This is a genomic window from Egibacteraceae bacterium (assembly GCA_035540635.1).
Lineage (GTDB): Bacteria > Actinomycetota > Nitriliruptoria > Euzebyales > Egibacteraceae > DATLGH01.
In genome coordinates this window covers 1-56,879 of sequence record DATLGH010000021.1, presented here as the reverse complement: position 1 = coordinate 56,879, position 56,879 = coordinate 1, and the positions used below count along the sequence as shown (strand labels likewise).

Here is a 56,879-nt window from a genome sequence, read left to right as displayed (position 1 = left end):
TCGCGACCCACCACGTGGCGCTCCGCATCCTCGTGGCGGGGCTCGGTCCGGCGCACAGGTGGCGGGCGTGAGCGGGAAGGCGGCGGCGGAGCCGGCTGCCGCACCTCCCGCGCCCCGCGCGAGCGGGCAGCGCCCGCACCGCCGACCGCTGCGGCGGGTTGCCGCCGTAAGGGGGCTGCTCCGCGGCCACTGGCAGCTCGCCGCGGTCCTCGGCGCCTTCCTCGCCACTGCGGCCCTGTTGCCGACCCTGGCTCCCGTCGCGATCAGCGACGACTGGGCCTATGCCCGGTCCGTGGAGATCCTCCTTGCCGATAGGCGCCTGCAGATCCTCGACGTCGCAAGCGCAAGCGCCCTGTTCCAGATCCTCTGGGGCGCACCGTTCGGCGCGCTGACGGACAACACGTTCGGCGCTCTGCGCCTCGCCACCGTGGTGTTCGTCGCCCTCAGCGGCTGGGCCTTCTACGGCCTGTGCCGCCAGCTCGGCCTCGCACGGCCCTCCAGCGCGCTCGGTTCGGCCCTCTACCTTTTCAACCCGGTCGGCTTCGCGCTCGCGTACACCTTCATGACCGACCCGTACTTCACCGGCCTCCTCGTCTTCGCGGCGTACCTGTACGCCCGCGGCCTGCGCGACGACCCGCGGGCCACCCGGTTCCTCTGGGCCGGCTCGGTCGCCGCGACGCTGGCGTGCCTGCAACGCAGCACGGGCGTGCTCATCCCGCTGGCCGTCGCGGCGTTCTTCGTCCTGACCGGTCGGGCCCGCCCCGACCGCCACGGGGCCCTTGCCGTCGCCCGTGTCGCCGCGGTGCCGCTGCTGTCGACCGCCGCCTTCTTCGTCATCGCGTCGTACACGGGCGGGGTCGCGTCGGCGCAGGCGGCGTTCATGCGGGCGGCGCTGGGCGCGGGCTGGGGGGACACCGCGCTGGTCGCGGGACGACTGGCGTTCATCCAGGTGATGTACGCGGGGTTCTTCGCGCTGCCCGCCATGGCCGCCGCAGCCGGTCGCATCCCCCGGCTCGTGAGCCGGTTGACCGCGCGCGGCTGGACGGTCGTCGCCCTGGGACTGCTCCTGCTCTTCGGCGGCCTGACGAGCTTCGGCAACGGTCGCCTCATGCCCTACGTCGGGCAGTTCTTCAACCGGGCGGGGACCGGCCCCGCCGACCTCGTCGGAGGTCGCCCGGAGGCGTTCGGCCGGATATGGGCTGCGGCGCTGACCACCGCCTGCGCCTACGCCGCGCTGCTGCTCACGGTCTCCCTCGTCGGCACGCTCGGCAAGCGGGTGCGCCGCGCAGACGTGGCCGGGCTCGTGTTCGCCTTGCTCCTGGTGCAGGCGGTCGCGGCCGTGCTCCCGTCGCTCAGTGTCATCGAGTCGTTCGTGTCCTTCGACCGCTACCTGCTGCCGCTGCTGCCCTTGGCCGTCGGCCTGGCTCTGTGGTCGGTGCAGGGGGTGCAGCCCAGGCTCGTCGTCGCCTGGGTGCTCACCGGCTGCCTCGCGGTCTACTCGGCCGTCGGGACGCGGGACCTGCTGGTCTTCCAGAGCACGGTCTGGGAGCTCGCGGAACGGCTCACCGACGAGGGCGTCCCGCCAACGAAGATCGACGCCGGATACGCCTGGGACGGCTACCACGTGCACGACCCGTCGGCGCGCGACATGAAGCCGCGGACACGACGCGGCCCCTGGTGGACGCAGACGTTGGCGCCGGCCACCGACTCCACTTACGTCGTGGCGAGCCACCGTGAGCCGGGCTACGAACCTGTCGAGCGCGTCGGCTACTCGTCGATGCTGCACCGTGGCCCGGTGCACCTCTACGTCCTGCGGCGCGAGGACCGGTCCCGGTGAGCGTGTCCTCACGGCCCGCCGTGCCGGACTCGCGGGCGGCGAAGCGCTCGCCGACGGAGTCGGGTGAGCGCGGACGGCCCCTGGCGGTGTGGTCCGTTCGGCTGGCCGCGGCCGCGGCGATCGTCGCCGGCGTCGCCCTGCGGTTCCTCACGACCTCCGAGCTCTGGCTCGACGAGGCGCTCAGCGTCAACATCGCCGCGTTGCCCCTGCCCGAGCTGTTCGCCGCGCTGCGCCAGGACGGCCATCCGCCCCTGTACTACGTCCTCCTGCACGCATGGATGGTCCCCTTCGGGGACGGCAATCTCGCCGTGCGCGCGCTGTCCGGGGTGCTCGGCGTGGGCGCGCTCCCGTTGATCTGGCTCTGCGGGAAGCGGCTCGGGGCAGCCCGGGTCGGATGGGCGGCGCTGCTGCTGCTGGCGAGCTCCCCCTACGCGGTCCGCTACGCGACCGAGGCGCGGATGTACACGCTGCTCGTCGTCTTCACGCTGCTCGGGTTCCTGGCCCTGACCGCCACTCTCGAACGACCCACGGCACCGCGCCTCGTCGCGGTGGCGCTCCTGTCGGGGATGCTGGCGCTCACCCACTACTGGGCGTTGTTCCTCCTCGCCACGGTCGTCCTGCTGTTGCTCGTCCGTGCCGCAGCCCGGGTCGGCCGCGCCTCCTCGCTCGCCGCCCTCGGCGCCGTCGCCGCCGGTGGGTTGCTCTTCCTTCCGTGGCTGCCGAGCTTCCTCGTCCAGCTCGCCCACACGGGAACGCCGTGGGGCGAGACGGGGCGGCCGTCCGCCGTCGCGGCGGCGATCGTCACGTTCGCGGGTGGCGTCAACGACTTCGGCATCCCCCTCGTGATGGTGTTCTTCGGCGCCTGCGCGTTGGCGCTGTTCGGCACGCAGGTCGCGACACGTCGCCTGCAGTTCGACCTGCGTCCCCGCCCCACGGCCACGCAGCTCGCGGGCGTCGTGTTCGGCACGCTCGCCTTGGCGATCGGCGTCAGCATGGTGGTGGGCAGCGCCTACCACGCGCGTTACGCCGCCGTCGTGCTCGGGCCTTTCCTGCTGCTCGTGGCCATGGGCTTGGGTGTGCTGACCCACCGCCCCCTGTATCGCGGCGCCCTGGCAGTGGCCGTCGTGCTGGGACTCGCCGGCGGGATTCCCAACATCACCGAGCAGCGAACGCAGGCCGGCATCGTGGCCGCGGCCATCAACGCGCACGCCGAAGACGGCGACGTGATCGTCTACTGCCCCGACCAGCTCGGACCAGCGCACCACCGGCTGGTGCGCGACGGCCTCGCGCAGGTGCGCTTTCCCGATGAGGGGGCCGCGGTCCGCGTGGACTGGACCGACTACGCCGCCCGCAACCGCCGGGCGAGCGCGGCGGCGTTCGCTGACCGCGTGCACCGACGTGCGGGCGACTTCGGGGGCGTGTGGCTGGTATGGCAGGAGAGCTACCAGACGCTGGGCGCCAAGTGCGAGGCCCTCGCCGACCGGCTCGGCGACCTGCGCGCCACAGCCCGCCCGATCGTGGGGGAGGGGAGGGGGTTCTACGAGTCGGCACGCCTCGTCTACTTCCCCGGCCGCGCCGAGCCGCACGAGGGCCTGGTCCGGTGAGACTGCCCGGACGGCCGATCAGCTGGCGCGCCCTCTACGCCTCGGAGCGGGCCCGCTTCCTCGTCGTCGGGGGGTTCAACACGGCCTTCGGGTACTTCCTCTTCGCCGTCCTCGTGCTCCTCGGGGCCGGGCGCGTGCACTACACCCTCCTGCTGGTGGCCGCCTACGCCGCCGCGACGGTGGTGGCCTACCTGCTCCACCGCACCATCGTGTTCCGGGTGAAGGGCAACCTCGTGCGCGACTTCCCCCGCTACGTGTCCGTCCACCTCGGGGCGCTCGCGGCCAACCTGGCGCTCCTGCCCCTCCTCGTCGAGCTCGTCGGGATGCACGTCCTGGCCGCCCAGTGGCTCCTCGTGGCGGTGATGGCGGTCGCGACCTATCTCGGGCACAAGCGCTTCTCGTTCCGGCGGCCGGCGCCCGCCCCGTCCCTACCCCATGATGCGGCGCCGAGGCCCGGCCCATGAGCTCCGTGGGGACGGGCACCTTCTGGTCGGGGAAGCATGTGCTCGTCACGGGAGCCTCCGGCCTCGTGGGCGCCCTCCTCAGCCGCCGGCTCGTCGAGGCCGGCGCGTCGGTCGTCGCGCTCGTGCGCGACGTCGACCCGCAGTCCGAGCTGTACCGCAGCGGGCTCGTCGCGCGGGTGAACGTGGTGAACGGCCGGCTCGAGGACTACGCCGCCGTCGAGCGCGCCATCACCGACCACGAGGTCGACACGGTCTTCCACCTCGGGGCCCAGACGATCGTCGGGAGCGCCCGGCGGGCCCCCCTCCAGGCCTTCGAGACGAACATCCGGGGCACCTGGCACGTGCTCGAGGCGGCACGCCACCACGGGGGGCTCGTGCGACGCGTCGTCGTCGCCTCCAGCGACAAGGCCTACGGCGACCATCCCGACCTGCCGTATCGGGAGGGCCACCCCCTGCGGGGCCGGGCGCCGTACGAGGTGTCGAAGTCGTGCGCGGACCTCATCGCGCAGTCGTACTTCCACACCTACGCGACGCCGGTGGCGGTCGTGCGCTGCGGCAACATCTACGGTCCCGGCGACCTCAACTGGTCCCGTCTCGTGCCCGGAACGATCAGGTCCCTCATCCGGGGCGAGCAGCCGCTCATCCGCTCGGACGGCACCTTCCTGCGCGACTACCTCTACGTGGACGACGTCGCGGCCGCCTACCTGCAGGTGGCCGAGGCGGTGACGGAGGCCGGCGCGGCGGGGGAGGACTACAACGTCAGCGACGAGTCGCCCCGGTCGGTGCTCGCGATGTACGACGCGGTCTGCCAGGCGATGGGCCGGGAAGACGTCGAGCCGCTCGTGCTGAACGAGGCGTCGGGGGAGATCAGGGACCAGTTCCTCGACGCGAGCAAGGCACGCGACCGCCTCGGGTGGCGGCCGGCCTGGACGCTCGAGGATGCCCTGCGCGAGACGGTCGCGTGGTACCGGGACCTGCTCGGCTCCTGACCGCGGCGTGCCGGAGGCCCGTACTCAGGCGCGCTTGCGGGTCATCGCCCGCCGACGGCGCACCTCCAGGTAGGCGAGCCGGCGCAGGTAGGGCGCGAGCGAGGCCCGCGGGAGGCCCAGCGCCAGGTCGGCGGCCGTGACACCGAAGGCGCCCTCGGCGCGGAGCCGACGCAGGAGCGCGCGCGCCTGCGCTCCCTGGTGAGCGGTGACGGCGACGCTCTCCGAGGTGCTCGTGACCCGGAAGGTGCACAGGGCCCGGCGGACCGCGTAGAGGTCGCCGTGGCGGAGCACGCGCGACCACAGCTCGAAGTCGATCATGTACGGCAGCCGGTCGTCGAAGGGCCCCGCTCGGGCCAGCGCATCGGCGCGCACGAGGACGGCCGCAGGCTCACCCATGAGGTTTGCGCCCGCCCGCACGCACCGGCGGATGGCCTCGCGTGCGCTGACGGGCCCGGTCATCCCCCCGAGCCCGCGAGCGGGCCACAGTAGGCCGCCGGCCTCGTCGACGATGTCGCGCTTGGCGCACACGAGCGCGACCGTACGGTGCGCGGCGTCGTCGAGCACCCCGACCTGCGTCGACAGGCAGTCGGGGTAGAGGACGTCGTCGGCCGGCAGGAGCTTCACGTACCGGCCCCGCGCGAGCTGCCGGACCCGGTTCCAGTTGGCTATGGCCCCGATGTTGCGCTCGTTGCGCACGAGACGGATGCGCGGATCCGCGCATCCGCGAACGACCTCCACGGTCGCATCCGTCGAGCAGTTGTCGGAGACGATCAGCTCGAGGTCCTTGTAGTCCTGGGCGAGAACGGAGCGGATCGTGTCGCCGATGTACCGCTCGCCGTTGTACACAGGCGTGCACACCGACACCGTCACCGTGGGGCTCCCCCGGCGTCGTCGCCGGCGTCCCGGTCCCTCCAGTAGCGCATCACGTCGGCGGCCAGCTCCTCCATCGACACGCGCGGTTCCCAGCCGGTGTCCCGAAAGATCCGCGACCGGTCGCCGACCACGACCTCGCGTTCGTCGGGGGCGAACGCCCGCTCACCGAAACGCAGCAGCTCGGGCCCGCCGGCATGGCGGGCGAGCTGTTCGAGCAGGGCGCGCAGGGCGACGCCTCTTCCCGTCGACACGTTGTAGGCGCCGGCGCAGGCGCAGTCGGCCAACGCGACGAGCGCTGCGGCCACGTCGCGCACGTCGATGTAGTCGCGAACCTGCGTGCCGGGGCTCAAGCCGATCGGTCGCCCCGCGAGCAGGGAGCGGGCCACGAGGGGCACCACCCGCGACGGATGCTCGCCCCTGCCGATGACGTTGAACAGCCGGGCCCACGCGACACGGGTACGCGCCTGCCGGCGTCGCAGCAGCGCGTGCCCCATCGCCTTCGCCGCGCCGTAGACGGTGGACGGCGCGAGGGGTGCGTCCTCGGACAGCGCCGTGGCCGCGGGTCCGTACTCCGCGGAGCTGCCCGCGACCACGAGCGCGTTCGCGCCCTGCCGCTCGACGAGATCGGCAAGGGCGAGGGTCGCCATCAGGGAGTCGGCGTTGGGCTCGACGGCGGTGAGGTAGTCGCGCGGGTGGGCGTACCAGCCGAGGTGGATGCAGCGGTCGAGCCTGCGGCCCGCGAGGAGGTCGTCGATCTCGGCGATGCCGTCCCAACGGTGAGCGGCGGTGACGACGTCGTCTCCGCGCTCCCGAAGCGTCGCAACGACCTGTCGGCCGATGAAGCCGGCTGCTCCCGTGACGAGGACCGTGCCGCGCTCAGCCGGCATAGTCGGGATACGTCGCGTCGCGCTCCGACAGCACGGCCGGCCGCTCGGGCCACACGACGGCAAATGCGGGATCGTCCCAGCGCACGCCCCGGGAAGCCTCCGGGTGGTAGAACTCCGAGATCTGGTAGAAGACCTCGGTGTTGCCGACGAGGGTCAGGAACCCGTGCGCGCAGCCGGGTGGCACGTACAACCCGTACCGGTTCTCCGCGGTGAGCTCCACCGCGTGCCACCTGCCCCGCGTCGGTGATCCCGCACGCAGGTCGATGACGACGTCGTACACGCCACCCGCCGTGCAGCGCACGAGCTTCGCCTCCCCGTGGGGCGCCGCCTGGAAGTGCATCCCACGCAGAGTGCCGCGGCGGCGGTTGAACGACACGCTGCACTGCGCAAGCGCGGTCTCGAGTCCACGTGCCGCGAAGAGCTGCCGGTCCCAGGTGCGGGCGAAGAGCCCGCGCTCGTCCCTCACCGGCTCGGGCTGCACGACGAGCACGCCGGCCAGCGCCGTCTCCCGGAACCTCACGACAGCACGCGTGTCGAGGGGATCGCGACGACGAACCGCCCGCCCCACTCCCGGATCTCCGCCATCTGCTCGGTGATCTCGTCGACCAGGTTCCAGGGCAGGACGAGCAGGTAGTCGGGCCGGGTTTCCGCGATGCGCTCCGGAGCGCATATCGGCAGGCGGCTGCCCGGCAGCAGCCGCCCCTGCTTGTGAGGGCTACGGTCGACGACGTACCCGACGCGGTCCGTGCCGATGCCGCAGCAGTTCAGCAGCGTGTTGCCCTTCGCGGCGGCGCCGTAGGCGGCCACGTGCTTGCCGGCGTGCGCGGCCGTGTCGAGGAACCCGCGCAGCTCCTGGCAGCATGCGGCCACCCGGTCGGCGAAGCCGGCGTAGGTGTCGAGCGAGCCGAGGCCCGCCCGTGCCTCCCGAGCGCGAACCCGGTCGAGCCCGGGACCGTCCGGTCGGGGGTCGTGGGCGTGGCAGGCGAGGATGCGCAGGCTGCCGCCGTGCGTGGGCAGCTCCTCGACCTCCCACACCCGCAGCCCGTGCCGCGCGAACGCTGCCTCGACGGCGAGCAGCGACAGGTACGAGAAGTGCTCGTGGTAGATGGTGTCGAACTGCACCTGCTCGATGAGGTGGAGCAGGTGGGGGAACTCCATCGAGATCGTGCCGGCCGGCTTCAGCAGGATGCGCAGACCGCGCACGAAGTCGTTGAGGTCCGGGACGTGTGCGAGGACGTTGTTGCCGACGAGCAGGTCGGCGGCCATGCCGCGGTGGGCGAGGTCTCTGGCGGTCGCCTCACCGAAGAAGCGGACCTCCGTCGGCACCCCTGCGCTCTCGGCGGCCTTCGCGACGTTCACGGCCGGCTCCACGCCGAGCACCCGGGTGCCCGCCGCCAGGAAGTGGCGTAGCAGGTAGCCGTCGTTGCTCGCGACTTCGACCACGAGGCTGTCGGGGCCGAGCGACAGCCGCCGCCGCGCGTGCTCGGCGAAGCGCCGAGCGTGCTCGACCCAGCTGTCGGAGTAGGACGAGAAGTAGGCGTAGTCGGTGAAGATCTCCTCCGGCGGGACGACGTCGTCGACCTGCACGAGCAGGCACCGGTGGCAGACCCGCGCATGGAGGGGATAGCGGACGTCGGGCTCACCGGCGGCCTCCGGCTCGACGTAGGAGTTCGCCAGGGGCGTGTGACCGAGGTCCACGACCGTGTGGACGAGCGGCGTGCCGCAGGACCGGCAGTCAGGCACCGGGCGTCGCTCGCCGCGTCGGCACGATCGCTCGCGCGGCTACCACGTCTTCCACGGGGCCTTCCCGCTCACCCACAGCGACTCGAGCAGCTCCTTCTCCCGCAGCGTGTCCATCGGTTGCCAGAAGCCGGCGTGGCGCCAGGCGGCGAGCTCGTTGGCGGCGGCCAGACGCTCCAGGGGCCCACGCTCCCAGACGGTGTCGTCCCCGCTGATGAGGTCGAGCACCCCGGGCTCCAGCACGAAGAAGCCGCCGTTGATGTAGCCGCCGTCGGCCTGCGGCTTCTCCTCGAACCCCACCACCTCGTCACCGTCGATGAGCGAGGCGCCGAAGCGCGCCGGTGGTTGCACCACGGTCATTGTCGCCAGCTTGCCGTGTGCCCGATGGAAGTCGATCTCCGCGGCGATGTCGACGTCACCGAGACCGTCGCCGTAGGTGAGACAGAAGGGTTGGCCCGGGTGGAGGTAGTCCTTGATGCGCCGGATCCTGCCGCCTGTCTGCGTACGGTCGCCCGTGTCGACGAGCGTGACGCGCCACGGCTCACTGCGGTTGTCGTGGTACACGCAGGTGTTCGTCCGCATGTCGATCGTGACGTCGGAGGCGTGCAGGAAGTAGTTGGCGAAGTACTCCTTGATCATGTAACCGCGGTAGCCCAGGCAGATGACGAAGTCGGAGACGCCGTGCTCGGCGTAGGACTTCATGATGTGCCACAGGATCGGCCGCCCCCCGATCTCGATCATCGGCTTGGGTCGCAGGTGCGACTCCTCGGCGATGCGCGTGCCGCGCCCGCCCGCGAGGATGGCGCACTGCAGGGAGGGCGCACGCCGCGCCGATGACGACTCGCTCTCCACGGGCACGGGCGCAGAGGATACCAGCCGCTCCGCCGTCGCACCGGAACCGGCCGGGTGCCGGCTGGCCGCGGCGAGGATGCGACGGCGGTGGCCGTCCGGTTCGGTAGGCTCGCCGGGTGGACGACGACGCCGCCAGGGCAGCCATCGAGCGTGACGAACGCACGCCCGCGGAGGCGGTGATGGCAAAGCTGCTGCTCGGACGCCGGCACGACTGGAACCCCGACGTCGCGATGCGCTACCTGCCGATCGTGCGGCTCATCCGGTCCCGGGGTATGCGCGACCACGTCACCGACGTCGGCTCCGGCCCCGCCGGCATCGCCCCCTACCTGCGCGCGCCGATCACCGGGGTCGACACCAGCTTCTTGCCGGCGCCCCATCCCCTGCTGACCCCGGTGGACGCGTCCGTTGTCGAGACCCCGTTCGACGACCGGTCCCGGCCGTGCGTGATCTCCGTCGACATGCTCGAGCACATGCCCGCCGAGGTGCGACCGGGGGCGATCGCGGAGCTCGTCCGCATCGCCGGCCGGCTGCTCGTCGTGGCGGTGCCCTGCGGGCCCGCCGCCGAGGAGCACGACCGCGCCGTGGCGGCGCTCTTCCGCGAGGTTCGTGGCGTCGACTACCGCTACCTGCTCGAGCACCTCGAGTACGGGCTCCCGCGCGCGGACGACCTGCGTGCGGCGATCGACGCCGCGATGCGCCAATGGGATCGCCGCGGCAACGTCACCCTCGTGCCCAACGCCAACCTCCGCGTGCGCACGTGGGTGGTCAACCGCTGGATCCGCCGGCGCCTGCCTGACAAGGTCGCGTGGGTTGCGCTCACCTGGCTGTCGTCGGCGCTCGCCCGTGCCAACGGCACGCCCGCCTATCGGCAGATCGCCGTCGTCGAGTTCGACGACTGACGATCGCGCGGCCATTCACGTCAAGGCCCACCCAGGTGACCGAGGCGCGAACGCCAGCTTCGCGTCAGTGCTCGACGCACTTACCCGAAACCTGGCTGTGTGATCCAATGCCGCTGCGGCACGCACCACACAAATGGGGAAGACCGCTACGGGGCGGTCGGTCGGGCACAGAAAGAGGGAACCTATGAACCTGGACGGAATTTCTGCTGCGCCTTCACGGCGCTTCAGTGCGGCTCTTGCCACGGCACTGGCCGCGGCACTGCTCATGACGACGGCGCTCGTCGGCCCCGCGGCCGCCGACCACGTCGCCTGCGGGACCACGATCAGCGCGAGCACCACCCTGCACGGCGACGTCGGCCCCTGCCCGGGTGACGGCCTCGTCGTCGACGCGGACGGCATCACCCTCGACCTCAACGGCTTCAGGGTCTTCGCGGCCAACGGCGACGGCAACCACGCGGGCATCCGACTGGCCGACGTCAGCGGCGTGACCGTGCGTAACGGCACCGTGACCGGCTTCGACGCCGGCGTGCTCGTCGAAGGCGGCGCGGGCAACACCGTCCGCCAGATCGTCGCCAGGGACAACATCAACGACTTCACCCGCCCGCCGTGCCTGCTCGGTGACGGCATCGCCGTCCAAGACTCGAGCAACAACACCATCACGCAGAACCAGGTCATCAACAACGGCCCGTTCGGCGGCATCACGATCATCGGCGACTCCGACAACAACCTGATCCGCAGCAACCGGGTGCGCGACAACAACATCGTCACCCCGGTCGGGCAAACCGGCTGCGGCAACCGCTTCCAGGACGAGGGCATCCGCATCGAGGGCCCGGGCGCGGAGGGCAACCGGGTCGACAACAACGTCGTCGAGAACGGCCTGCTCGCCGGCATCGGCCTGCACGGCACCGTGTGCAACCTCAACCCGACGAATCCGCCCGAGCCCTACAACCGGGGCAACATCGTCACCAACAACAAGGTCAGCGGCACCGCCGGCACCTCGATCGCCTCGGGCATCAACATCCTGCGTCAGGGACCGTCGGCTGTGGTCTGCCCCGCCCAGGAGACCACGATCGTGGGCAACACCTCGACGGGCAACCAGGCCGACGGCATCTTCGTGGGGTCAAACTCACGGGGCAACACGATCAACCGCAACGCGGTGAACGACAACGGCCTGTCGGGGATCTTCCTCGGCGGCCCGCTGTTCGCCCAGACGTTCAGAAACCTCGGGCCCACGCTGCTCGACGTGGTCACGCCCGACCTGCCGCCCTACGTCGAGGGCACCGACTACCAGGTCATGCCCGGCTCGGGCAGCGGCGACGTGACCGCGCGCCTCGTGGCCATCGACATCGCCCTGCACCCCAACGCCACGGCGACGAGCAACCCCAACCCGGTGGACACCTCCACCAGCGCGTGCGAGAGGTCCGACTTCACGAACGCAGGCTTCCAGGCGGGCGACGTGGCGCTCATCCAGCGCGGCACCTGCACGTTCGTGGCGAAGGTCGCCAACGCCGTGGCCGCCGGCGCCAGCGCCGTGGTCATGTTCAACGAGGGCCAGACCCCCGGCCGCACCACCCACAACTTCGGCTCGGTCGGGCCGCAGAGCATCCCGGTGCTGTCCACCCAGTACCGGGTGGGCTTCGAGCTCTACAACCTGACCCAGACCGGGCCGGTGACCATCCACGTGATCACGAACACGCTCAACGAGCGGCGGCACGTCGCTCCGGGGGCGGGCGCCTCGCTGATGGACAACCGGGGCCGCGGCAACGGCGAGTTCGACGGCGAGGACGCCAACCCCAACTGCGGCTCCGTGCCGGGGGAGAGCCCCGCCTGGACGAACAACTGGTTCCGCAACTGGTTCGGCACGGTGAACCAGCCGTGCGTGGCCAGGGGTGGCACCGGGGCCGGCGAGGGTCCCGGAAGGTCGGGTGACGCGCCGGGCCGCCAGGACGGCGGAGGCCAGGAGCACAACCGCGGCCACGGCGGCAACGCGTCGTAGCAAGGCCGTTCGGCGCGTCAGCGGTCTCAGGCGAGCCCGGCCCCGTCACCCGCGGGGCCGGGCTCTCCTGCATCCGACGGGTGGCGGTCCACCGTTGACCGCGCGACCGCGGCGACCGCCCCCGGACCCGCGAGCAGACCGCGAAGCAGCCCGAGGCCGTAGCCCAGGTGCATGATCGCCGTGGCCGCGGCCACTCTCAGGGCGGCGGCGGGGGAGCGGGCTGAGCCGGCGGCCGCCGCCACGACGACCGCGGACCACGCTCCCACCAGGAGCCGCAGCGGGCGCGGGCGCCCTGAGGCGGCCGCGAGACCACCGGCGAGGAGGCCGGCCACGAGCCCCGCGGGGCCGAGCGGCCGCCAGGAGGGCAGGCGGCGGTTCAGCCACAGCATCTCGGCCTTGCCCCGCCCGTAGCGCACGTGCTGGCGCCACAGCGCGGCGGGGGACTCCCGGGGCCGGTAGGTCGAGCGGATGGCGGGGTCGAGGAGCACCGTCTCGCCGGCGCGCCGCCAGCGGTAGTAGAGGTCGGCGTCCTCGGCAACCCCTGACGGCAGGCTGCGCGGGCCGCCGAGACGGTGGAAGTCGGCGGCGCGGAAGGCCCCGAGGTAGACGGTGTCGACCGTCTGGCGCAGCCGGGCGTGGTGGAAGCGGCCCGGGCCGACCGCCAGTGGCGAGCGCATCGCGGCGGCAACCGCCCGCCCGAAGGGAGTCGTGCCCTCCGGGCGCAGGAGCCCGCCGACGGCCACCGCGTCGGTGGAGCGCAGCGCCTCGACCGAACGGCGAACGTAGTCCGGCGCGTACGTGGTGTGCGCGTCGGCGCGCACGAGGATCTCCCCGCCGGCCCGCCGTGCCGCGACGTTCACGCCGTCGGACTGCAGGCGGGCGGGGTTGTCCACGACGCGCACTGCCGGGTTGCTCCTGCTCCACGCCGCGAGGCGCTCGCCGGTGCCGTCCCGCGAGCCGCCGTCGGCCACGACGACCTCCAGCCGTCCGGGGTAGTCCTGGGCCGTCAGGGACGCGAGGCACGCGTCGATCGTGGCCGCCTCGTCGAGGACGGGCAGCAGCACCGACACGTCTGGCCACATGCCGGGAAGGATAGAGACGCACAGCCCGGGAGCGGGACGGGGAGGCGAGGTCAGCGGCCCCGCACGCGCACCCGCACGAGCCGAACCAGGCCGGTCCAGCCGTCAGCGGCGCGGATCTTCTTGCCCTCCTCGCGGCTGCGCGCGGTGTAGGTGATCGGCACCTCGAACACGCGGGGCTTCTGCCGGAGCAGCCCGCCGGTGAGCTCCGCTTCGATCTCGAAGCCGGTGGCGGTGAGATCAGTGCCCTCGTAGAGGTCCCGGGTGAAGAACTTGTAGCAGGTGTAGGCGTCGGTGATGTAGCGGTCGAACAGCGCGCCCGCCACGAGCGTCAGCAGACGGTTGCCGACGACGTACCAGAACGAGTAGGCCGCGTGGGCGCCGAACTGGCGGGTGCCGAACACCACACCGGCGTCGCCGTGGAGGATCGGGCGGAGCAGCTGGGGGATGTCTGCGGGGTCGTACTCGAGGTCCGCGTCCTGCACCCCGAGGATGTCGCCTTCGGCGAGCGCGAAGCCGCGCCGCAGCGCCGCTCCCTTCCCCCGGTTCACCCGAGCGCGGGTCACCCGCACCCGCACCGCGCCGGACACCCAGTCCCGGGAGACGGCGTCGACGGCCCCGTCCGTCGAGCCGTCGTCGCAGATGATGAGCTCCCACGGCACCGGCATGTCGACCTTGCCGAGCCGTTCGAGGGCGGTGCGCAACGTCGCCCCCTCGTTGTGGACCGGCATGACGAGACTCAACATGGGCACCGGCAACTCTCCGCGAGTCGGAACGGTCACGAAGCATAGCCCGGACCCCAGGCCAGGCCTCTGGTGGGTAGGATGCGCCCCTGTCGAAGGGAGGCGCATGGTCCTGCACGAGGAAGAGGCCGGGTCCCGAGCCCCGGAGGGTGGTGACCTCGGGCGCATGTACCGCCGCCGCTTCAGCGACCCCGAGGCACGCGCGCAGATGTGGCAGGTCCTCTACGAGGACTTCTTCAGCCGCTTCGTCCCCGCCGACGCGGACTTCCTGGAGATCGGCGCCGGCTACTGCGAGTTCACGAACGTCGTCCGCGCGCGCAGGAAGATCGCCGTCGACCTCAACGCCGACTGCAGGCAGCATGCCGCCGGAGACGTCGAGGTCATCTGCACGCCCTCCGACGACCTCGGCACCGTCGCGAGCGCGTCGGTGGACGTGGTGTTCGCCAGCAACTTCTTCGAGCACATCACCCGCGAGCAGATCGTCGGCACCCTGCGGGAGGTCCGTCGGGTGCTGCGGCCCACCGGGCGACTGCTCATCCTCCAGCCGAACATCCGCTTCTGCGCCCGCGACTACTGGATGTTCTTCGACCACATCACGCCACTCGACGACCGCAGCCTCACCGAGGCGCTCGAGACGAACGGGTTCGCCGTGCGCGAGGTGATCGTGCGGTTCCTGCCCTACACCACCCAGGGACGGCTGCCGGCCTCCGCCCGGCTCCTGCGCGTCTACCTTCGTGTGCCGCTCCTCTGGCGGGTGTTCGGACAGCAGAGCTTCATCGACGCGGTTCCCTCCCCGCGGTGAGCGGGCCCACCCCCCACAGGGCGGGCCAGTGACCGCAAGCCGTTCGGGCGCTTCCGGCATGGGGGCGTACTCCGTGGCAGAGGCCCCACCGTTCGTGCCCCGGTGGGCCGGTGCCCGCACCGCCCGGGTGGTCGAGGGGCTGCCCGGCCCCGTGAACCGCCTCGCGCGGGGGCGGTCCAGGGCACACCCGGCCTGGCGCTGGGTGCTGCTCGCCGCCTACGCGGCCCAGCTCGTCGTCGTGGCGGTCCGTCATGAGCCCTGGTTCGACGAGGCTCAGGCGTGGCTGCTCGCACGCGACCTGTCCCTGTGGGACCTGCTGGCCGGCCAGCTTCGCTACGAGGGCACCCCGGGCTTGTGGCACCTGCTGCTCCTGCCGCTCGCGAAGCTCGGTGCACCCTACGCGAGCATGCAGGCCCTCGCCGTTGCGGTCGCGCTCGGGGGCGCCTACGTCCTCGTCCGCCACGGACCGTTCCCCCTCCCGGTCACGGCGCTGCTGCTCTTCTCGTTCGTGATCGGCTACCAGTACGCCGTGGTCGCCCGGAGCTACGTCCTCCTGCCGCTGCTGCTGTTCCTGCTCGCCAGGGTGTGGCCGGACCGGGCGACGCGGGTGACCCGACTGACCGTGCTGCTCGTGCTGCTCGCCAACGTCAGCGTCCACGGCCTGCTCATCGCCGGGACTCTCGCCGCCCTGCACCTGTGGGAGCGGTGGCGTGAGCGCCACCACATGCACCCCGCTCTGGCCAGGCGCCACGTGCAGGCCGCGGCCGGGCTCGCCGCTCTCGGCGCGCTCCTCGTCGCCCAGCTCTGGCCGCCGCCGGACCTGCTCATCGGGGGGGACACCAACCTCGACGTCGTCACGTGGCTGCCGACGGGCGCGAGGGTCTACAACAGCGCGCTGACCGGCAGCTTTCTGTTCTCCGGGCTGGCCGTGGCGATGTCCGGATGGTGGTTTCACCGGGCGGGGACCCTCGCGCTGTGGGTGCTGCCGACCGCAGCGCTGCTCGGACTCTCGGTCGTGAAGTACCACAACTACTGGCACGACGGGGTGCCCTTCCTCGTGTGGGTCTTCGTGTACTGGGTGTCGCTGGAGCGCTGGCCGGCCGACGACCTGACCCGCCGGTGGGCCCGCCTCGTCGGCCTGGCGGCCCTTTCCGGGGTCCTCGTCGTCCACGCCGTGTGGTGGGCCAACTCGGCCTCGCACGACGTCGTCCGTCCGTACTCCGCGAGCCCCGCCGCGGCGGCCTACCTCGCCGACGAGCGCCTCGTGGACGGCACGGTATGGGCAACGGGCTTCCACGCCTTCGGCATCCAGCCCTACTTCGACCGCAACATCTTCGACAACTACGCGGCCGGCGACGCCGCGTACTGGCACTGGTCGGACCCGCCGCTGCTCGAGGAGAGCCGGCGCGCCATCCTCGACGCGCAGCCCGACACCATCGTGTGGGGCGTGAAGTTCCCCCGGCAGCGGCGGATCCCCAACATCCGGGGCTACGAGGTCGCGGCCGCCTTCGACGGCGACGTCTTCTGGAAGAACCGGGTGGTCGAGCGGGACGCGTTCGTCATCCTGCGGCGGACAGCCGACCGGTGAGGATCACCGCCCCGCCCCTGCTGCGCGGCGCCGGTCGGCGGACCGGTGCGACGACCTGGGTGGTCCTCGGCTCGCTCGTCTCCGGGGTCGCCGCCTACCTGTTCCAGATCGCCGGCACCCGCAGCCTCGGTGAGGAGGCCTACGCGCCCATCTCGGTGCTGTGGACCATCCAGTACCTGATCATCGCCATCGTCCTGCTCTCGGTCGAGGCCAACCTCACGCGGGCCGTCACCCTTGCAGACGGGGCCCCGGGGGTCGTCCGGCGTCAGACCGCGGCCGTGACCGCCTGGCTCACCGTGATCGCCGCGCTCATCGGCGGCCTGACCTTCGCTTACCGTGAGGCGCTGTTCGGCGGCCTCGGCGAGCTGGCCGCCGTCGCGGCCCTCCTCGTGCTGAGCTACGGCGTCCTCGTCATGCTGCGCGGCTGGTTGGCTGGCGTCGGGCGCTTCCGCTCCTACGGCATCGTCACCGGCGGTGAGTCGGTCGCGCGCCTGCTCGTCACCCTGGCGGTGCTGAGCGTCGTCGCCACGCCGACCGCGCTCGCCTGGGTGATGCCCCTCGGGCCCGGCATCGTGCTCGCGTGGTTCCTGCGCGAGCGACGCAGGCCCCAAGCGGCGGAGGGAGAGGCTCCGGCGCCGCCACCGCCACCGGAGTCGTCGACGACCCGTTTCCTCGCCTCGACGACCCTCGCGAACGCCGCGTCGCAGAGCCTGCTGGCCGCCGGCCCGCTCGTGCTGATCCTGCTCGGCGCCGCAGCAGGCGAGGTGTCGGTGTTCTTCGTCACCGTCACCGCCGCGCGGGTGCCGCTCGTCTTCGCCGTCGGCGGCATGCTGTCACGGGTGCTGCCCCCGCTCACCCGCATGGCGCGGCGGGGAGAGTGGGCGCGGCTGCGCCGGATCGCACTCGTCCTCGGCGGCGCCACGCTCCTGGTTGCGGCCCTGGGCGCCGCCGTGACGTGGTGGCTCGGGCCGCCCGTCATCGCGCTGCTCTTCGGCGCCAGCTTCCGGCCGCCCTCCTGGTTCGCGGCGACTGCCGCGGCGACGGTGCTGCTCGCCTGCGGGGCGCTGCTGCTCAACCAGCTCCTCATCGGGATGCGCGCGGAGTCGCGCCTCGTCGCGCCGTGGCTCGCCGGCCTCGCCGCCGGTGTCACGCTCGTCGCCGTCCTCGCCGGCACCCCCACGCTGCGGGTGGCGATCGCGTTCATGATCGGCGAGCTGGTGGCGCTGCTGAGCCTGCTCGTGGCGGTGCTCGCGAGCGCCCGCGGGAGGGCGCGGGCCTTTGCCGCCGCATCGGACGACTCGTAGCATTGCGTCCTCGTGCGTCATCTCGCCCGAGACGTCCGCTGGCGCGCGCCGTCCCGTGCACCGCCGCTCGGACCCGATGACCTCCCCACCGCCGACGACGAGGGGTAGCGCAGCCATGACGTCCGAACCGACCGCGACCCAGAGCACCTCCCCACGCGCCGACGCGCACGCCGGAGCGGGAGGAGACGGGCGCCGCGTCGTCGTCATGGGGGCCGGCCCCGCCGGCCTCACCGCCGCGTGGGAGCTCACGCGGGCGGGCGTGCCGGTCGAGGTCCTCGAAGCCGACCCCGAGACGGTGGGGGGGATCGCCCGCACCGCCTCCTACAAGGGCTTCCGCTTCGACATCGGCGGGCACCGGTTCTTCACGAAGGCCGACGACGTCCGGGTCGTCTGGCACGAGATCCTCGACGACGACGACTGGCTGACCGTCCCCCGGCTGTCACGGATCTACTACAACGGGCGCTTCTTCCAGTACCCGCTTCGGGCCTTCGACGCCCTGCGCAAGCTCGGGCTGGCCACGTCGGTCCTCTGCGTGCTGAGCTACGGCAAAGCGAAGGCGTTCCCCCGCAAGCCCGAAAACAGCTTCGAGGACTGGATCGTCAACCGCTTCGGGAACCGGCTGTTCTCGATCTTCTTCAAGACCTACACCGAGAAGGTCTGGGGTATGCCCTGCTCGGAGATCTCCGCGGACTGGGCGGCCCAGCGCATCAAGGGCCTCTCGCTCGTCGAAGCGGTCAAGAACGCCGTGCTGGCGAGCCGTGGTGGGGCCGGGAAGAAGAACGGGGAGGTCATCAAGACCCTCATCGAGGAGTTCGAGTACCCGAAGTACGGCCCCGGGATGATGTGGGAGCGCGCGACCGAGCAGGTGCGGGCAGCGGGCAACGACGTGCACATGGGTGAACGTGTCGTCGGCATCCGTCACGCCGGAGGGCGGGTGTGCGAGGTGCTCGTCGACGCGAGCGACGGATCCAAGGCGTACGCGGGGACCGACTTCATCTCGACGCTGCCGATCCGCGACCTCGTCGGGATGATCGACCCCACCCCACCGCAGCAGGTGATCGAGGCGGCGAACGCCCTGCGCTACCGCGACTTCCTCACCGTCGTCCTCGTGGTCGACCGGCCCGACCTCTTCCCCGACAACTGGATCTACATCCACGACCCGGCCGTGCACCTCGGGCGCGTCCAGAACTTCAAGAACTGGAGCCCGTTCATGGTCCCCGACCCCAGCCAGACGGCGCTGGGACTCGAGTACTTCTGCACCGAGGGCGACACGCTGTGGGAGATGGACGACGACGCGCTGCGCGCGCTCGGCAGCCGAGAGATCGCCCGCATCGGGCTCGCCCGGCCCGAGGAGATCGTCGACGGCACCACCGTACGTATGCGCAAGGCCTATCCGGTCTACGACGAGCACTACCGGGACAACGTCGCGACGGTGTGGGGATGGATCCGCGACAACCTCCGCAACCTCCAGCTCGTCGGGCGCAACGGCATGCACAAGTACAACAACCAGGACCACTCGATGATGACCGCGATGCTCGCGGCCCGGAACCTCCTCGGCGAGCAGTGGGACCCGTGGAACGTCAACACCGACGCGGAGTACCACGAGGAGGCCGGAGAGGACCACGACACCGCCGGCCGGCTGCTCCCGCAGCGCCTGACCGCCGGTCAGGGGACCGACGACGCGGCGTGATCGCGGCGGCCTGTGGCCGTGGCGGTGAGCGCCGCCACCGCGAGCAGGGCCGACCCGGTGACGACCACCGCCAGCCAGGGCAGCCAGCTACCCGGCGGGGCCCACTCCGGTCCGAGCGGGAACGCCCACGAGCCCGGGATTCCCACCGCCGCGCGCCGGCCGTTCGTGTACCAGGCGAGGACGTGCACTCCGGCGACGGTGAGGCTGGTGACCGCCGGCACCACTGCGGCGGATCGGCGCGGCAGCCGCGCCCGGCGCTCGGCGACGATCTCACCGGCGAGCAACGGCACGATCACAAGGATCGGGAGCACGTGGCGGCCCTGGATGTGGAAGCCGTGGTGGCGGAGCACGAGGGTCTCGAGCAGCACCGGGGCCATGAGCACCCCCGCGCTCGACAAGGCGAGGGCCGTCCGCTGGCGCATGGTCCCGACGACGAGGGCGAGTCCCCACAGTCCGGCGGTCAGTGACCACCACGTCCAGTACAGGACGCTCGGCAGTGGCACATCGAGATGGCCGAAGACGCCGACCGCGTGCCGGATGATCGCCTCGCGGGTGAACTCCCACGCGGCCACGAGGCTCGGTCCGAGCGGTCGCGGGTCGACCCTCACCTCGAGCCCGTAGGCCGCCTCGAACGCGAGATTGCCCGCGAGGGCGACCCCGACGACCACGGCCGCTGCCGCGGCACGAGCAGGCCGGGTGCGCACGAGCCCCACCGTGGCCGAGGGTCCCTTCACGACGAGGAACACGAGCAGGTGCACCGCCAGCCACAGCGGGCCGATGGAACGCCCGAGGACGAGCGCGGCGCCCGCCACACCGGTCACGCCCCACACCCAGGCGGGCGGTGCGGGATCCCGGGCCATGCGGAGCAGCCCGGCCGCCAGGGCGAAGCCCGCCGCGATCTCAGGTCCGCTCGGGTTCAGGGCCGCCGCCGTGAACACCACCATCGGCGTGACCGCCACGAGTGGCCCGACGAGCGGCAGGCCTCCCGCGCCGGGGCGCCACAGCGCCGCGATACCCAGCGCGAGCAAGGCCAGGGCGGTGGCTGCGCTGACGCCCCGGCCGATACCCGCCGCGACCTCGGGAGTCGGTCCGAGGCGCGCGAGGTAACCCGGCAGAACGTAGAAGGCGGGCTGGTAGGTGCCGACGTTGGTCACCCAGGCGACCGGCTCGGCAGGCGCAGGCGGGGCCCGGTCGAGGCACGCCACCGACTCGGCGGGGCGGTGCAGGAAGCACGAGCGGTCCTGGGGGGCGAGACCGGGCGGCAGCGTCACCTCGCGGACGGCCTGGGCGACGATGGCCCGCTGCAACGGGTCGAGGTCGGGCGGTGCGTAGCCGCTGACGGAGGCGCCGACGAGGCCGTCCGTCGTGATGCCGAGCGCACGGGCGTAGTGGCCCGACTCGTCGGGTCCGGCGAGCGGCGGGTTGCCGACGACCCAGCCGAGCAGCAGCAGCCCGAAGGCGCCGACGGCGAGCACCGGCGGCAGCTTGGCTGACTGCGTGGCGCGCGTGAGATCCTCCGGTTCAAAGCCGGTGTCCGAGGGCGCCATGGTGACGTCAGCGCCGACGCCGAGCAAGCACGGCCGGAGGGTGGAAGCGCTCGCTATAGTCCTGCGAATGCTCTGGCCCCTCCAGCGGTTGCGCACGTCCACCCCCGGGGGGGTGGCGTTGGTCCGGCGTCACTGGCTGCTCGCCGTGGTCCTCGGCGCGTACGCCGCGGTCCTGCCATTCGTCCCGGTCATGGTTCCCGCCGCAGTGAACGACGACTGGATCTGGACCCGCTCCCTGGAGATCCTCCTCGACGAGGGCCGCCTCGTCATCTTCGAGATCTCCGCGCCGTCCGCCGTCTTCCAGGTGCTGTGGGCGGCGCCCTTCGCGGCCATGACCGACAACGTGTTCGGCGCTGCGCGGCTGGCGACGGTGACGTTCGTCGGGCTCACCGCCGCGGGGCTGTACGGCCTCTGCCGGGCGCTCGAGGTCGGGCGGGAGCGCAGTGCGCTCGGTACGGCCGCGTTCCTGTTCAGCCCGCTCGTCTTCGCGCTGAGCTACACCTTCATGACCGACCTGTACTCGGCGGGCTTCGTCGTCGTGGCCGTCGCGTGCTACGCGCGCGGCCTGCGGGGGGACGCCCGTGCGGACCGCTTCCTGTGGTGGGGGTCGGTCGCCGCGGCGCTCGCCTACCTCCAGCGTGCGACCGGCGTGCTCGTGCCCGTCGGCGTTGTCGCCTTCCTCCTCGTGACCGGCCGGGTGCGGCCCGACCGCTCAGGTGCGGCGACGCTCGCTCGCGTCGCCGTGGTGCCCGCCCTGACCGCCTTGGCCTTCACCCTCTTCGGCTCGGCGGTGGTCGGCGAGTCCGCGACGCAGGAGCTGTTCCGCGAGGCCATACGCGACGCCGGATGGGACGACCTCCTGCTCCACGTCGGGCGCATGGCGTACATCCACGTGATGTACACCGGCCTCTTCGTCGTTCCTCTCGTGGTCGGGGCGCTCGGGGCCGTCGCGCTTCTCGCCCGGCGGGCCAGCGGCCGTGGCTGGCTCCTCGTCGCGGCGTGCGCGGCCATCGTCGGCGGTGGGTTGGCCGGGTTCTCGCGCTGGGCGATGCCCTCGGTTCCGCAGTTCCTCGGGCCTTGGGGGCTCGGACCGTCCGACATCATCGGCGGCCGCCCGACGGTCCTCGGCGCCGGCGGGGAGATCGCCCTCACCGCGGCATGCGCCGCGAGCGCTCTCGTGCTCGCCGTGGCCCTCGGGGCACGGACGGCCCGTGGTGACGAGGCCGCCTGGCGGGGGCCGGCGGGGCTCGTCGCCGTCATGATCACGGTCCAGGCGGTCGCGACGGCCGTTCCCTCGCTGCTGTTCGCCGACTCCTACCTGTCCTTCGACCGCTATCTCGTGCCGATCGCGCCCCTAGCCATCGCGCTCACGCTGTGGGCGCTGCGCGACGTGCGGATGCTCGTACCGGTGGCCTGGGCCGCGGTCGTCCTCGGGGCCGTGCTGTCCGTCCAGGGGACCCGCGACCACCTGCGCTTCCAGCACGCGGTGTGGGACCTCGCGCGGAACGCCCACGCGAGCGGGGTCGCGCTCACCGAGCTCGACGCCGGCTACAGCTGGGACGCTTACCATCTCTACGAGTTGTCGCGGGACCTGGGGATCACCCAGCGCACGCCGCAGGGGCCGTGGTGGGTGGGCGACCTCTTCGCGCCCGCGACGGACTCACGGTTCGTCGTCGCGGGCCACCCCCTGCACGGGTACACGATCGTGGATGTCCGCGGCTACCCGCAGTGGGGACAGGACGCGTCGCTGTACCTGCTCGAGCGTGACGAGGGCGCGGAGGCGACCGCCCCCCGCCTCATATCCGTGCCTCGTCGACCGCCTGGCTGATCCACGGGATGACCTCGTCGAGCATCTCGTCGAGGCTCGTGGTCGCCTCGAAGCCGAGCACGCGCTTGGCCTTCTCGGTGGCCGGGATGCGCCGCTGCACGTCGTGGGCGTAGCCGGGTTCGGAGACCCAGCGGAACGGGACGTCGGGGCCCTTGATCTTGCGCCAGATGAGCGCGGCGAGCTCGAGGACCGTCGTGGACTCCGCGGTCGACAGGTTGAAGTCCTCGTTCAGCGCGTCGGGGTGCTCCATCGCCGTCACGATGCCGCGCGCGAGGTCGCCGCCGTAGGTGTAGTGGCGGACCTGCTCGCCGGAGCCGAGCACGTGCAGTGGATCCTGGCCCTTGAGCACCTTCTGGACGAGGTCGGGGACGACATGGCTCATCGCGAGCTTGACGTTTCCCGACAGGACCTCCGTTCCGCCGAGCGCCCGGGCCTCACCGACGCCGACGCAGTTGAACGGCCGCACGATCGTGTAGGGAAGGCCGTACTGGTCGTACGCCGCCCGGGCGAAGTACTCGACGGCGAGCTTCTGGAAGCCGTAGGAGGACAGCGGCGGCGGGATCTCGCGCTCCTGGCCCTCCGCGGAGGGCCAGGAGCTCGTCGACTCGTACACCATCGACGAGCTCATGTACGTGACCTTGCGCAGGCGCCCCTGGCGGTGCGCCGCGATCGCCGCGTCGCAGGACGCGGCGGTGATCCGCTCGTTCGTGGCGAGCAGGTCGTAGGCGTAGGCGTGGAAGTAGGAGATGCCCCCGATCATCGCGGCGCCCGCCACGAAGTGGTCGCACTCGGCGAGCAGGTCGGCGACGACCGCGGTGTCGGCGGCGTCACCCTCGACGAAGCGGTAGCGCGGATGGTCGTCGTAGGACTTCGCGACGCGGCCGTACTTCGAGAAGTTGTCGAGGCCGACGACCTCGTAGCCCCGGCCGAGGAGCTCCTCGACGAGGTAGCCGCCGATGAAGCCCGCCGAGCCGCTCACGAGCACCCTGTCCGTCATGTCCGCTCCTTGTCGTTTGCGGCCCGCAGCCCGGCGGTCGCGGCGCGCAGCCCGTCGAGGTCCAGGCGGCGGCCGAAGGCGAAGCGGTACCAGTACAGGTAGTGGGGGATCCACTTCGCGAGCTTGAAGTTGGACAGGCCGACCTGGCGCTCCAGCCAGATCGTGGGGATCTCGGCGATCGGCAGCCGCAGCCGGCGCGCCTTGGCTGTCAGCTCCAGTCCGATCTCGAAGCCTCCCCGGCTGTCGATGCCGACCTGCCGCACGAACGCGGTCCGGTAGGCCTTGAAGGAGTTCGTCGCGTCCCGGGTGCCGAGGCGACACAGCCAGTGCAGCGTGAGCCCGGCCAGCCGGGACAGGAAGCCCTTGAGGGGTGGCCCGCCGACCTGCTGACCGCCCGGGGCGTAGCGCGACGCCGCCGCGACGACGACGCCGCGCTCGACGAGCCGGGCCAGGTCGTCGATCTGGCGGGGATCGTCGCTGCCGTCGGCCATCGTGACGACGACGCAGGGCGCCCGCGCCCGGTCGATGCCGAAGCGGATCGCGTTCGCCGGCCCCCGACCGTAGGTGTTCAGCGTCGGGATCACCCGCGGGTCCTTGTCCGCGTAGGCGTCGAGGACCGGCGCGGTGGTGTCGTCCTCGGTGTCGTAGACGCCGAGCACCTCGCAGGGCAGCGTGACACCCTCGAAGATCCGGTCCAGGATGGGGACGATGTCCTCCCCCTCGTCGTAGACGGGGAGGACGATGGAGACGCGGGGGCTCACACCCGGACACCCTGGCCGATGAGGTTCCAGATGTCGACGACGGCCTTGTCGGTGCGCAGGGAGCGGTACGCGGAGTGGGGTGCGCCGATGACGAGCAGGTCGGCCTCCTCGATGGCCGTCTCCAGCGGTACGAGGTCCGCGTCCACGGTCACGTGCGGATCGCTGCAGAGCAGCCGGCCGGCCTTGAACTCGAGGATGCGCTTGAGCTTGTAGGACAGGCTCGAGCGGATGTCGTCGGAGTCGCCCTTGAACGCCATGCCGAGAATCGCCACGGTCATCTCCCGCAGCGGGTAGCGCTCCTCGAGACGCGCCACGACGTAGAGGGGAAGCCCCTCGTTGACGAGCATCGCGGCGTGCCCGAGCGTGAAGTTGTTGTTGTTGAAGGCCGCGAGCTGCATCGTGTCCTTGAACAGACAGGGTCCGGCCGCGAACCCGGCGCCCGGCAGGTCCGCCGCCCGCGGGTAGTTGTGGGCCAGGGCCGAGCGGATGCGCTCGTAGTCGAGGCCGAAGTCGTTGGCCATCATGTAGAGCTGGTTCGCGGTGGCGAACTTGATGTACCGCCAGGTGTTGGTGAACAGCTTCGCGAGCTCCGCCTCCTCCGGATCGAGGTGCACGATGTCGTCGGTGAGCGTGGAGAACAGCTGCGCTGCCCGCTGCCGGCCCCGGTCGGTGCGCGAGGCGACGAGCTGGGGCAGCGTGTAGAGCTCCGTCATGGCCCGGCCCTCGGCGATGCGCTCCGGGCAGAAGGCGACGTCGATGTCGCAGCCGAGGGCCGCGATCATCTCCTCGACGAGGGCCGTCACGCCCGGGTACACGGTGCTGCGAAGGATGAGGACCTGCCCGTCGGTGAAGTGCTCCGCACACCCCCCGAGCGCGCGCGGGATGGCGCGCGGATCGGGGTTGAGGTGCTCGTCGACCGGCGTGCCGATGACGACGACGACGTGCTCGGCGGTGCCGACGACCGCCGGGTCGCTCGAAGCCGAAAGGCGCCCGCTCGCCGTGACCTGCTCGAGCAGGGGGCCTGCGCCCTCCTCGCTGAACGGCAGGACCCCGTCGTTCACAAGCTTGACGCTCGGCTCGCTCGTGTCGTAGAGGACCGTCCGCAGTCCGCGGTCGGCGAGGGCGATGCCCAGTGGCAGGCCGACGTGTCCACAGCCGCCGACGACGACGACATCACAGGGGAAGGGGCGAGGGGGATGCACCATGCTCACGACCCCGGCAGTATCACCCGGCAGCGGCCGGGGCACCAGTTGGCGCCACCCTGCAGGCCGGTCATGGTGCGCCCGGTCGTCCTCGCGCTCGTCGCCGTCCTCGCGGTCGGCACGCGAGCACAAGCGCCTGCTCGCCGGCCTGCGCGCCGGGGCGTTCGCCCGCGCCGGCGCTACGCTTGCCGCCGTCCACGAAGGGAGGGATCGCCCGTGACGGCCACCGCCGCCGCGACGCAGGAGGCGCACGCGACCACGCCGCGGCTCACGATCGTCATCGAGTGGGAGAACGTGCTCCTCGCCGAGGCGGAGCGGGCGCTGCGGATGCTCACCACCCTGGGCCGGCAGGTGGCCGACCTCGGCTGGCCGGCGGAGGCGCTCGTGCTCTTCGACGACGGCGAGGTCGACCGCGCGATGGTGGAGCGTGCCGTCGCCGCGAGCCGCCTCGACCGCCACCAAGCGGTCAGCGTCGAGCTCATCGCGGTGCGGGGTCTGCACTACTACGACCTGAAGAACGCGGGGGCGAGCCGGGCGCGGGGGGACATCGTCGTGTTCCTCGACAGCGACGTCGTCCCCGAGCAGGGCTGGCTCGCCAACCTTCTCGAACCCTTCTCCCGCCCCGACGTCGAGGTCGTCGGCAGCAACCCCTACATCGAGGCGACGTCCCTCTACTCGAAGATGTTCGCCCTGACGTGGTTCTTCCCGCTGCGCACCGAGCACGGGCCCGTGCGACCCGCCCGGCAGTTCTACGCCAACAGCGTCGCCTTCCGGCGCGCGACCCTCGCCGCCCATCCCTTCCCGACCGGTGACGGGCGGGCGCGGGGCGCCTGCACCACCCTGTCGATGATGCTTCGCGACGAGGGCATCACCGTCTGGTGCAACCCGCGGGCGAAGGTCGCCCACCCCCCACCGAACGGCCTGCGCCACTTCCTCGTCCGGGCGCTCTACGACGGGCACGACCGCGCGGTCGAGGTCCGGCGGCGTCACGACGCCCCGGCGCTCGTCCTGGCGCGCGGGGTCGCGCAGAACGCCCTGGAGACCGGTCGCGGCCTGTTCCGCATCCTGCGCTACCGCACCCACGTCGGCCTGGACGGCACGGGCGTCCCCGCGGTCCTCGCCCTGAGCATGACCTACGCGGCGGTGAGGATGGCCGGCTACCTCGTCGCGACGGTGCGCCCCGACGCCATCCCGGACCGCTTCAGCATCTAGAGCCGCCGCCGTGCGCCTCAGCGTCGTCATCCCCTGCCACAACGAGGAGCGGCTCCTCGGGGGTCAGCTCACCGCCCTGGCGGACCAGGACTACCGGGGGGCCTGGGAGGTCGTCGTCGTCGACGACGCCTCCACCGACGCGACGCGGGCCGTCGCCGCCTCGTTCCGTTCCCGGCTGCCCGCCCTGCGCATCGTGGCGGCCGGCGCTTCGGGGGTCGCCCACGCCCGCAACGCCGGGGCGGCGGCGGCCTCGGGCGAGGCGCTGCTCTTCCTCGACGCCGATGACCGTGCGGGCGCCGGCTACCTCCAGGCTATGGCCGCCGCCCTCGAGCGGAGCGACTTCGTCGCCGCGCGGCTGGAGACGCGGACCCTCAACACCGGTTGGGTCGCCCGGACGCGGCTCGTCGAGCAGGAGCGTGACCTCAACGACGTGTTCGGCTTCCTGCCGTGGGCGTTCGGCGGCACGCTCGGCGTCGTGCGGTCGGTGTTCGACGCGGTCGGTGGGTTCCCCACCGGGCGGCGCTACGGCGACGACGTCGGCTTCTGCTGGCGGGTGCAGCTCGCCGGGGTGCCCCTGCGGTTCGTACCCGACGCGGTCGTGCACTACCGCTACCGCACCGACCTCGCGGGCATCTTCCGCCAGGCCCGGCGCTACGGCCGGTCGAGCGCCGCCTACTACCGGGCCTTCCGGTCGAGCGGCATGCCCCGGCGGCCGTTGCCCTGGGTGGTGCTCAAATGGCTGAGCTTCGTGGTCCGTCTGCCGCTCGTGCGGGACCGGGCTGGCTGGGGCCGGTGGCTGTACGACGTGGGGATCGCGGTCGGTCAGGTGCAGGGCAGCATCCGTCAGCGGGTCGTCTACCTCTGAGCAGGTGCGTCGCCGAGCTCCTCGCCGCTGTCCCGCAACGCGGTGACGACCCGCCACATCGCCGCCAGCTCGGTGCGCCCGCCCGGCGTCATGACCCAGGAGCCCGCGTAGGCGGCCCCGAAGAAGAGCGTCGCGGCGATGAGGTGGTAGAGCTGGCGGTCCCAGACGAGCCCCGCGCGCTGGGCGGCGACGACCGCGCCCGCAGCGAGCAGCGACGTGACGGCGGGGCGCCACACGACCGACCAGAAGTCCCGCTCGCGGAGTCCCGAGCGGGCGAGGCAGTAGCGGACCGCCGGGTAGGTGAGCGCGACCTGCGAGGCGGCGAAGCCGGCCGCCACCCCGGTGGCGCCCCCCGCGACACCGGCGGCTACGGCGACCACCGTCACCGGCGTGGCGATGAAGGCCCAGCTCCGCTGCCGGCGCGTCTGCCCCTCGGAGTAGTAGACCCACTTCAGCACGAAGGGCACGTTGGCGGCGAGCGCCCCGACGAGCAGGATCCGAAACAGGGGGATCGCCTCGACCCACTGGGGACCGAGCAGCACGAGGACGAAGGCACGGGCCTCGAGGAACAGCAGGACGAGGGCGGGCACGACGACGGCCATCACCGCGCGCACGACGGCGCGGAAGTGCGAGCGGTAGCGCTCCGTGTCGTCGCGCACCCGGCTGAGCGTCGCCACCACGACGGCCTGCAAGGGCGTGTAGAGCTGCTCGAGCAGCACGGTGGCCCAGCGGTAGGCGTTCTGGTAGAGCCCGAGCGCCACCGTGCCGACGAACCGCCCGACGAGCACGGCGTCAAGGTTCTGGGCGACGTGGGTGAGCACCCGGGCCACGGTGACGTCACCGCCGTAGCGGCGCAGTGCCGTGTACGCCTCGTCACCGTGCGGGGCGCGGGCGGGCCCGCTCGGGCGCCAGCGGCAGGCGGTCCAGAGCCCGACCGTCTCGCCGACGTGCTGGACCACCTGCTGGAGGACGAGGGCCCAGAAGCCGGCGCCCGCGAGCGCCGCGACGATCGCCACCGCGACGCCGGCGAGCGCCGCGGTGACGGTGATCGCCGTCACCGCGGCGAAGCGCAGCTCGCGGCGGAGCAGCCCGAGGTGGATCTTCGTGAGCCCGTTGGCGGTCAGGCTCGCCGCCAGCACGACGGTCATCGCGACGAGCTGGCGCTCGCGGAAGAACCACGCGAGCAGCGGAGCGAGCGCGACCATGGCGACGAGCAGGGCGGCGTTGAGGCGGGCGTTCAGCCAGAAGAGCGCGCTCACCGCGCGCTGCTCGATGTGAGGGGCGTGCACGGTCGCCATGGGGAAGCCGAAGTCGCGGAAGCTGCTCACGAAGCTCACGAGCACGGCGACCATGAAGAACAGACCGAAGTCGCGCACGGTGAGCACCCGGGCGAGCACCGCCGTGGACGCGAGCGCCGCGATGAACAGCACCGCCTGGGCGCCGAGCAGGAGCGCTCCGCCGCGCGCGGAGCGTCCCCGCAGGCCGGGAAGCGCCGCGTCGACGACGGGGTCGACCCCACTCGGCGGCTCTGCCGAGGGCAGCGGTGGTGGCCCGCTCACCGCCCGGCGCCCTGCCCGGGGTCCTTGCGGCGCAGGAGGTAGAACGCGTCCTGCTCGAGGACCCGGTCCTTGTAGAAGATCTCGCCGGGGAAGAAGGCCTCGACGTCGTAGGTGTCGAGGACGGTGACGTGCTCGTGACCGGGGAACTTCACACCCCAGACCACGAGGTCGGGCAGGGCCTCGCGTATCGCCTCGTCGTCGTCCACCAGCGGATAGGGGCGCTGCCAGCTGAGGTAGGCGCGCGCATCACCGCCGTGAAGGTTGTCGTAGATGTTCGCCGGGAAGTAGGGCAGGACGCCGAGGCTGTGGAACTCCCGCCCCCACACCACCCGACGATCGAGGTCCAGCTCGTCGAGGTACGCCGCGAGCGCGGGGCTCCCCGAGTACGGCTGCGTGACGTCGTGGTACCAGGTCTGCGCCCACCAGGTCACCTGCACGGCGAGGACGGCGGCCGTCACGGCGAGCAGGGCCGTCCGGAGCCCGCGGTCGAGGCGTCCGGCCATGGGGGCCGCGGTGAAGCTCACCCACAGGGCGAACACCCACACGAGCACGAGCAGACCGTCGTGCCAGGCGCTCTGGTAGACCCTCGCGAAGAACGCGAGCAGCCCGACCGTGGGCAGCAGCCACACGAGCAGGGTCCCCCGCCGGGCGAACCACCAGGCCGACACGACGATGGCTGCCCACGTGAGCAGCCCGTGGTCGGCCAGTGCCCGGTTGGCCGTCGTCGCCATCACCGCGACGAGGTCGGCGCCCCCGGGGGGCACGTAGCCCGCGCGCGGCAGGTGGTCGTCGGGGACCCACAGCTGGGCCACGACGAGCAGGCCGGCCACGGCGAGCGACGCCAGCGCCGCCGCGTGGTGGGCGAGGGCCCGGCGGGACAGGGCGTTGCGGGAGCGCACGACGTCGAGGAGGTGCACGGCCGCGATGCAGGCCGCGATGAGCGTGCCGTGGGCGCTGACGTTGGCGAGCAGTGCGAGCAGGCCGACGAAGGGCCACACCGCCGTCGCCTTGCGGGGGTAGATCGCGGCCAGGGCGAACAGCAGGGGGGCCACGAGCACGTAGCTCCGAGCGACCACCGCGTACTGGTAGCCGAGGACGAACGAGAACAGCAGCAGCCCGACCAGCCAGCGGGGAAAGGGGCTGGAGCGCACGAGCAGCACCGCGGCGAGGGTGGCCGCCACCAGGGCGATCAGGTGCGCTGTCGCGTACGGCAGCCCCAGCCGGGCGGGCACGACGAGCAGGAGGTGCCACAGGCCCGGTGTGCCTTCGTAGCGCAGGCGCTGGGTGAGCAGCTCCCACACACCGCTGTCCCGCGCGAGCAGCCACGCCTGCGCCTCGTCGAACCAGGGCTCGTGACGGGTGGCGGCGACGGCGAGCTGTGCGACGTAGGCGGCGAGCAGCGCGACGGCGACCACCGCGCGCCGCCGGCCGGCCGCCGCGGCGCTCCGCGCGTCGGAGAACGTGCCCCCGCGAGGGGGGCGGCGGACAGGGTCGGCGGCGACGTCCATAGGAAGGTGGCCTCGGATCGTATGCCGACCCGACCGGGGGGCGGGTGGACGTCGGACGCGCATGGGGTGCGGATGTGGCGAAACCGGGCCGCGACCGACTAGGCTGCCAGCGTCCCGTGCCGCCTCGATGGCGCGCCTGCCGTCCGATGATCGGAGCCTTCTCCGTGCGTCCTGCCGAGAGCTTGCCGGCGCCCGCCGCGGCGCCCGTCGGGCAGCGGTTCACGCAGCGGACGGTGACGACGCCGAGCATCGCCGTCGTGATCCCGGTGCACCGCGGGGGGCCCGCCTTCGCCCGCTGTCTGGACGCGGTGGCGCGCATGCGCCCCCGCCCCGCGGAGGTGGTCGTCGTCGTCGACGGCACCGACCACGGTGAAGGGGACCTCGCCCGGGCGAAGGGTGTGCGGGTGGTGCGCACACCGCACCGGTGCGGGCCGGCCGTGGCCCGCAACCTCGGCGCGGCCGCGACGGCCAGCGATGTGGTGTTCTTCCTCGACGCCGACGTGCTCGCACGGCCCACGGTCATCGCCGAGGCGGCGAGCTACCTCGCGGCGCGCCCTGACGTCCAGGCGGTCATCGGCTCGTACGACGACGCTCCCCCCGAGACGAACTTCGCCTCGCAGTACAAGAACCTCCTCAACCACTTCATGCACCAGCGCGCCCGCGTGCGGGGGCACACGTTCTGGGGCGCGTGCGGTCTCGTGCGGCGCGACGCCTTCGACGCGCTCGGCGGCTTCCTCGAGTCCTACGACCGGCCCTGCATCGAGGACATCGAGTTCGGCTACCGCCTGCGCGCGGCCGGGGGAAGCATCCACGTCGTCAAGACGCTCCAGGTGACGCACATGAAGCGCTGGGGGTGGCGGTCGCTGCTCCGCGCCGACGTCTTCTTCCGCGCGCTGCCCTGGAGCGAGCTCATCCTGCTGACCCGCCACATGCAGAACGATCTCAACGTCGATGTGGCCGCCCGCGTGAAGGTGGCGCTGACCGGAGCGGCCACGGCCATGGCGACCGCAGCGCTCGTCACCGCGTCGGCGGCGGCCGCCGGCTGGGCCGTCGCTCTCTGCCTCGCCGCCCTAGCCCTCGACTGGCCTCTGTGGCGGTTCCTCGCCGAGCGGCGGGATGCCTGGTTCGCGGTGCGGACCATGCCGTGGCATGCCTTCTACCACTTCTACAGCGGTGCGGCGTTCGCGGTGGCGGCGGTCCGCCACCTGGCGACGACACCGCGCCGGTGGCGGGCCCGACGCCTGGGAGAACCGCTCCGCGGGCACACGAACGTGCGGTTGCCCCGAACCGCACCGCCGGGGCAACCAGACGCCCGTCCTACGAGGGATCCTCGAGCACGAACGTGACCTTGAGGTTCACCTTGTAGTCGGTGATCTCGTTGTCCCGCATCCGGACCTCCATCTCCTTCACCCATGCGCCCTCGATGTTGCGCAGCGTCTGGGTGGCCCGCTCGAGGCCCTTCTGGATCGCATCCTCGAAGCTCGTCGGCGAGGTGCTCGTGATCTCCGTCACACGGGCGACAGCCATGCCCAATCTCCTTTCGGTCGGTTCGCACCTGAACCTCCACGCCTTCAGGAGGTGCTAAACCTGTGGGATGGACGACACGCCGCAGTTCGACGACGAGCGGGACCCGCTCGAGCACATCGAGCCCGACGAAAAGGGCGTCGACGACGCCGAGGACGTCGACGAGGCCTGGGACGTCGACCGGGCCTGGGAGGGCGACGACTCCATGGACGACGAGGCCCCCAGCGGCTGACCCGGGCGGCGTCGCACGCCCCGCTGCGGCGCCGGCCGAGCCTACAGGCGCAGGGCCGCGAGGGTGGTCACCCACAGCCCCCCGGCGAGCACGGCGACGGCCGACACGAGCGGCAGGACGCCCGTGACGCGGGCGAGGCGCGGGTTGCGGACGGCTCGGCGGGCGAGCAGGTCGCGCCCGCGCAGCGTCGCGAGCCCGATCGCCGTCAGCGACGCCGCCAGGCCGACGCTGAAGGCCGCGACGAGCAGCAGGCCGAACGCGGCCCGGCCCACGAACAGGGCGGTGGCCAGGACGAGGAACGCCGACGGTGACGGCAGCAGGCCCCCCGACACGCCGAGGAGCACGAGGCCGCGCCGGGACAGCGGCGACACCTCCTCGGGCAGGTCGTGGCCGTGGTCGTGGTCGTGGTGGTGTGGCGCGCGTTCCCCGGACGTGCGGACGTGTGCGCACCGGTGCAGGCGCACCTGGCGGTGCACGAGGCCCGCGCCGACCGCGACGATGAGCAGGCCCGCCAGCAGGCTCAGAACGGGCGCGAGCCGGTCCGCCCCGGCGGCCGCCCGGGTGAACAGGTACAGCGAAAGGCCGAGCACGAGCACCGAGCCCGTGTGCATCGCCGCGACGACCCCGCCGAGCGTGAGCGCGTCTCGCGGGCGCCCGCGTGATCCGACGAGGTAGGCGGCGATGACGGCCTTGCCGTGGCCCGGCGCGAGCGCGTGCACCATGCCGATGCCGACCGCCACCGCGAGCGCGAGCGCGGCGAACGGCAGGCCGACGCGGTCGGCGTCGATGAGCCGGACGAAGTGCTCCTCCAGCCAGCCGAGCTCCGCCTGGGCCAGCGCGAGCGCACCAGCGCTGATCACGACCGCTGCCCCGACCGGCGCCTCCACGCAAGCGCGCCGCCCGCGAGCCCGAGGACGGTCGCGAGCACGGGCACGAGCCACGCCCGGCGTGCGGGGCGTGCGGCGGCCCCGGAAGCGGGCGAGGCGGTGAAGTCCCAGCGCTGCTCGGCGCGCTCCACGGTGAACACCGACTGGGCCGGCGTGCCCGTCCCCTCGGTGACGGCGAACGTGCGGTAGGCGTCGTGGACGTCGTGGAGCATCGCGATGCGCAGGTCGACCACCGTCACCGGTCGGGGGCACTGGTGGATGACGCGGGCGCCGTCGGTGAGGAAGCTGTCGATCGGCGCGACGCTGGCGTCGCAGCGCCGGCCGTCCTGGGTGACCACGATCCGGTCGAGCAGGTAGTCGACGAGCTCCGCCGACGCGGACAGCTCCGCTTCCTTGGCGGCGGGCGGCGCCACCTGCACGGGACCCTCGAGGTAGCGCTCGAGGCTCGTGTCGTCAAGGACCCCGAGCGCCATCCCGACGACGAGGGCGTCGTCGGTGGGGGCGCCCCACTCCACGACCACCTGATGTCCGGACGCCGACACGAGGGCGGTCGGCGGAGGGCCGAACGGGTGCGCTGCCGCCGAAGAGGCGCCGAGCAGCAGCACCCACAGGGTAGTGGCGCACACGGCGACGGCGCGCCCGCACCGGGCGGTGGTTCGGCAGCTCACGGCGCCAGTATGGCGGCAGACGGGTGCTGTGCAGTCGCGGCAGGGCCCGCGCCCGTCCCGCCACCTCCACCGGTGTGTCCGCTAGGCTCTGCCGCGCGGCGGGCCGCGCCGCGACAGCGTCGTCGACTGCACCAGGAAGGGAAACGACCATGAGGTCTCGTGGCGTCCTGGCGTCCGTCGTCGTGGTGCTCGTCGTGGCCGCGGGGTTCGTGGCGGCCGGCATCCTGCTCGACGCGAGCTTCTTCGGCGTCGCGGCGATCATCGCCGCCGTCGCCTTCGGCGGGTCCATGGTCGGGCTCATGGCGCTGCTGCTGACCCTCGTCGGCACCGTGCGCGAGCTCACCCGCAGCGTCGAGCAGGTCACCGCGCAGACCGTGCCGCTGCTGAGCGGCGTGAACGAGACCGTCGCGGGGGTCAACACCGAGCTGGCCCGCGTCGACACCATCGTCGCGAGTGTCCAGCACATCTCGGCCACCGGTGAGAGCATCGCCGAAGTCGTGCACGCGGCGATCGCCAACCCGCTCATCAAGGCGCTCGCGTTCGCGTCGGGCACGAGCGTCGCGCTGCGCACGGCCCGCCGGGCGAAGAAGGCGTCGTAGCGTGCTGCGGAGGGTGTTCTTCACCGCTGCGGGACTCGGCGCGGGGGTCGCGCTCGGCATCTACGCGGTCCGCAAGGTCGAGCGGACCCAGCAACGTCTGCGCCCGGAGGCGATCGCCGCGAGTGCCGGCGACCGTGCGGGCGCTCTCGGGTCGCGGGTCCGTGAAGCGCTCGCGGCGGGGCGCGCGGCGGCCGCGGCCAGAGAGGCCGAGCTGCGCGCCGCCTACCGGGTGGTGGAAGGCGGTCGGGACGTGCCCGGCTGGAGCGCAGATGGGCCGCGGGCCGCGCAGGCACCACAATGGGGAGCGACCGAACAGCCGCCCTTCAGCAGGTAAGCCACGATGCGCTCGACCGACATCCGCCGCACGTTCCTCGACTTCTTCGCCGCACGCGACCATCGCGTGTGGCCGTCGTCGTCGCTCATCCCCAACGACCCGACCCTGCTGCTCACCGTCGCCGGCATGGTCCAGTTCAAGCCGTACTTCCTCGGCGAGGCGACGCCGCGCCACCCTCGGGCGGCGAGCGTGCAGAAGTGCGCCCGGACCGTCGACATCGAGAACGTCGGGATGACCACCCGCCACCTCACCTTCTTCGAGATGCTCGGCAACTTCAGCTTCGGCGACTACTTCAAGCGCGAGGCGATCAGCTGGGCCTGGGAGATCTCGGTGTCCCCCCCGCCCCAGGGGTTCGGCTTCGACCCCGAACGGATCTGGGCCACGGTCTACACCCAGGACGACGAGGCGGAGCAGCTGTGGCTGTCCGAGACCGACATCGCCCCCGATCGGGTGCAGCGGCGCGGCAAGGAGGACAACTTCTGGTCGACCGGCGCGGCAGGGCCCTGCGGCCCGTGCTCCGAGCTCTACTACGACCGCGGCCGCGACCACGGCCGCGACGGCGGCCCGGTCGTCGACGAGTCGCGGTTCATGGAGTACTGGAACCTCGTCTTCATGCAGTTCGAGCGCGACGACGCCGGGGGGCTCCTCGGTGAGCTGCCGCGGCAGAACGTCGACACCGGCATGGGCCTGGAGCGCATGGCCGTGCTCCTGCAGGACGTGCCGAACGTCTACGAGACCGACGTCCTGCGCCCGATCCTCGAACGGGCGGCGGAGGTGACCGGTGTCGCCTACGAGGGTGGCGGCACCGCGGATCGTCACCCCCGTGACGTGTCCCTGCGGGTCATCGCCGAGCATGCACGCTGCGCCGGCTTCCTCATCGCCGACGGGGTGCTGCCGAGCAACGAGGCGCGCGGCTACGTCCTGCGTCGGCTGCTGCGGCGCGCGGTGCGGCACGCCCGCATCCTCGGTCAGGAGCGCCCGATCATGCCGGCGATGATGGAATCGGTCATCGCCACCCTCGGGGATGCGTGGCCGGAGCTGCGGGAGCAGGCCGAGCTCATCAGCCGCGTCGCGAGAGCCGAGGAGGAGGGCTTCGCTCGCACGCTGCGGACGGGTCTGTCGATGCTCGACCAGGCCATCGCCCACGCGAAGCAGCAGGGCGCGGCGGAGCTGCCCGGCGACACCGCCTTCGCGCTGCACGACACCTACGGCTTCCCCGTGGACCTCACCCTGGAGATCGCGGCGGAGCATGGCCTCGAGCTCGACCGCGACGCGTTCGCCGAGCACATGGAGGCCCAGCGTGCCCGTGCGCGGGCCGCGGGCGCCGGGGGCGGCGAGCGGCGCGGACCGGATCTCGACACCTACCGGTTGGCCGCGGGCACGGTCGGCCCGGTCCGGTTCGTCGGCTACACCGACGAGGCGGCCGACACCCGGCTGGGCGCGCTGCTCACCACCTCCGGGCTCGTCGAGCACGCGGAGGAGGGCGACGAGCTCGAGGTCGTGCTGCCGACCACGCCGTTCTACGCCGAGGGCGGCGGCCAGCTCGGCGACCACGGGATCATCACGACCGACACGGGCCGCATCGAGGTGCTCGACACCCTGGCGCCCGTCGACGGGCTCGTCGTGCACCGTGCCCGCGTCGCCGCGGGCGAGGTCCACACCGGCCAGGACGCCCACGCGGAGATCGACCGGGCCCGCCGCGCGTCGATCCGGCGCGGGCACACCGCGACGCACATCCTGCATGCCACGCTCAAGGACGTCGTCGGCGACCACGCGGCGCAGGCCGGGTCGGCGATCGACGCGGGGCGGTTCCGGTTCGACTTCCCCCACTTCGAGGCGGTCACCCGCGATCAGGTCGCCGAGCTGGAGGAGCGGGTGAACACCCGTATCGCCGCCGACCCCGAGGTCCGCACCGTGGAGACGTCCCAGGAGGAGGCGCGGCGCCTCGGCGCCATCGCCCTGTTCGGGGAGAAGTACGGCGAGCACGTGCGGGTCGTGGAGATCGGCGACTTCTCCCGGGAGCTGTGCGGGGGGACGCACGTCGGCCACGCGGCGGAGGTCGGGATGTTCACCGTCCTGAGCGAGGGGTCGATCGCCGCGAACCTCCGGCGCATCGAGGCGGTCACCGGACCGGAGGCCTTCGCGTACCTCTCGCGCGAGCGGCTCATCGCCGACGAGGTCGCCCGCATGCTGAAGGTGTCGACGGACGAGCTGCCCGGGCGGGTCGCGGACCTCCTGGAGCGCCTCCGCGCGACGGAGAAGGAGATGGCGCGGGTCCGCCGGCAGGCGCTCATGGCGAGCGCGGGGTCGCTGCTCGAGCGTGCGGAGCGTGTGGACGGCGCGCAGGTGCTCGCGGCGACCGTGGAGGGCGCCGACCGCGACAGCCTGAAGCTCCTCGCCACCGACCTGCGCAACCGCATGGCCTCGGGCGTCGTCGTGCTCGGCAGCGCCACCCCCGACGGGAACGCCCAGCTGTTCGCCGCGGTCACGCCCGACCTCGCCGGTCGGCTCGCGGCCCGCGACGTGCTCGCTGCCGGTGCGCGCGCCGTCGGCGGAGGCGCGGGAGGCAAGGGCGACACCGCGCAGGCCGGCGGGCGGCACGGCGCGCGGCTGGCCGAGGCGATCGAGGCGTCGCGGCGGGCGGCGCGCGAGGCGCTGCAGCGCTAGATGGGCCGGGTCCTCGGGGTGGACGTCGGTACGGTGCGCGTCGGGCTGGCGGTGAGTGACCCGGGCGAGGTCGTCGCGACGCCGGTGGGCGCCATCCCGGCGGCCGAGGAGCCCGCGGCGCTCGCCGCCGCCGTGGCCGCTGCGGCGGCGGAGCACGGCTGCCGGCGGGTTGTCGTCGGCCTCCCGCGGGGTATGTCCGGGCGAGACACCGCGTCCACCGCCCGCGCACGGGCCGTCGCCCGCGCGCTCGGCGACGAAGGGCTGCAGGTCAGCCTGTGGGACGAGCGCCTGAGCTCGGCCGAGGCCGAGCGGGTGCTCCTCGCAGCGGGCAGGCGTCGGGGGCAGCGCCGGACCGAACGGGATCAGGTCGCCGCGGCCATCGTCCTGCAGGGATGGTTGGACGCTCAGCGCAGACCGAGGGAGTGACGCGCACCATGGCATTGTCGAAGGGCTCGAAGGGGTTCCTCCTCGCACTCGTCGTCGTCGGCGTGCTGCTCGCCGCTGGCGTGGCCGCCCTCGGGGCGCTCACGGGCGGCGGCTCCGGGGAGGGCGAGCCGGTGACGGTGGAGATCCCCGAGGGCATCGGCGCGTCGGCCGTCGGCGACATCCTCGCCGACGCGGGCGTCGTGCGCTCCGCGGTCGCGTTCAAGATCGCCGCCCGCTTCGACGAGCGGGCGGAGCGCATCCGCACGGGCACCTATCGGCTGCGGACCGGGATGGGAACCGACGCCGCGCTCGAGGAGCTCGCCGCGGGGGAGGGCCAGCGGCGGGCGGACAGCTTCCGCGTGACGATCCCCGAAGGCCGCACCGTCACCCAGACGCTCGAGCGCATCGCCGAGGCGGAGGGCTCGCCCTTCACCGTGTCGCAGCTCGAAGCGGCCCTGACGAGCGTGCCGCTACCCGACTGGGTCCCGAGCGGCCTTCCCGAGGGGCCGCGTGACTTCGCGCAGTACGAGGGGCTGCTGTTCCCCGACACCTACGAGTTTCGTACCGACGCCACCGCCGAGGACGTCCTCGACCGCCTCGTGGAGCGCACGGAGGACATCCTCGAGTCGGTCGACGTGCCCGAGGGCTTCACGCGCTACGAGGTGCTCATCCTCGCGTCGCTCATCGAGCGGGAGGCGCGGCTCCCCGACGAGCAGCGGCTCGTCAGCGCGGTGCTGCACAACCGGCTCGAGCGGCCCATGCGGCTCCAGATTGACGCGACGGTCATCTACGCCCACGGCGAGCACCTCGACCGGGTGCTCAACCGGCATCTCGAGATCGACTCCCCCTGGAACACCTACCGCTACGACGGCCTGCCCCCCACCCCCATATCGGGCTCGGGGGAGTCCGCCATCCGCGCCGCGGCGGACCCCGCTGACGAGGACTACCTGTACTACGTCGTCGTCGACCCCGAGACCGGAGAGCACGGCTTCTCCCGAACCCTCGAGGAGCACAACGCGAAGGTGCGCGAGGCGCGCCAGCGGCGCGCCGAATAGGGCACCGCGGGGACGGCGCCTGACCCCCCCTTCCCGCGTCAGCGTCGCGACATCGCGGCGCGGGTCCGGGGACCGACGACGCCGTCGTCGGCGATGCCGGCGGCGCGCTGGAACGCCCGGGTGGCCCGGTCGGTCTGCGGGCCGAAGACCGCGTCGACGCCGATGGGTCGCTCCCGGACGCCGTTCAGCTGCTGCTGCCAGGCGCGCACGGCGGGGCCCCGGTCGCCGCGACGCAGCACCCCCGCGGAGGGCGCGCGGGCGGCGAGTGCCGCACGGGTCTGGGGCCCCACGACGCCGTCGACGGCGATGCCGGCGGCCTCCTGGAGCTCACGGGTCGCCCGGTGCGTCTGCGGACCGAAGGCCCCGTCGACCGTGAGGGCGGTCACGCGCACGGTGTTGAGCTCCGCCTGCCACGCCGCCACCGCGCGGCCGCGGTCGCCGAGCCGCAGCACGCCCGCGCGAGCGCCGCCGCGCGACGTCGACCCTGCGCCCGGGTAGTCGCCCCGTCGCCGCGCCTCGGCCAGCGAGGGATAGGGATTGAGCCGGTTCGTGCCGTGCGGGTCGACGACCCGGTCGTCGTGGATCTCCAGGTGCAGGTGCGGTCGGCCTCCGGCGGCGTTGCCCGAGTCTCCGACGTAGCCGATCACCTGGCCGCGAGCCACCCGGACACCTTCGGCGACACCCCGCGCGTACGCCTGCGCCGCGGTGCCGGTGTGGGGACCGAGGTGGTAGTAGGCGTACACGCGCCCCGCGTCGTCGCGGATGTGCAGGGCGTAGCCCGCCGTGGGGTGCCGGCCGGGCATCCAGCTGACCTTGCCCGCGGCCACCGCGTGCACCGGTGTGCCCATCGGCGCGAAGACGTCGGTGGCCCGGTGCGCCCGAGCGCCGCCCGACCGGCGGGCCCCGTAGTCGTCGGCGACCTCGGCAGGCCCGATGATCGGGAAGGTGATGTCGAGCACGGGCTCGTGGCCGGACCCGCCGAGTGTTGCCGCTCCCGCGCCGGCCGCGAGGGCTGCAGACAACACTAGGATCATGTAGATGACTCTTGTTGACATCGACCACAGCCTAGGACACACGGGCGTGCGGGTAAACGGCTTCCCGACGGGTGGTCTGTCGTGACGACGTCGCGCACGCGGCTCGTGTGCCTGCTCGGACACCCGGTCGCGCACAGCATCTCGCCCGAGATCCACACCGCGGCATTCTCCGCGGCGGGCGTCGACGCCGCGTACCTCGCCTGCGACGTCGCCGCGGAGCGGCTGGCGGAGGCGGTGCGGGGGCTGCGCGCGCTCGCGTTCCTCGGCGCGAACGTCACCGTGCCGCACAAGCGTGCGGTCCTCGGCCTCGTGGACGCCGGCACCCCCGAGGCGGAGGCCGTCGGTGCGGCGAACACGCTGTTCTGGGAGGGCGACCGGCTGCTCGCCGACAACACCGACGCAGCCGGACTCCAGAGCGTGCTCGAGCAGGAGCTGCGCCTCGACGCGGGCGCGACAGCGGTGATCCTCGGAGCCGGTGGAGCCGCGCGGGCGGCAGCGGTGGCGCTCGGGCGCCTCGGCGCGCGCGTGGAGGTCGTCGCCCGCCGGGAGGACGCCGCGCGCGAGGTGGCCGCACTCGCCCGGCGGCTCGGCGCGGACACCGGTCCCGTCACGGACCCGCACGTGGTCGTGAACGCCACCCCCCTCGGACTGCAGGGCGAGGCGCTGCCCGAGCGGTTCATGCGCCTCGGGCCCGGCCAGGTCGCGCTCGACCTCGTCTACGGGCCCACCGACACGCCGTTCCTCGCGGCGGCCCGGGCCACGGGGGCCGAGGCGCACGACGGGACCGGCATGCTCGTCGCACAGGCCGCGCGCGCATTCGAGCGGTGGACCGGCGGCGCGGCCCCCCTCGAGGCCATGCGGGCGGCGGCCCTCGCCGCCCTCGGGCGATGACCTCCTGAGCCGCCGACGAGGCGGCAGCAGGCGGGGTCAAGGCCGGGCGGGCACCTGCCGATGCTCTCGGGGACTCCCCCCGAGCACCCCGAGGATCCCATGAGCGACACGAAGGCCGAGCGGCTCGCCGCGGCGCTGAACGACTTCCTCCAGACGTCACCCGACGTCGAGGCCGCCGCGGTGGTGAGCTTCGACGGCCTCGCGATGGTCTCCGCGCTGCCGGAGGGCATGGAGGAGGACCGGGTGGGCGCGATGTCGGCGGCGCTGCTCTCCCTCGGCGAGCAGGCGGCTGTCGGGCTCGGGCGAGGCGAGATGCGCCAGCTGTTCGTGGAGGGGGAGTTCGGGTTCGTCTTCCTCATGTCCGCCCGTGACCAGGCGGTCCTGGCAGCGGTGACCGGCCGGTCCGCCAAGATCGGCTTCATGATCTACGAGATGCGCCGGTCGGCGGAGGTCATCGGCACGATCCTCGCCCAGCCGGTCGAGCAGGCCGCCCAACGGCGCAGCCCCGGTCGACGCCGGGTTCGCGCCCTGGGTCGAGTAGGAAGCGGGCGCGACATGCTCGAAGGCCGGTTGAACGAGTTCCGCCTCCCCGACGTCTTCCGTCTGCTCGCCCTCACCGGCAAGACCGGCGTCCTCCGCGTCGCCGTCAGCCACGGCGAGGGACAGGTGCACTTCGACGAGGGCGCGGTGTGCTTCGCGGTGTCCGACGTCGGGCGGCTGCAGCTCGGCGCGCGCCTGCTCGACCGCGGCGTCATCAACCCGGCGGGCCTCGACCGTGTGCTCGCCGCGCAGCGCAGCGGCGACCTCGCGTCGCTCGCGGGAGAGCTGACAGGTGACCGCGCCGGCGCCGAGGAGACCCTCCGGGAGGTCGTGCGCGAGCAGATCGCCGACGCGGTCTTCACGCTCATGCGCGTCGAGGACGGCGGTTTCGCCTTCGACTCGGCGCCGGCCACCGCTCCGGGTCTCGTGACCGTGGTGGTCGACGAGCTCATCGCCGAGAGCACCCGGCGCCTCGACGAGTGGGAGCGTATCGCCCGACTCCTGCCCCCGCCGGGTTCCGTCGTCGCACTCACCACCGACCTGCGCGCCGGGACGGTCGCCCTCGACGCCGCGCAGTGGCGCCTCGTCGCGATGGTGGAGGGCGGCCGCTCCGCCGCGGACCTCGCGGAGCTGACCGGGCAGGGAGAGTTCAGGACCGCCCAGATCGTCGCGGGCCTGGTCGACGCCGGCCTGCTGACGGTCCGCTCCGGCACGGAGTCGTGGTCCCCGGCCCGCGCCCGTCACGAGGCGCTGCGGCGCCTCGACGAGGGCGAGGCGCGCACCCCCACGCCGGAGCCCTCCGGCATCGTCCACCCGTCGCCCGCCGATGTCGGGGCTGCCGAGCCGGCGGCCATGCCGGCGGAGCGGCTCATCGAGCCGGTCGGCCTGCTCGATGACGAGGCGACCCGGCTGCCGGTGCCGGTCCCCGTGGAGCTGGCGACGCGGGACCCGGTGGGTCCCCCGGACCGCCACGAGGCTCCTGACCCTGACCCGCTGGCCTTCTTCATGGCGCAGGACCCGACCGAGGAGCCGTTGAGCCCCGCCGAGCCGGTGGGCCTGCCCGGGGAGGAGACGCTCGAGCCGGTGCCCTCCCCGGCGGACGAGGCGACCCCGGAGGGCTTCACCGGCGAGCCGCCCACCGGGCCGGCGGCTGGTGAGGAGCCCGCCGGGGCCGTCGGCGGACCGGCGGGGCCCGCCGCCCCGTTCCCGGGCGACGACCCCGCCCGCGAGCGCCTCACGACGCTGCGCCAGCGGCTGCAGCACGCCGGGTTCGCGGCGGAGCCCCCGGTCGTCACGGCGGCCTCCGCAGCGCAGCGCTCCGAGGCGGCCCCAGTGGCGGTGCCCGAACCGCGACCCCTCGCCGCAGCCCGCGACGTCGACCGGGCGTCCATGGCGCGCGAGCTGGCCGCCCTTGGCCTCGACGACCCCGTCGAGGCGCCTCCCGCCCCCCGCGCTCCTGACGGCGCCGCGGCCGCGCGCCGCCTCACCAGGGACCAGGATGTGAGCAAGGGGCTGCTGCTCCGGCTCATCGACGGCGTCAAGGGGGTGTGATGCGCCCCCAGGCGACCGAGCGCAAGGGCCGTGACGCGAGCCGATCGGTCAAGATCGTCGTCACCGGACCCTTCGCGGCCGGCAAGACCTCGCTCATCCGCACGATCAGCGAGGTCGCGGTCCTGTCAACGGAGCGGGACGTCACCGACGCCGACAGGGTGCGCAAGCGTCAGACGACCGTCGCCATGGACTTCGGGCGCATCACCATCGACCCGGAGCTCGTGCTCTACCTGTTCGGCACGCCCGGGCAGAAGCGCTTCGACTTCATGTGGCAGATCCTCGCCGAGGGGATGCTCGGGTTCGTGGTCCTCGTCGACGCCCAGCGCGACGACAGCATCGCCGAGGCCGCAGACATCCTCGCGTTCTTCCGCGACATCGCGCAGGTGCCCTACGTCGTCGGCCTCAACAAGTGCGCGGCCCTGACCCCGGCCGACGTCGAGACGGTCCGGCGCCGCATCGGGGCACCACCGTCCGTCCGCGTCGTCATGTGCGACGCGCGCGACCGGGAGTCGGTGAAGGGCCTGCTCGTCGAGCTCCTCCTGGCGGTGCTCGACGAGGTGGAGGCGACGGCTGCGGTGTGACGTCGCTCAACCGGGAGGCGGGAACGGCCGATAGCCAGAGGGACACGACCGACCCTGACCCGGAGCGCCCGTCCATGAAGACCACCCTCCGTCGTCGCCTCGCCGGCGACGACGGCATCTCCCTGGTGGAGATGCTCGTGGCGTTCGCCATCCTCGGCGTCGTCATGAGCGCCTCAGCGGGCTTCTTCACCACCGCCCTGGGGGCGCTACAGCAGGCGGAGGGGCGGACGAAAGCGACCGCCCTGGCCAACGAGGAGCTCGAGAACCTGCGCGTGCTGCCCTGGGACCGCGTCGGCTTCTACGGCGACGACAACTTCGGTCAAGCCATGCCCGCCGGCACCGTCGTCCTCGAAGCCCGACGCCCGGCAGCGACGCGCGCGCCGCTGCCGGTCGAGACGATCGCCCCGCGCGGCGGGGTGGTCTTCACCGTCCGCCGTTCCATCACCTGGATCGACAACACGCAGACGAGCCAGGTCGGCGACTACAAGCGCCTCGTCGTCGCGGTCGACTGGTCCGACCGGGGGGTGCCGCGAAGCATCACCGTCGAGTCGCTGCGCACCCCGAACCCCGACGAGCAGACGCCGAGCGACTTCGTCCTGAGCCTGCTCGAGGTGCGCCCCACCCTCGTCTACCTCAACGCCGACGGCACGCTCGACGCCGCCCGCAACGGCCAGCTCGACCTCGCCTCGCTCACGTCGGCCAAGGCCGACTTCGTGGTCGCGCGCTACGTCCAACGGGGCGCGAGCGCGAACACCGTCCAGTCGCTCGGCAGCACCGACCGCCTCAACTGGGCCGGTGCGGTCACCGGCGCGCACGGGCACACGTTCCCGAACGGCGACGTCCTGTTCACGTTCGTGGCGACCCGGGCGACGCCCTACGAGCAGGAGGTGCTCGGCACGACGCTCGTGCGCTTCCTGCAGCCTGTTGCGGTCACGAGCCTCGACGTCGCACCCACCTCCGTCTGCGTCGCCCCGAGCCAACCCACCCCACCGGTGCGGGTCGCCATGCACATCGACGGCCTCGTCGAGGAGGACGTCGTCACCGTGTCGTGGAGCGGTGGCACGACTAAGGCCCGCATGGTCGAGGCGACGCAGTCCGGATCGTCGCTCGAGGCGGAGATCCCGGGCGGCTCCTACGGCGGCTCGACCACGGTCACCGTCACCGGCGTGAGGGGATCGGACGGCGCGACCGCGACCGCGGCCTCCGCGGTATCGGTCACCGTCGACGAGGAGTGCGCCCTGTGAGCGGCGCGTCCCGGCTGCGCGGGGAAGAGGGCATCACGCTCGTCGAGCTGCTCGTCGTCACCCTGCTCATGGCGGTGATCGGCGGAATCGTGCTCACCGGCGTCGTGTCGGCGCATCGAGTCACCCGTCACACGGAGTCGCGGGTGCAGGCGCTGACCGCCATCCACCACACCATGATCGGCGTCGGCCGCCACGTCCGGGCCGCGGACTCGCGCGACGCGGTGAACACCGCCCTGATCGCGGCCTCCCCGGAGAGGCTCGAGACGGACGTGCTGCGGGGGACCAGGCGCATCCGCTACACCTACACGCTGTCGGCCGGCCGGCTGATCGAGCGCCGCAGGGTGTGGGACGCCACCGCCTCCCTGACGAGCACACCGACGAGCGACAGGTCGCGCACGCTCATGGCCGGGCTCGTGAACGGCGCCTCCCAGCCGCTGTTCTCCTACCGCGCCTCCGACGGGTCGTGCGTCACCGGGTGCACGAACAGCACCGGCGCGTACGTGGGCGGCCCCGCCCCGGCCGCGGCCCTCGCCGAGATCGTCGAGGTCGGCCTGCGGGTGCGGCGCGACGTCGGCCAGGGTCCCCCCATCGAAGTCGTCACACGGGTGGTGCTGCGCAATGCCTGAACGACCTTCCCCGCTGCTCAGCGCGCCTCGTCGGGCTTTCGCCTCCGACCGCGGGTCGGTCCCCCTCGCGCTGCTCGTGACCATCATCATGGCGGGGCTGACCACGGTGGTGTTCGCCCGCACAAACGCCGATCAGCGTTCCACGCGCTTCGACAACGAGTTCACGACCGTCCTCCATGCAGCCGAAGCCGGCGTGGAGGAGGCGACCTTCCGGGTGAACAACCACCTCGTGACGGGAGCGACCGCCCAGGGCAGCGGCACGGCGAACGGCTACGACTACGCCTGGACCGCTGCCCGGCAACCCTCTGGGCAATGGGTCGTGACCTCGACCGGGACGGGCCCCAACGAGGCGGAACGGACGGTTGTCGCGCAGCTCACCGACCGGCCGATCTTCAACGCGTCGCTTGCCACGCACCTCGGGATCAACTTCACGGGCGGCAACAAGGCCGACTCGTACAACAGCCGCACGCAGACACGCTGCTCGCCGCCGTCGTCGATCAGCTGCTTCGGGATCATCGCCTCGAACGGCAACATCGAGGTCGGCTCGTCGAGCGCGACGTCGAACTACGCGGACCGTGTGCGGGTGCACGACTGGGCCAACCCGGAGAACAACGGCCCCGCCCGGTGCACCCAGGCGACCTCGCAGTTCTGCCGGACGCCCTTCCGCGAGAACGTCGACGAGCCGCTCGACATCCGTGGGTCGGTCCCACTCGTCGAGGATCTCCTCGCCGGGTGCGCGGGCTTCCCGACGTGGAAGGCGTCTGACCATGCCACCGGATCGGGCAGCAACCGACAGGCGGTGTTCGCGCCGACCAGCCCCGCCTCGCACCCCGAGATCGGCGCCTACCACTGCTTCGGGGAGCTCGTGTTCGACGTCAACACGCGGCTGCCCACCACGGTCACCGCGGACAACGGCCTCGTCGTCGTCGTGCGCGACCGCATCAAGGTCGAGGGGGCGGTGCGCGTGGCCTGCAACGCCTGCGCTGGCGGGTTCCCCGCCGCCCCGAACCGCCCGGCCGCCCGGCGCCTGCAGATCTTCACCCTCGCGAAGGACGAGACCGCGTCCGGCAGCAACGTGCTCGCCGCGGTGCAGATCCGCCAGCACGCGAAGATCGCCGCGGCGATCTACGCCCCCGACGCCTCGTGCGGCAACCAGCAGTCCAACGCGCAGGTGGAGATCTACGGGGCGCTCGCGTGCCGGGTGGTGCTCAACCAGGGCGGCTGGGAGTTCCACTACGACGAGGACCTGCTCGACGGCATCTCGACCGGCCAGTACTTCGTCACGCGATGGCAGGAGCAGTGATGCCAGCCTCGACGACCCAGCAGCAGCAGCTCGCCGAGGTGCTCCTCGCCGCGGGCCTTCTCTCCCCGGCCGACCTGCACCGGGCGCGCGCGGAGCAGCAGCGCGCCGGGAAGTCGCTCGGGCGGGTCCTCATCGAGCTCGGGATGTGCACGGAGGCCGGTCTCGTCGCGGCGCTCGCCCAGCAGCTCGGGCTCGAGTTCGTCGACCTCACCGACCGGCAGGTCGACACGCTCGCCGCGGCGAGCCTGCCGGCCCAGCTGTGCCGTCGCTACGGGGTGCTGCCGATCGCCTACGACCCCGACGGGCGCCTCGTCGTGGCGATGAGCGACCCGTCGAACGTGCTCGCCCTCGACGACATCCGCACGAGCACCGACCGTGACGTCCATCCGGTCGTGGCGACCCGCACCGACATCGCGGCCGCCATCGACCGCTACGCCCGGTCGGGCGATTCGGTCCTCGACGTGGTCGACCAGCTCGAGGGCGACGAGAGCGGTGACGACCTCGACGCGCTGAACGAGGTCGTCGACGACGCGCCCATCGTGAAGTTCGTGAACGCCCTCATCGCCCAGGCGGTCCAGGACCGCGCCTCCGACATCCACATCGAGCCGCAGGACCACGACCTGCGGGTGCGCTACCGGGTCGACGGCGTCCTGCACGAGGTCACCACGCAGAGCAAGAAGATCCACGCGGGCGTCGTCAGTCGCCTGAAGATCATGGCCGAGCTCGACATCGCCGAGCGGCGTATCCCCCAGGACGGGCGGATCAGCCTCAAGACCGGCGGCAAGAGCATCGACCTGCGTGTGTCGACCCTGCCGACGGTGGCGGGCGAGAAGGTCGTCATGCGCATCCTCGACAAGTCGTCGGTGCTCCTGCGGCTGTCCGACCTGGGCTTCCACGACGACAACTACGCGCGCTACGAGCGCAGCTTCACGAAGCCCTACGGCATGATCCTCGTCACGGGGCCGACGGGGTCGGGAAAGTCGACGACGCTGTACGCGACGCTGAACATCATCAGCCGGCCGGAGGTGAACTGCGTCACCGTCGAGGACCCTGTCGAGTACCGCCTGGCGGGCATCAGCCAGGTCCAGATCAACCCGAAGGGCGGGCTGACGTTCCCCTCGGCGCTGCGTTCCATCCTCCGCCAGGACCCCGACGTCGTGCTCGTCGGCGAGATGCGCGACCACGAGACCGCCCAGATCGGGATGGAGGCCGCGCTCACCGGCCACCTCGTCCTGTCGACGCTGCACACGAACGACGCCCCCTCCGCCGTGACGCGCCTCACCGAGATGCGGATCGACCCCTTCCTCGTCGCCTCAGCGGTCGACTGCGTGCTCGCTCAGCGCCTCGCGCGCCGCCTGTGCGGGAAGTGCAAGGAGCCCTACCAGCCGACCTGGGACGAGCTGCGCGCGGCGGGGCTTGCGGTCGACGACCGGGAGCTGCCGCTGCTCTACCGGTCCGTCGGGTGCGCGAGCTGCAGCGGCACCGGCTACCGGGGCCGTCTCGCGGTCCACGAGGTCATGCTCGTCAGCGAGGAGATCGAGCGGCTCATCGTCGCGCGCGCGTCTACGGAGGACGTCGCCAAGACCGCCCGTGCCCAGGGCATGCGCAGCCTGCGCGAGGACGGCCTCATGAAGGTGCTCCTGGGGCTCACGACCCTGGAGGAGATCGCGCGTGTGGTGGTGTGACGCTCAAGGCGGCGCGGCGGCGCGCCGACGGTTCCCCACATGAGCATAGGACTCGGTCAGCTCCTCCTCGCCCAGGGACTCGTCGACGAGCCGACCCTGCGCACCGCCAGCGCGCACGCCACCGGCGGCGACGGCGCGTCCCTCGTCCGCACCCTCGTGGCGATGGGGGCGGTGACCGAGGCCCAGGTCGTCGCGACCGTCGCGCGCCACCTCGGCATGGCCTTCGCCGACACCTCGCCCGGTGCGGTCGACCCGCGGGCCGCGGCGTTGCTGCCGCCGGAGGTGATCCGTGAGCTCGGCGCGCTCCCGGTCGCGTTCGGCCAGGACCACGACGTGATCGTCGCGATGGCCGACCCCAGCAACACCACGGCCCTCGACCAGGTGACGTCCCTGACCGGACTGCAGGCGGTGCCGGCGCTCGCCGTCCGCAGCGACCTCGCGGCGGCGATCGAGGCGCTCGACCACCACCCCCCGGCGCCGCCGGCGGCCCCCGAGCCGGCACCGGGCCTGCTCGCCTTCGAGCAGGAGCAGGCCGTCGACCTCGACGCGGTCCTCGCCGAGCTGTTGAAGAACGGCGGCTCGGACCTCCACCTCACCGCCGGGGTCCCGCCCATGATCCGGGTCAACGGCGAGCTGCAGCCGCTCGACGGCTACCCCGTCATGACCTCCGACGAGCTGCAGAAGATGCTCTACGGCATCCTCACGCAGAAGCAGCGGGAGAGGTTCGAGAACGAGCTCGAGCTCGACGTCTCCTACGCGGTGCCGAAGCTCGCCCGCTTCCGCGTGAACGTCTTCCAGCAGCGGGACGCGATCGGTTCGGTGATGCGCGTCATCCCGTTCGAGATCAAGTCCATCGAGGACCTCGGGATCCCCCCGCAGATCGTGAACTTCGCGCACCTGCCCCGGGGGTTCGTGCTCGTGACCGGTCCCACCGGGTCGGGCAAGTCCACGACGCTCGCCGCGCTCATCGACGTCATCAACCGGGAGCGGGCCGCCCACATCATGACGGTCGAGGACCCGATCGAGTTCCTCCACAGCCACAAGCGGTCGGTGGTGAACCAGCGTGAGCTCGGCACGGACACGTTGAGCTTCGCCCAGGCGCTCAAGCACGTGCTGCGCCAGGACCCCGACGTCATCCTCGTCGGCGAGATGCGCGACCTCGAGACCATCCAGGTGGCGCTCACCGCCGCGGAGACCGGTCACCTCGTGTTCGGCACGCTGCACACCCAGGACGCGCCGCAGACGGTCGACCGCGTCGTCGACGTGTTCCCTCCCGAGCAACAGGAGCAGATCCGCGTCATGCTCGGCGGGGCCCTGCAGGGCGTCGTCTGCCAGCAGCTGCTGAAGACCGCCGACGGGCACGGGCGGGTGGCGGCGTGCGAGGTCATGGTCGCCACCCCGGCGATCCGCAACCTCATCCGCGAGGGCAAGACCCACCAGATGTACTCGGCGATCCAGGCCGGCAAGGCCCACGGCATGGTGACCATGGACCAGTCCCTCGCCAACCTCGTCGCCGCGGGCAAGGTCAGCCATTCCGCAGCCCTCGAGAAGTGCAACAACGTCGCCGACTTCAACCGCCTGTGCGGCAAGGCGTAAGGGACCATCCATGGCGACCGCCACCGAGTTCCGCTACACCGTCCGCGACCGCTCCGGCAAGACGCACAGCGGCACGCTCGAGGGCCCCGACCCTCAGGTCGTCGCCGCGAAGCTGCGCGAGATGGGCTACGTGCCCGTGTCGGTCGCTGCGGTAAAGAGTGGGACTCTTGCCACCGAGATCAGGATCCCCGGATTCGGTCCCAAGGTCGGGTTGAAGGACCTCGCGGTCTTCTCCCGCCAGTTCGCCACGATGATCAGCTCCGGGCTCACGCTCATCCGGTCGCTCAACATCCTCGCCGAGCAGGCGGAGAACGCGAGGCTGAAGGAGGTCATCGGCGAGGTCCGCAACGACATCGAGACGGGCCGGTCGCTGTCCGAGGCGCTCGCCGACCACGAGGAGTTCCCGAAGCTCTACGTCGCGATGGTGCGGGCCGGCGAGACGGCCGGGATGCTCGACCAGGTGCTCCTGCGCATCGCCGACACGCTCGAGAAGGACCTCAACCTGCGCCGCAAGGTCAAGTCGGCGCTGACCTACCCCGTCGTGGTCCTCATCATGGCGGTCGTGCTCGTCGGCATCATGCTCACGTTCATCGTGCCGACGTTCGTGGCGATGTTCGACAGCCTCGGCGGGACGCTGCCGCTGCCGACGCGCGTGCTCATGCTCGCCTCGCGCATCCTGCGCAGCTACTGGTACCTCATCATCTTCACGCCGGCGCTCGCGTGGAAGGGCTTCGTGCAGGCCCGCAAGCACCCGGAGGTCCGCCACCAGCTCGACCGCGCGAAGCTGAAGCTCCCCGTCTTCGGAACGCTCTTCCACAAGCTCGCCCTCGCCCGCTTCGCGCGCAACTTCGGAACCTTGCTGCGGGCCGGCGTCCCGATCCTCACGGCTCTGGAGATCACCGCGGACACCGTCAACAACGGCGTCATCGGCGACGCGGCCAACGACGTGAAGATGTCGGTGAAGGAGGGCCAGAGCGTGGCGGGGCCCCTCGCGCGGCACGCCGTGTTCCCCCCCATGGTGGTGCAGATGATCTCCGTCGGCGAGGACACCGGCGCTATGGACGTCATGCTCGGAAAGATCGCCGACTTCTACGACTCCGAGGTCGAGGCGATGACCGAGTCGCTCACCGCCATGCTCGAGCCGCTCATGATCGGCGTCCTCGGCGGCCTCGTCGGCGGCATGGTCATCTCCCTGTACATGCCGATGTTCAAGATCTTCGACCTCATCCAGTAGCTCACCGCCCGGCGCCGCCCTCGAGGTCTTCCATGGAACCGCTCAGCCAGATCCCGTGAGCCTCGACATCCACCGCCACGGGATCGCGGCGGGCCCGCCGGTCACGCCATTCCTCTGGCTTCCAGACCACCGCCTCCACGCCGCCCGGCGCGGGCGAGCCGACGACAAGCTGGCGCTCGGCGGGATCCTCGGGGAGGCGCTCGGCGACGACGAGCACGTCGATGTCGCTGCGGTCGTTGAAGTCGCCCCTCGCCACGGAGCCGAACACCGCGGCGCCGCGGACGACGAGAGTCTCGTCGAGCGCGACGACGAAACGGGCGGCGCGTGCGACCAGCGCCTGCTGCTCGGCCCGCCGGCGGGCGATGACCTCAGCCGGCGTGGGTGTCATCGCCATCCTCCTGCGCCGCCACACGCAGCCGATCGAGATGTTTGGCCGCCGCGTCGATGATCTCGCCAGCCGCAGAGAGAAAACGTTCTGCGGCCTCAGTCCCGTAGTGGTCGCCGGGCGTACCGGACGCCAGGGCGTCAGGGTAACGAGTGGGCTGGTAGTGGGCGGAGAGCTCCCCGAGGCGATCCGCCAACCGTTCGTCGACCACGAACCCCGAGCGCCGCGCCGCGGCGGACAGCAGCTCGGGCAGGGAATGGCCGCGGGCACTATCCACGCTGCCCGTCGCGCGCAGCATGGCTTTCAGCGCGCACTGGGCCGCCTGCTCCGCGGCGAGGACCGCGTGCGCATGGAAGCCCCCGGCTCGCGCGTGCCGGCCCGCACGGAGGTGCTCACGCGCGGCCGCCAGCCAGCGCCTGCCCTCCGCCTCGTCGAGGAGCGCCATGACGCCATCGTAGTGGTCCACGCCGGCGCGCAATCCCCGGCATTCACCGATGATTTCTTCCGTGCGGCTCAAGGGCGGGGCGGGGAGTGACGACGCACTGAGGGTAAGCAAGGGAACCAGACGCAGAAAAGGCAAACCCGCCGTAAGGCGGGGACGCAAAGCCACGGGACCGTCCTCATTGATCGGTCCGCCGGGCTGCCTCGCGAAGCGCTGCGGCTGGAGTGTCTTGCACCGTCAAGCGCACCGGAGGTGCAGTGTGATCAGTTGGATCCAGAAGCGCATGGAGGACGGGGAAGAGGGCTTCACCCTCATCGAGCTCCTCGTCGTCGTCATCATCATCGGCATCCTCGCAGCAATCGCCATCCCGACCTTCCTGAACCAGCGCCAGCGTGGCTGGGAGGCCGACGCCCAGAGCAACGCCCGCAACGCTGCCATCGCGATCGAGTCCTGCGCCGTCGGCCAGGGCGGCAACTACAACAGCCCGCTTGACTGCGGCGCCGAGGCACAGCTGACGGCTGAGGGCTTCCGGGCCTCCGCGCTCGTTACCCTGACCGCCACGACGACCGCAGACACCTACACGATCACGGCCAACCACCAGTCTGGTGGAGACACCTTCGTGCTCGACTCGGCCGACGGGTCGGTCACGCGCGTGACGACACCCTAGTCAGCCGAGCACCGCGTACAGCACACGTACGCCGTCGCGCGACAAGGGGAGGAGCCCACTGGGCTCCTCCCCTTCGTCGTGCGTCGTGGGCGTTGTGCTTGACGGGTAGTGAGCCTAGTGTTCAGGATGTGCCGGTGCGCACGAGCCTGGCAAAGGGGCGTCCACCACACACGAGAGCGGCGGAGGGGCGGGCCGTCGCCGGGGAAGGGCCGGCCCTCCGGCGCATGCGAGAGGAACCAAGGGATGCCGAATGGCGCGATGGCCGGAGACCGTCTGTGGACGGTCGCCGAGGTGGCCGACCACATGCGGGTGTCGAACATGACGGTGTACCGGCTCATCAAGGCGGGTGAGCTCCCCGCCATCCGCGTCGGCAAGAACTACCGCATCCGGGGCAAGGACCTCGACGCCTATCTCGACGCCGCCGCCACGGTGCGCCCCGACGAGGCGCAGCCCGGCTGACCGCGGCCACACCCGTTCGCTTGGGCGGCAGGGCACCGCAGCGCTAAAGGAAGTGCTGGCGGGCGACGATGACTGGACCATGCCCTCCACCATCGGTCTCGACATCGGTTCGTCCGCCGTGCGGGCGGTGCAGGTCAGCGCCGGCGGCCGCGGCCCCGCGGCCCTCGAGCGCATCGGTCAGGCGCCGCTGCCGCCGGGAGCGGTCTGCGACGGTGAGGTCGTCGACGGCCAGGCCGTCACCGACGCGGTGCGCAGCCTCTGGTCCGCCCACGGCTTCAAGGGGCGCAAGGTCGCGCTCGGCCTCGCCAACCAGCAGGTCGTCGTGCGCCAGGTCGACCTTCCCTACCTGCCGGAGCCGGAGCTGCGCAGCTCGCTGCCGTTCCAGGCGCAGGAGTTCATCCCGATCCCCGTCGAGCAGGCGATCCTCGACTTCCACGTCCTCGACAACTACGAGACCGAGGACGGTGCCCGCTTCAGCCGGATCCTGCTCGTCGCCGCGCAGCGGACCATGGTGGAGGCGATGACCGAGTGCGTGCGGGCCGCGAACCTCACGCCCGTGCAGGTCGACCTCGACGCGTTCGCGATGCTGCGCAGCCTCGCACCCGAGCGGCTGCTCGGCGCCGGTGAGGGCGAGATGCTGCTCGACGTCGGAAGCGCCGTCACGAACATCGTCGTGCACGACAACGGCATCCCGAAGTTCGTGCGCATCCTGCTCATGGGCGGCAACGCCATCACCGACGCGCTCACCACCGCCCTCGGCATCAGCCACGAGGAGGCGGAGGCCACCAAGGCGGCCGCGGCGGGGCACGACGAGGCCGCTCGCCTCGTCGCCGAACGCGCGGACCGCTTCGTCGAGGAGATCCGCGGATCGCTCGACTTCTACTCGGCCCAGCCCGAGGCGATCCCGGTCCACCGGGTCGTGCTCTCAGGCGGCGGGGCCCAGCTGCCGAACCTCCAGGAACGCCTGTCCTTCGCGCTCGGCCTGCCGGTCGACCGCGGCCATCCCATGCAGGAGCTGAAAATTGGCAAGGTCGATCTCGACCCCGCGCAGCTCGTCGAAGCCGAGCCCTACCTCGCCGTCGCCATCGGCCTCGCCGTCGGCGCGGCGGAGGTCTAAGGCCGCCTCGACGAGCGTCAGCGTCAACCTGCTCCCGCGGGAGCTGGCTGAACGCATCCGGGCGCGCCGTGTCAGCCAGTACACGGTCGGCGCCGTCATGCTGTTCGTCGCCCTGCTCGGCGCCGGCTACGTCCTGCGCCTGCAGGACGTCGACCGCGCCGAGCAGGCGCGCGACGAGGCCCAGGCGGAGATCACGCGTCTCGAGACGGCGGTCGCCGAGCTCGACGACTACCGCAAGCTCGCCGAGCGGCTCGAGTACGGCAACGCGCTGCTCGCCTCGGCGATGGAGCGGGAGATCGCCTTCGCGCGGGTGCTCGGTGACCTGGCCGTCGCCTTCCCCGCGAACGCCTCGCTGACGAGCCTCACCTTCACCGCCGCGAAGGCCGAGGAGGAGGTAGCCGCGGCCGGGGAGATCCGCTTCGGGGAGTCGATCGGCCGGATGGAGTTCGCCGGCTACTCGGTCAACGGCTACGCCCCCGGCGTCGAGAGGGTGCTCGTGGACTTCGACCGCGTACCGGCGTTCTTCAACACGTTCCTCACCACGGCCGCCGAGGCGCAGGTCGCCGACAAGCCGGTCATGAACTTCAACGGGTCGGTGGCCCTCGACCGCGGCGCGTACACCAACCGCTACGCCGACGGCCTGCCCCTGGAGGAGACCCCGTGAGACACCGCGCCCCCCTGATCGGCGTGCTCGTGGCGCTCGCGCTCACCGCCGGCTACTGGTTCGCCCTGTACAAGCCTGCGCTCGCCGAGCAGCAGGCCTACGAGACGCAGACCGACGAGCTCCTGCAGCAGCAGAGCCAGCTGCGCACCGAGATCGCCCGGCTGGAGGACATCCGTGACGACGAGGAGCGCATCACGTCGGTGGTGCGTCGCATCGCCGACTACGTGCCCATCGGCATCGCGCAGCCCGACGTCACCCGCCAGTTCCAGGACATCGCCGACGCCGCCGGCGTCACGATCACCTCGGTGACCTTCGGTGAGCCGACGGTTGTGGTCGGGGCGCCCGAGACCGGCGACCCCGCCACGGCGCTCGCGAGCGTCGCGGTCAGCATGGTCGTCGAAGGCTCCTACTTCCCGACGGTGGACTTCTTCCGCCGGATGGAGCGGGACATGCCCCGGGCGGTCCTGACCGAGAGCGTCAACCTGCAGGAGGGACAGCGCAGCTTCCCGAGCCTCGCCACGACGTGGGGTGGCTCCCTGTTCGCGATCGTGCCCGCCGCGTCGACCGTTGCACCCGACGACCCGAGCGCCGCGCCCGGTGGCGCCGCCGAGGACGCGCCGGGGTCCGAGGAGGACAACCCGTCATGAGCGCCGCACCCGAAAGCAGCCCGGTCAACCGCAAGCTGCTCGCCGTGCTCGGCGTCATCGTCGTTGCGGCGGGGGCCTTCCAGTTCGTCGTCAAGCCGCTCCTGCTGTCCGACGCGGACGGGGGTCAGGCGGTCGAGCTGCCCGTGCGCGCCCCGGCCGACCCCGCGCCGGTCGCGGAGGGCGAGGACCCCGACGACGAGCGCCAGCCCGAGGACGCGGCGCTGACCGGGGTCCGCGATCCCTTCGAACAGCTCGTGACCGCCGCCGCGCCGGCGCCGGTCGCCGCCCCCGCCCCGGCGACGGCCCCCGCCGCGGACGCCACCAGCGGCGGCGGCGGCCCGCAGGACAGCGTGCGCCTCGTCGCGGTCACCCCCGACGACGCGGGCCTGCCCCACGCCCATCTCGCCGTCAACGGCACCCCGCACGTCGCTGCCGTGGGAGCGGCCTTCGCGGAGCGGTTCAGGGTGGTGGACATCCAGGAGCAGTGCGTGACCCTGGAGGCCGGCGACGAGCGCTTCGCGCTGTGCGCCGGCGAGGAGATCCGGCGGTAGCCGCGCCCCCGGCAGAGCCGGGAGCGGGGAGTAGGCTCTCGCCCCGATGACCCTCCGCTACCTCACGGCCGGCGAGTCCCACGGGCCTGCGCTCGTCGGCATCCTCGAAGGGCTGCCGGCCGGTGTGCCCGTCGACCGTGCGGGGATCGCCCGCCAGCTCGAGCGCCGCCGCCTCGGGCACGGCAGGTCACCGCGGATGAGCTTCGAGTCGGATCGTTTCGAGATCCTCGGCGGCGTGCGCCACGGCGCGACCATCGGCTCCCCGGTGGCCCTGGTGATCCACAACGCCGAGTGGTCGAAGTGGACCGAGGTGATGGGCGTGGACCCCCCGGGGGACCCGGAGGCGCTCGAGCTGGCGGGCGATCCCCGCACGGTCGACGGGCACACCGGCCGGCAGCCCTTCGAGGATGCCGACGAGCGCAGGCCCGTGGGACTCGCCGGCCG

General features: G+C 72.4%; 55 protein-coding genes and 1 riboswitch. Of the genes, 36 read left to right on the top strand and 19 right to left on the bottom strand.

Annotated features, from left to right (window positions below):
• Positions 1–67: 67 nt before the first annotated feature.
• The 4 genes from VM324_04070 to VM324_04055 are packed head-to-tail and all read left to right on the top strand — an operon-like array spanning position 68 to position 4,894.
• Positions 68–1,837, top strand: a complete 1,770-nt coding sequence (locus VM324_04070; GenBank protein ID HVL98449.1) for a hypothetical protein — start codon at positions 68–70, stop codon at positions 1,835–1,837.
• Entirely contained in the window at positions 1,834–3,441 is a 1,608-nt protein-coding gene (locus VM324_04065) for a glycosyltransferase family 39 protein (GenBank protein HVL98448.1), read from the top strand. Before VM324_04070 ends, VM324_04065 begins: the two co-directional genes overlap by 4 nt.
• Positions 3,438–3,905 carry a GtrA family protein gene (locus VM324_04060; GenBank protein ID HVL98447.1) on the top strand — a complete coding sequence of 156 codons (468 nt, stop codon included), beginning with the start codon at positions 3,438–3,440 and terminating at the stop codon, positions 3,903–3,905. The genes VM324_04065 and VM324_04060 overlap by 4 nt, the downstream gene beginning before the upstream one ends.
• On the top strand, positions 3,902–4,894 hold the full coding sequence (locus tag VM324_04055; protein ID HVL98446.1) for an NAD-dependent epimerase/dehydratase family protein: 993 nt from the start codon (positions 3,902–3,904) through the stop codon (positions 4,892–4,894). Before VM324_04060 ends, VM324_04055 begins: the two co-directional genes overlap by 4 nt.
• 24 nt (positions 4,895–4,918) lie before the next feature.
• Here VM324_04055 and VM324_04050 read toward each other — a convergent pair whose 3' ends face one another.
• The 5 genes from VM324_04050 to rfbF are packed head-to-tail and all read right to left on the bottom strand — an operon-like array spanning position 4,919 to position 9,252.
• Entirely contained in the window at positions 4,919–5,764 is an 846-nt protein-coding gene (locus VM324_04050; GenBank protein HVL98445.1) for a glycosyltransferase, read from the bottom strand.
• A complete protein-coding gene (locus tag VM324_04045; GenBank protein ID HVL98444.1) occupies positions 5,761–6,654 on the bottom strand; it encodes an NAD-dependent epimerase/dehydratase family protein in 894 nt (297 codons plus the stop codon). Before VM324_04045 ends, VM324_04050 begins: the two co-directional genes overlap by 4 nt.
• Positions 6,644–7,174, bottom strand: a complete 531-nt coding sequence (gene rfbC, locus VM324_04040; GenBank protein HVL98443.1) for a dTDP-4-dehydrorhamnose 3,5-epimerase — start codon at positions 7,172–7,174, stop codon at positions 6,644–6,646. Before rfbC ends, VM324_04045 begins: the two co-directional genes overlap by 11 nt.
• Positions 7,171–8,397: a class I SAM-dependent methyltransferase gene (locus VM324_04035; GenBank protein HVL98442.1), complete on the bottom strand. Its 1,227-nt coding sequence runs from the start codon at positions 8,395–8,397 to the stop codon at positions 7,171–7,173. The genes rfbC and VM324_04035 overlap by 4 nt, the downstream gene beginning before the upstream one ends.
• 39 nt (positions 8,398–8,436) lie before the next feature.
• On the bottom strand, positions 8,437–9,252 hold the full coding sequence (gene rfbF, locus VM324_04030; protein HVL98441.1) for a glucose-1-phosphate cytidylyltransferase: 816 nt from the start codon (positions 9,250–9,252) through the stop codon (positions 8,437–8,439).
• A gap of 110 nt (positions 9,253–9,362) precedes the next feature.
• Here rfbF and VM324_04025 point away from each other — a divergent pair, with 110 nt between their 5' ends.
• Together VM324_04025 and VM324_04020 are read left to right on the top strand one after the other, a co-directional pair.
• Positions 9,363–10,145 (top strand): class I SAM-dependent methyltransferase, encoded by a 783-nt coding sequence (locus VM324_04025; GenBank protein HVL98440.1) that lies wholly within the window; start codon positions 9,363–9,365, stop codon positions 10,143–10,145.
• A gap of 184 nt (positions 10,146–10,329) precedes the next feature.
• Positions 10,330–12,141, top strand: a complete 1,812-nt coding sequence (locus VM324_04020; protein HVL98439.1) for a right-handed parallel beta-helix repeat-containing protein — start codon at positions 10,330–10,332, stop codon at positions 12,139–12,141.
• A 26-nt stretch (positions 12,142–12,167) separates the two neighbouring features.
• Here VM324_04020 and VM324_04015 read toward each other — a convergent pair whose 3' ends face one another.
• Entirely contained in the window at positions 12,168–13,223 is a 1,056-nt protein-coding gene (locus VM324_04015; GenBank protein HVL98438.1) for a glycosyltransferase family 2 protein, read from the bottom strand.
• Between the two features lie 50 nt (positions 13,224–13,273).
• Positions 13,274–13,966 carry a glycosyltransferase family 2 protein gene (locus VM324_04010; GenBank protein ID HVL98437.1) on the bottom strand — a complete coding sequence of 231 codons (693 nt, stop codon included), beginning with the start codon at positions 13,964–13,966 and terminating at the stop codon, positions 13,274–13,276.
• 103 nt (positions 13,967–14,069) lie between these two features.
• Here VM324_04010 and VM324_04005 point away from each other — a divergent pair, with 103 nt between their 5' ends.
• The 4 genes from VM324_04005 (at position 14,070) to VM324_03990 (ending at position 19,347) form a co-directional block, all read left to right on the top strand.
• Positions 14,070–14,765, top strand: a complete 696-nt coding sequence (locus tag VM324_04005) for a class I SAM-dependent methyltransferase (protein HVL98436.1) — start codon at positions 14,070–14,072, stop codon at positions 14,763–14,765.
• 58 nt (positions 14,766–14,823) lie between these two features.
• A complete protein-coding gene (locus tag VM324_04000) occupies positions 14,824–16,353 on the top strand; it encodes a hypothetical protein (GenBank protein HVL98435.1) in 1,530 nt (509 codons plus the stop codon).
• Positions 16,350–17,657, top strand: a complete 1,308-nt coding sequence (locus VM324_03995) for a hypothetical protein (protein HVL98434.1) — start codon at positions 16,350–16,352, stop codon at positions 17,655–17,657. Before VM324_04000 ends, VM324_03995 begins: the two co-directional genes overlap by 4 nt.
• Positions 17,658–17,772: 115 nt before the next feature.
• A complete protein-coding gene (locus VM324_03990; GenBank protein HVL98433.1) occupies positions 17,773–19,347 on the top strand; it encodes an NAD(P)/FAD-dependent oxidoreductase in 1,575 nt (524 codons plus the stop codon).
• Here the strand turns inward: VM324_03990 and VM324_03985 are convergent.
• The gene (locus VM324_03985; GenBank protein HVL98432.1) at positions 19,323–20,894 is read right to left on the bottom strand and encodes a DUF2142 domain-containing protein; all 1,572 of its coding nucleotides are present in this window, start codon (positions 20,892–20,894) and stop codon (positions 19,323–19,325) included. The genes VM324_03990 and VM324_03985 overlap by 25 nt on opposite strands.
• Positions 20,895–20,961: 67 nt before the next feature.
• Here VM324_03985 and VM324_03980 point away from each other — a divergent pair, with 67 nt between their 5' ends.
• Positions 20,962–22,722 carry a hypothetical protein gene (locus VM324_03980; protein ID HVL98431.1) on the top strand — a complete coding sequence of 587 codons (1,761 nt, stop codon included), beginning with the start codon at positions 20,962–20,964 and terminating at the stop codon, positions 22,720–22,722.
• Here the strand turns inward: VM324_03980 and VM324_03975 are convergent.
• From VM324_03975 to VM324_03965, 3 genes are read right to left on the bottom strand one after another with little or no spacing between them, the layout of a single operon-like run.
• A complete protein-coding gene (locus VM324_03975) occupies positions 22,691–23,719 on the bottom strand; it encodes an NAD-dependent epimerase/dehydratase family protein (GenBank protein HVL98430.1) in 1,029 nt (342 codons plus the stop codon). The two genes, VM324_03980 and VM324_03975, sit on opposite strands and share 32 nt — an antisense overlap.
• Positions 23,716–24,480, bottom strand: a complete 765-nt coding sequence (locus VM324_03970) for a glycosyltransferase family 2 protein (protein ID HVL98429.1) — start codon at positions 24,478–24,480, stop codon at positions 23,716–23,718. Before VM324_03970 ends, VM324_03975 begins: the two co-directional genes overlap by 4 nt.
• Complete coding sequence (locus VM324_03965; GenBank protein HVL98428.1) at positions 24,477–25,685, bottom strand: nucleotide sugar dehydrogenase; 1,209 nt, start codon at positions 25,683–25,685, stop codon at positions 24,477–24,479. Before VM324_03965 ends, VM324_03970 begins: the two co-directional genes overlap by 4 nt.
• A gap of 213 nt (positions 25,686–25,898) precedes the next feature.
• Here VM324_03965 and VM324_03960 point away from each other — a divergent pair, with 213 nt between their 5' ends.
• Both VM324_03960 and VM324_03955 read left to right on the top strand, forming a co-directional pair.
• Positions 25,899–26,894 carry a glycosyltransferase gene (locus tag VM324_03960; GenBank protein ID HVL98427.1) on the top strand — a complete coding sequence of 332 codons (996 nt, stop codon included), beginning with the start codon at positions 25,899–25,901 and terminating at the stop codon, positions 26,892–26,894.
• A 10-nt stretch (positions 26,895–26,904) separates the two neighbouring features.
• The gene (locus VM324_03955) at positions 26,905–27,759 is read left to right on the top strand and encodes a glycosyltransferase (protein ID HVL98426.1); all 855 of its coding nucleotides are present in this window, start codon (positions 26,905–26,907) and stop codon (positions 27,757–27,759) included.
• Here VM324_03955 and VM324_03950 read toward each other — a convergent pair.
• Positions 27,750–29,318, bottom strand: a complete 1,569-nt coding sequence (locus VM324_03950) for an oligosaccharide flippase family protein (protein HVL98425.1) — start codon at positions 29,316–29,318, stop codon at positions 27,750–27,752. The genes VM324_03955 and VM324_03950 overlap by 10 nt on opposite strands.
• Positions 29,315–30,826 carry a hypothetical protein gene (locus VM324_03945; protein HVL98424.1) on the bottom strand — a complete coding sequence of 504 codons (1,512 nt, stop codon included), beginning with the start codon at positions 30,824–30,826 and terminating at the stop codon, positions 29,315–29,317. Before VM324_03945 ends, VM324_03950 begins: the two co-directional genes overlap by 4 nt.
• A 164-nt stretch (positions 30,827–30,990) precedes the next feature.
• Between VM324_03945 and VM324_03940 the strand changes: the two genes are divergently transcribed.
• Positions 30,991–32,172, top strand: a complete 1,182-nt coding sequence (locus VM324_03940) for a glycosyltransferase (GenBank protein ID HVL98423.1) — start codon at positions 30,991–30,993, stop codon at positions 32,170–32,172.
• Here the strand turns inward: VM324_03940 and VM324_03935 are convergent.
• A complete protein-coding gene (locus tag VM324_03935) occupies positions 32,144–32,353 on the bottom strand; it encodes a dodecin family protein (protein HVL98422.1) in 210 nt (69 codons plus the stop codon). The genes VM324_03940 and VM324_03935 overlap by 29 nt on opposite strands.
• A gap of 67 nt (positions 32,354–32,420) precedes the next feature.
• Here VM324_03935 and VM324_03930 point away from each other — a divergent pair, with 67 nt between their 5' ends.
• Positions 32,421–32,582 carry a hypothetical protein gene (locus VM324_03930; GenBank protein ID HVL98421.1) on the top strand — a complete coding sequence of 54 codons (162 nt, stop codon included), beginning with the start codon at positions 32,421–32,423 and terminating at the stop codon, positions 32,580–32,582.
• Between the two features lie 41 nt (positions 32,583–32,623).
• On the opposite strand, the gene VM324_03925 is transcribed toward VM324_03930, so the two are convergent.
• Together VM324_03925 and VM324_03920 are read right to left on the bottom strand one after the other, a co-directional pair.
• Positions 32,624–33,469 carry a sulfite exporter TauE/SafE family protein gene (locus VM324_03925; GenBank protein ID HVL98420.1) on the bottom strand — a complete coding sequence of 282 codons (846 nt, stop codon included), beginning with the start codon at positions 33,467–33,469 and terminating at the stop codon, positions 32,624–32,626.
• Positions 33,439–34,137: a hypothetical protein gene (locus VM324_03920; protein HVL98419.1), complete on the bottom strand. Its 699-nt coding sequence runs from the start codon at positions 34,135–34,137 to the stop codon at positions 33,439–33,441. The genes VM324_03925 and VM324_03920 overlap by 31 nt, the downstream gene beginning before the upstream one ends.
• Positions 34,138–34,286: 149 nt before the next feature.
• On the opposite strand from VM324_03920, the gene VM324_03915 reads away from it, so the two are divergent.
• The 5 genes from VM324_03915 to mltG are packed head-to-tail and all read left to right on the top strand — an operon-like array spanning position 34,287 to position 39,218.
• Complete coding sequence (locus VM324_03915) at positions 34,287–34,736, top strand: DUF948 domain-containing protein (GenBank protein ID HVL98418.1); 450 nt, start codon at positions 34,287–34,289, stop codon at positions 34,734–34,736.
• 1 nt (position 34,737) lies between these two features.
• Positions 34,738–35,070: a hypothetical protein gene (locus VM324_03910; protein ID HVL98417.1), complete on the top strand. Its 333-nt coding sequence runs from the start codon at positions 34,738–34,740 to the stop codon at positions 35,068–35,070.
• Positions 35,071–35,076: 6 nt separating this feature from the next.
• Positions 35,077–37,737, top strand: a complete 2,661-nt coding sequence (alaS, locus tag VM324_03905) for an alanine--tRNA ligase (protein ID HVL98416.1) — start codon at positions 35,077–35,079, stop codon at positions 37,735–37,737.
• On the top strand, positions 37,738–38,163 hold the full coding sequence (gene ruvX, locus VM324_03900) for a Holliday junction resolvase RuvX (GenBank protein ID HVL98415.1): 426 nt from the start codon (positions 37,738–37,740) through the stop codon (positions 38,161–38,163). It begins immediately after the preceding gene.
• A gap of 8 nt (positions 38,164–38,171) precedes the next feature.
• On the top strand, positions 38,172–39,218 hold the full coding sequence (gene mltG / locus VM324_03895; GenBank protein HVL98414.1) for an endolytic transglycosylase MltG: 1,047 nt from the start codon (positions 38,172–38,174) through the stop codon (positions 39,216–39,218).
• Between the two features lie 38 nt (positions 39,219–39,256).
• Here the strand turns inward: mltG and VM324_03890 are convergent, their stop codons facing one another.
• Positions 39,257–40,273, bottom strand: coding sequence for a peptidoglycan-binding protein (locus VM324_03890; GenBank protein HVL98413.1), 1,017 nt, complete (start codon positions 40,271–40,273; stop codon positions 39,257–39,259).
• Positions 40,274–40,333: 60 nt separating this feature from the next.
• Here VM324_03890 and aroE point away from each other — a divergent pair, with 60 nt between their 5' ends.
• The 9 genes from aroE (at position 40,334) to VM324_03845 (ending at position 51,503) form a co-directional block, all read left to right on the top strand.
• Complete coding sequence (gene aroE, locus VM324_03885; protein ID HVL98412.1) at positions 40,334–41,143, top strand: shikimate dehydrogenase; 810 nt, start codon at positions 40,334–40,336, stop codon at positions 41,141–41,143.
• Positions 41,144–41,242: 99 nt separating this feature from the next.
• Positions 41,243–43,234 carry a DUF4388 domain-containing protein gene (locus tag VM324_03880; GenBank protein HVL98411.1) on the top strand — a complete coding sequence of 664 codons (1,992 nt, stop codon included), beginning with the start codon at positions 41,243–41,245 and terminating at the stop codon, positions 43,232–43,234.
• A complete protein-coding gene (locus VM324_03875) occupies positions 43,234–43,815 on the top strand; it encodes an ATP/GTP-binding protein (GenBank protein HVL98410.1) in 582 nt (193 codons plus the stop codon). The genes VM324_03880 and VM324_03875 overlap by 1 nt, the downstream gene beginning before the upstream one ends.
• 74 nt (positions 43,816–43,889) lie before the next feature.
• On the top strand, positions 43,890–45,059 hold the full coding sequence (locus VM324_03870; GenBank protein HVL98409.1) for a prepilin-type N-terminal cleavage/methylation domain-containing protein: 1,170 nt from the start codon (positions 43,890–43,892) through the stop codon (positions 45,057–45,059).
• Positions 45,056–45,685 carry a hypothetical protein gene (locus VM324_03865; GenBank protein ID HVL98408.1) on the top strand — a complete coding sequence of 210 codons (630 nt, stop codon included), beginning with the start codon at positions 45,056–45,058 and terminating at the stop codon, positions 45,683–45,685. Before VM324_03870 ends, VM324_03865 begins: the two co-directional genes overlap by 4 nt.
• Entirely contained in the window at positions 45,678–46,988 is a 1,311-nt protein-coding gene (locus VM324_03860) for a hypothetical protein (GenBank protein ID HVL98407.1), read from the top strand. The genes VM324_03865 and VM324_03860 overlap by 8 nt, the downstream gene beginning before the upstream one ends.
• Positions 46,988–48,673 (top strand): ATPase, T2SS/T4P/T4SS family, encoded by a 1,686-nt coding sequence (locus VM324_03855; GenBank protein ID HVL98406.1) that lies wholly within the window; start codon positions 46,988–46,990, stop codon positions 48,671–48,673. Before VM324_03860 ends, VM324_03855 begins: the two co-directional genes overlap by 1 nt.
• Before the next feature lie 39 nt (positions 48,674–48,712).
• Positions 48,713–50,269 (top strand): PilT/PilU family type 4a pilus ATPase, encoded by a 1,557-nt coding sequence (locus VM324_03850; GenBank protein ID HVL98405.1) that lies wholly within the window; start codon positions 48,713–48,715, stop codon positions 50,267–50,269.
• Between the two features lie 10 nt (positions 50,270–50,279).
• On the top strand, positions 50,280–51,503 hold the full coding sequence (locus VM324_03845) for a type II secretion system F family protein (protein HVL98404.1): 1,224 nt from the start codon (positions 50,280–50,282) through the stop codon (positions 51,501–51,503).
• Between the two features lies 1 nt (position 51,504).
• Here VM324_03845 and VM324_03840 read toward each other — a convergent pair whose 3' ends face one another.
• Both VM324_03840 and VM324_03835 read right to left on the bottom strand, forming a co-directional pair.
• Positions 51,505–51,891, bottom strand: a complete 387-nt coding sequence (locus tag VM324_03840; protein ID HVL98403.1) for a nucleotidyltransferase domain-containing protein — start codon at positions 51,889–51,891, stop codon at positions 51,505–51,507.
• On the bottom strand, positions 51,872–52,333 hold the full coding sequence (locus VM324_03835; GenBank protein HVL98402.1) for a HEPN domain-containing protein: 462 nt from the start codon (positions 52,331–52,333) through the stop codon (positions 51,872–51,874). The genes VM324_03840 and VM324_03835 overlap by 20 nt, the downstream gene beginning before the upstream one ends.
• A gap of 120 nt (positions 52,334–52,453) precedes the next feature.
• Positions 52,454–52,536, top strand: a riboswitch (cyclic di-GMP riboswitch).
• Between the two features lie 53 nt (positions 52,537–52,589).
• Here VM324_03835 and VM324_03830 point away from each other — a divergent pair.
• From VM324_03830 to VM324_03800, 7 genes are all read left to right on the top strand, one after another.
• Positions 52,590–52,997 (top strand): prepilin-type N-terminal cleavage/methylation domain-containing protein, encoded by a 408-nt coding sequence (locus VM324_03830; GenBank protein ID HVL98401.1) that lies wholly within the window; start codon positions 52,590–52,592, stop codon positions 52,995–52,997.
• 243 nt (positions 52,998–53,240) lie between these two features.
• Entirely contained in the window at positions 53,241–53,456 is a 216-nt protein-coding gene (locus VM324_03825) for a helix-turn-helix domain-containing protein (GenBank protein HVL98400.1), read from the top strand.
• Positions 53,457–53,535: 79 nt separating this feature from the next.
• Positions 53,536–54,573 (top strand): type IV pilus assembly protein PilM, encoded by a 1,038-nt coding sequence (pilM, locus tag VM324_03820; GenBank protein HVL98399.1) that lies wholly within the window; start codon positions 53,536–53,538, stop codon positions 54,571–54,573.
• Between the two features lie 97 nt (positions 54,574–54,670).
• Positions 54,671–55,237 carry a hypothetical protein gene (locus VM324_03815; protein ID HVL98398.1) on the top strand — a complete coding sequence of 189 codons (567 nt, stop codon included), beginning with the start codon at positions 54,671–54,673 and terminating at the stop codon, positions 55,235–55,237.
• A complete protein-coding gene (locus VM324_03810) occupies positions 55,234–55,884 on the top strand; it encodes a hypothetical protein (protein ID HVL98397.1) in 651 nt (216 codons plus the stop codon). The genes VM324_03815 and VM324_03810 overlap by 4 nt, the downstream gene beginning before the upstream one ends.
• Positions 55,881–56,435: a hypothetical protein gene (locus VM324_03805; GenBank protein ID HVL98396.1), complete on the top strand. Its 555-nt coding sequence runs from the start codon at positions 55,881–55,883 to the stop codon at positions 56,433–56,435. Before VM324_03810 ends, VM324_03805 begins: the two co-directional genes overlap by 4 nt.
• 46 nt (positions 56,436–56,481) lie before the next feature.
• Positions 56,482–56,879 (top strand): chorismate synthase (locus tag VM324_03800; protein HVL98395.1); only part of this gene is annotated, 398 nt, incomplete at its 3' end.

What these genes read in the sequence shown, in the direction of transcription:
- VM324_03930 (HVL98421.1), top strand. Translation starts at nt 32,421, where the DNA reads ATGGACGACACGCCGCAGTTCGACGACGAGCGGGACCCGCTCGAGCAC.
- VM324_04015 (HVL98438.1), bottom strand. Translation starts at nt 13,223, where the DNA reads ATGTGGCCAGACGTGTCGGTGCTGCTGCCCGTCCTCGACGAGGCGGCC.
- VM324_04000 (HVL98435.1), top strand. Translation starts at nt 14,824, where the DNA reads ATGGGGGCGTACTCCGTGGCAGAGGCCCCACCGTTCGTGCCCCGGTGG.
- VM324_03945 (HVL98424.1), bottom strand. Translation starts at nt 30,826, where the DNA reads ATGGACGTCGCCGCCGACCCTGTCCGCCGCCCCCCTCGCGGGGGCACG.
- VM324_03815 (HVL98398.1), top strand. Translation starts at nt 54,671, where the DNA reads ATGCTGTTCGTCGCCCTGCTCGGCGCCGGCTACGTCCTGCGCCTGCAG.
- VM324_03870 (HVL98409.1), top strand. Translation starts at nt 43,890, where the DNA reads ATGAAGACCACCCTCCGTCGTCGCCTCGCCGGCGACGACGGCATCTCC.
- VM324_03845 (HVL98404.1), top strand. Translation starts at nt 50,280, where the DNA reads ATGGCGACCGCCACCGAGTTCCGCTACACCGTCCGCGACCGCTCCGGC.
- VM324_03835 (HVL98402.1), bottom strand. Translation starts at nt 52,333, where the DNA reads ATGGCGCTCCTCGACGAGGCGGAGGGCAGGCGCTGGCTGGCGGCCGCG.
- VM324_03890 (HVL98413.1), bottom strand. Translation starts at nt 40,273, where the DNA reads ATGTCAACAAGAGTCATCTACATGATCCTAGTGTTGTCTGCAGCCCTC.
- mltG (HVL98414.1), top strand. Translation starts at nt 38,172, where the DNA reads ATGGCATTGTCGAAGGGCTCGAAGGGGTTCCTCCTCGCACTCGTCGTC.
- alaS (HVL98416.1), top strand. Translation starts at nt 35,077, where the DNA reads ATGCGCTCGACCGACATCCGCCGCACGTTCCTCGACTTCTTCGCCGCA.
- VM324_03875 (HVL98410.1), top strand. Translation starts at nt 43,234, where the DNA reads ATGCGCCCCCAGGCGACCGAGCGCAAGGGCCGTGACGCGAGCCGATCG.
- VM324_03990 (HVL98433.1), top strand. Translation starts at nt 17,773, where the DNA reads ATGACGTCCGAACCGACCGCGACCCAGAGCACCTCCCCACGCGCCGAC.
- VM324_03860 (HVL98407.1), top strand. Translation starts at nt 45,678, where the DNA reads ATGCCTGAACGACCTTCCCCGCTGCTCAGCGCGCCTCGTCGGGCTTTC.
- VM324_04020 (HVL98439.1), top strand. Translation starts at nt 10,330, where the DNA reads ATGAACCTGGACGGAATTTCTGCTGCGCCTTCACGGCGCTTCAGTGCG.
- VM324_03965 (HVL98428.1), bottom strand. Translation starts at nt 25,685, where the DNA reads ATGGTGCATCCCCCTCGCCCCTTCCCCTGTGATGTCGTCGTCGTCGGC.
- ruvX (HVL98415.1), top strand. Translation starts at nt 37,738, where the DNA reads ATGGGCCGGGTCCTCGGGGTGGACGTCGGTACGGTGCGCGTCGGGCTG.
- VM324_03915 (HVL98418.1), top strand. Translation starts at nt 34,287, where the DNA reads ATGAGGTCTCGTGGCGTCCTGGCGTCCGTCGTCGTGGTGCTCGTCGTG.
- pilM (HVL98399.1), top strand. Translation starts at nt 53,536, where the DNA reads ATGCCCTCCACCATCGGTCTCGACATCGGTTCGTCCGCCGTGCGGGCG.
- VM324_03935 (HVL98422.1), bottom strand. Translation starts at nt 32,353, where the DNA reads ATGGCTGTCGCCCGTGTGACGGAGATCACGAGCACCTCGCCGACGAGC.
- VM324_03980 (HVL98431.1), top strand. Translation starts at nt 20,962, where the DNA reads ATGCTCTGGCCCCTCCAGCGGTTGCGCACGTCCACCCCCGGGGGGGTG.
- VM324_03985 (HVL98432.1), bottom strand. Translation starts at nt 20,894, where the DNA reads ATGGCGCCCTCGGACACCGGCTTTGAACCGGAGGATCTCACGCGCGCC.
- VM324_04005 (HVL98436.1), top strand. Translation starts at nt 14,070, where the DNA reads ATGGTCCTGCACGAGGAAGAGGCCGGGTCCCGAGCCCCGGAGGGTGGT.
- VM324_03850 (HVL98405.1), top strand. Translation starts at nt 48,713, where the DNA reads ATGAGCATAGGACTCGGTCAGCTCCTCCTCGCCCAGGGACTCGTCGAC.
- VM324_04045 (HVL98444.1), bottom strand. Translation starts at nt 6,654, where the DNA reads ATGCCGGCTGAGCGCGGCACGGTCCTCGTCACGGGAGCAGCCGGCTTC.
- VM324_03975 (HVL98430.1), bottom strand. Translation starts at nt 23,719, where the DNA reads ATGACGGACAGGGTGCTCGTGAGCGGCTCGGCGGGCTTCATCGGCGGC.
- VM324_03855 (HVL98406.1), top strand. Translation starts at nt 46,988, where the DNA reads ATGCCAGCCTCGACGACCCAGCAGCAGCAGCTCGCCGAGGTGCTCCTC.
- VM324_04010 (HVL98437.1), bottom strand. Translation starts at nt 13,966, where the DNA reads ATGTTGAGTCTCGTCATGCCGGTCCACAACGAGGGGGCGACGTTGCGC.
- VM324_03880 (HVL98411.1), top strand. Translation starts at nt 41,243, where the DNA reads ATGAGCGACACGAAGGCCGAGCGGCTCGCCGCGGCGCTGAACGACTTC.
- VM324_03840 (HVL98403.1), bottom strand. Translation starts at nt 51,891, where the DNA reads ATGACACCCACGCCGGCTGAGGTCATCGCCCGCCGGCGGGCCGAGCAG.
- VM324_03825 (HVL98400.1), top strand. Translation starts at nt 53,241, where the DNA reads ATGCCGAATGGCGCGATGGCCGGAGACCGTCTGTGGACGGTCGCCGAG.
- VM324_03805 (HVL98396.1), top strand. Translation starts at nt 55,881, where the DNA reads ATGAGCGCCGCACCCGAAAGCAGCCCGGTCAACCGCAAGCTGCTCGCC.
- VM324_04055 (HVL98446.1), top strand. Translation starts at nt 3,902, where the DNA reads ATGAGCTCCGTGGGGACGGGCACCTTCTGGTCGGGGAAGCATGTGCTC.